The sequence below is a fragment of the Natrinema marinum genome (genome assembly GCF_024296685.1).
In the GTDB taxonomy this organism is placed as follows: domain Archaea; phylum Halobacteriota; class Halobacteria; order Halobacteriales; family Natrialbaceae; genus Natrinema; species Natrinema marinum.
Genome location: NZ_CP100763.1, coordinates 2458477 through 2511617, shown reverse-complemented (window position 1 = coordinate 2511617; position 53141 = coordinate 2458477). Strand labels below are relative to the sequence as shown.

At 66.4% G+C, this 53141-nt stretch carries 67 protein-coding genes and 2 pseudogenes (2 of these 69 only partly in view); 38 read left to right on the top strand and 31 right to left on the bottom strand.

Annotation, left to right across the window (positions count from 1 at the left end; genetic code table 11):
* Together NKH51_RS12520 and NKH51_RS12515 are read right to left on the bottom strand one after the other, a co-directional pair.
* Nucleotides 1-359, bottom strand: partial view of a vWA domain-containing protein gene (locus NKH51_RS12520; RefSeq protein WP_254762020.1) — the start only. The gene continues 847 nt to the left of window position 1, outside the view; the window shows 359 of its 1206 coding nt (coding positions 1-359); its start codon is at nt 357-359; its stop codon lies beyond the left edge, outside the window.
* 190 nt (nt 360-549) lie between these two features.
* Nucleotides 550-1602, bottom strand: coding sequence for a double zinc ribbon and FHA domain-containing protein (locus tag NKH51_RS12515; protein WP_254762019.1), 1053 nt, complete (start codon nt 1600-1602; stop codon nt 550-552).
* Between the two features lie 227 nt (nt 1603-1829).
* Between NKH51_RS12515 and NKH51_RS12510 the strand changes: the two genes are divergently transcribed.
* Together NKH51_RS12510 and NKH51_RS12505 are read left to right on the top strand one after the other, a co-directional pair.
* Nucleotides 1830-3095: a zinc ribbon domain-containing protein gene (locus NKH51_RS12510; RefSeq protein WP_254762018.1), complete on the top strand. Its 1266-nt coding sequence runs from the start codon at nt 1830-1832 to the stop codon at nt 3093-3095.
* Between the two features lie 88 nt (nt 3096-3183).
* Nucleotides 3184-3570 (top strand): MaoC family dehydratase, encoded by a 387-nt coding sequence (locus NKH51_RS12505; RefSeq protein WP_254762017.1) that lies wholly within the window; start codon nt 3184-3186, stop codon nt 3568-3570.
* A gap of 44 nt (nt 3571-3614) precedes the next feature.
* Here NKH51_RS12505 and NKH51_RS18935 read toward each other — a convergent pair.
* The 5 genes and pseudogenes from NKH51_RS18935 to NKH51_RS12485 form a co-directional block, all read right to left on the bottom strand.
* Nucleotides 3615-3797 (bottom strand): annotated as a pseudogene (locus NKH51_RS18935) (hypothetical protein); the annotation flags it as partial.
* A gap of 21 nt (nt 3798-3818) precedes the next feature.
* Entirely contained in the window at nt 3819-5057 is a 1239-nt protein-coding gene (locus NKH51_RS12500) for an MBL fold metallo-hydrolase (protein ID WP_254762016.1), read from the bottom strand.
* Nucleotides 5058-5133: 76 nt separating this feature from the next.
* Nucleotides 5134-5556, bottom strand: a complete 423-nt coding sequence (locus tag NKH51_RS12495; protein WP_254762015.1) for an SHOCT domain-containing protein — start codon at nt 5554-5556, stop codon at nt 5134-5136.
* A gap of 106 nt (nt 5557-5662) precedes the next feature.
* On the bottom strand, nt 5663-6007 hold the full coding sequence (locus NKH51_RS12490; RefSeq protein ID WP_254762014.1) for a hypothetical protein: 345 nt from the start codon (nt 6005-6007) through the stop codon (nt 5663-5665).
* Between the two features lie 53 nt (nt 6008-6060).
* Nucleotides 6061-6339, bottom strand: coding sequence for a WNWW family protein (locus NKH51_RS12485; protein WP_254762013.1), 279 nt, complete (start codon nt 6337-6339; stop codon nt 6061-6063).
* 343 nt (nt 6340-6682) lie between these two features.
* Here NKH51_RS12485 and NKH51_RS12480 point away from each other — a divergent pair, with 343 nt between their 5' ends.
* The gene (locus NKH51_RS12480) at nt 6683-7087 is read left to right on the top strand and encodes a 30S ribosomal protein S6e (protein WP_254762012.1); all 405 of its coding nucleotides are present in this window, start codon (nt 6683-6685) and stop codon (nt 7085-7087) included.
* Between the two features lie 29 nt (nt 7088-7116).
* Nucleotides 7117-7551, top strand: coding sequence for a DUF7112 family protein (locus tag NKH51_RS12475; RefSeq protein ID WP_254762011.1), 435 nt, complete (start codon nt 7117-7119; stop codon nt 7549-7551).
* A 139-nt stretch (nt 7552-7690) separates the two neighbouring features.
* Here the strand turns inward: NKH51_RS12475 and NKH51_RS12470 are convergent, their stop codons facing one another.
* From NKH51_RS12470 to NKH51_RS12435, 8 genes are all read right to left on the bottom strand, one after another.
* Nucleotides 7691-8191 (bottom strand): helix-turn-helix transcriptional regulator, encoded by a 501-nt coding sequence (locus NKH51_RS12470; RefSeq protein WP_254762010.1) that lies wholly within the window; start codon nt 8189-8191, stop codon nt 7691-7693.
* Nucleotides 8192-8527: 336 nt separating this feature from the next.
* Nucleotides 8528-8989, bottom strand: a complete 462-nt coding sequence (locus NKH51_RS12465; RefSeq protein WP_254762009.1) for a FlaD/FlaE family flagellar protein — start codon at nt 8987-8989, stop codon at nt 8528-8530.
* 134 nt (nt 8990-9123) lie between these two features.
* Entirely contained in the window at nt 9124-10851 is a 1728-nt protein-coding gene (gene flaJ, locus NKH51_RS12460; protein ID WP_254762008.1) for an archaellar assembly protein FlaJ, read from the bottom strand.
* Nucleotides 10852-10860: 9 nt separating this feature from the next.
* On the bottom strand, nt 10861-12540 hold the full coding sequence (locus NKH51_RS12455; protein WP_254762007.1) for a type II/IV secretion system ATPase subunit: 1680 nt from the start codon (nt 12538-12540) through the stop codon (nt 10861-10863).
* On the bottom strand, nt 12541-13269 hold the full coding sequence (gene arlH, locus NKH51_RS12450) for an archaellum protein ArlH (protein WP_254762006.1): 729 nt from the start codon (nt 13267-13269) through the stop codon (nt 12541-12543).
* Entirely contained in the window at nt 13266-13730 is a 465-nt protein-coding gene (arlG, locus tag NKH51_RS12445; protein ID WP_254762005.1) for an archaellum stator protein ArlG, read from the bottom strand. The genes arlH and arlG overlap by 4 nt, the downstream gene beginning before the upstream one ends.
* Nucleotides 13731-13733: 3 nt before the next feature.
* A complete protein-coding gene (arlF, locus tag NKH51_RS12440) occupies nt 13734-14165 on the bottom strand; it encodes an archaellum stator protein ArlF (protein WP_254762004.1) in 432 nt (143 codons plus the stop codon).
* A gap of 38 nt (nt 14166-14203) precedes the next feature.
* The gene (locus NKH51_RS12435) at nt 14204-15331 is read right to left on the bottom strand and encodes a FlaD/FlaE family flagellar protein (RefSeq protein ID WP_254762003.1); all 1128 of its coding nucleotides are present in this window, start codon (nt 15329-15331) and stop codon (nt 14204-14206) included.
* Between the two features lie 438 nt (nt 15332-15769).
* Here NKH51_RS12435 and NKH51_RS12430 point away from each other — a divergent pair, with 438 nt between their 5' ends.
* From NKH51_RS12430 to NKH51_RS12410, 5 genes are all read left to right on the top strand, one after another.
* Nucleotides 15770-16375 carry an archaellin/type IV pilin N-terminal domain-containing protein gene (locus NKH51_RS12430; protein WP_254762002.1) on the top strand — a complete coding sequence of 202 codons (606 nt, stop codon included), beginning with the start codon at nt 15770-15772 and terminating at the stop codon, nt 16373-16375.
* Nucleotides 16376-16380: 5 nt separating this feature from the next.
* On the top strand, nt 16381-16980 hold the full coding sequence (locus tag NKH51_RS12425) for an archaellin/type IV pilin N-terminal domain-containing protein (protein ID WP_254762001.1): 600 nt from the start codon (nt 16381-16383) through the stop codon (nt 16978-16980).
* 30 nt (nt 16981-17010) lie between these two features.
* Nucleotides 17011-17460 (top strand): DUF7500 family protein, encoded by a 450-nt coding sequence (locus NKH51_RS12420; RefSeq protein ID WP_254762000.1) that lies wholly within the window; start codon nt 17011-17013, stop codon nt 17458-17460.
* Nucleotides 17461-17611: 151 nt separating this feature from the next.
* Nucleotides 17612-18046, top strand: a complete 435-nt coding sequence (locus NKH51_RS12415; protein ID WP_254761999.1) for a DUF5807 family protein — start codon at nt 17612-17614, stop codon at nt 18044-18046.
* Nucleotides 18047-18154: 108 nt separating this feature from the next.
* Complete coding sequence (locus NKH51_RS12410; protein ID WP_254761998.1) at nt 18155-18850, top strand: hypothetical protein; 696 nt, start codon at nt 18155-18157, stop codon at nt 18848-18850.
* A gap of 332 nt (nt 18851-19182) precedes the next feature.
* Here the strand turns inward: NKH51_RS12410 and NKH51_RS12405 are convergent, their stop codons facing one another.
* Nucleotides 19183-20445 carry a DHH family phosphoesterase gene (locus NKH51_RS12405; protein ID WP_254761997.1) on the bottom strand — a complete coding sequence of 421 codons (1263 nt, stop codon included), beginning with the start codon at nt 20443-20445 and terminating at the stop codon, nt 19183-19185.
* A 102-nt stretch (nt 20446-20547) separates the two neighbouring features.
* Nucleotides 20548-21009 (bottom strand): universal stress protein, encoded by a 462-nt coding sequence (locus tag NKH51_RS12400; RefSeq protein ID WP_254761996.1) that lies wholly within the window; start codon nt 21007-21009, stop codon nt 20548-20550.
* 118 nt (nt 21010-21127) lie between these two features.
* On the opposite strand from NKH51_RS12400, the gene NKH51_RS12395 reads away from it, so the two are divergent.
* On the top strand, nt 21128-21586 hold the full coding sequence (locus NKH51_RS12395; protein ID WP_254761995.1) for a universal stress protein: 459 nt from the start codon (nt 21128-21130) through the stop codon (nt 21584-21586).
* Nucleotides 21587-21623: 37 nt separating this feature from the next.
* Here NKH51_RS12395 and NKH51_RS12390 read toward each other — a convergent pair whose 3' ends face one another.
* Both NKH51_RS12390 and NKH51_RS12385 read right to left on the bottom strand, forming a co-directional pair.
* Nucleotides 21624-22205 (bottom strand): GNAT family N-acetyltransferase, encoded by a 582-nt coding sequence (locus NKH51_RS12390; protein WP_254761994.1) that lies wholly within the window; start codon nt 22203-22205, stop codon nt 21624-21626.
* A 2-nt stretch (nt 22206-22207) separates the two neighbouring features.
* Nucleotides 22208-22579 carry a universal stress protein gene (locus NKH51_RS12385; protein ID WP_254761993.1) on the bottom strand — a complete coding sequence of 124 codons (372 nt, stop codon included), beginning with the start codon at nt 22577-22579 and terminating at the stop codon, nt 22208-22210.
* A gap of 160 nt (nt 22580-22739) precedes the next feature.
* Between NKH51_RS12385 and NKH51_RS12380 the strand changes: the two genes are divergently transcribed.
* From NKH51_RS12380 to NKH51_RS12370, 3 genes are all read left to right on the top strand, one after another.
* Nucleotides 22740-24230 carry an ATP-binding protein gene (locus NKH51_RS12380; protein WP_254761992.1) on the top strand — a complete coding sequence of 497 codons (1491 nt, stop codon included), beginning with the start codon at nt 22740-22742 and terminating at the stop codon, nt 24228-24230.
* Nucleotides 24231-24352: 122 nt separating this feature from the next.
* A complete protein-coding gene (locus tag NKH51_RS12375; protein WP_254761991.1) occupies nt 24353-24682 on the top strand; it encodes a hypothetical protein in 330 nt (109 codons plus the stop codon).
* A gap of 72 nt (nt 24683-24754) precedes the next feature.
* Nucleotides 24755-25579 (top strand): MBL fold metallo-hydrolase, encoded by an 825-nt coding sequence (locus tag NKH51_RS12370; protein WP_254761990.1) that lies wholly within the window; start codon nt 24755-24757, stop codon nt 25577-25579.
* A 35-nt stretch (nt 25580-25614) separates the two neighbouring features.
* Here the strand turns inward: NKH51_RS12370 and NKH51_RS12365 are convergent, their stop codons facing one another.
* Entirely contained in the window at nt 25615-26640 is a 1026-nt protein-coding gene (locus NKH51_RS12365; RefSeq protein ID WP_254761989.1) for a DUF5787 family protein, read from the bottom strand.
* Nucleotides 26641-26847: 207 nt separating this feature from the next.
* Between NKH51_RS12365 and NKH51_RS12360 the strand changes: the two genes are divergently transcribed.
* The 7 genes from NKH51_RS12360 (at nt 26848) to NKH51_RS12330 (ending at nt 32933) form a co-directional block, all read left to right on the top strand.
* Complete coding sequence (locus NKH51_RS12360; RefSeq protein ID WP_254761988.1) at nt 26848-28080, top strand: translation initiation factor IF-2 subunit gamma; 1233 nt, start codon at nt 26848-26850, stop codon at nt 28078-28080.
* Between the two features lies 1 nt (nt 28081).
* Nucleotides 28082-28474, top strand: coding sequence for a type II toxin-antitoxin system VapC family toxin (locus NKH51_RS12355; RefSeq protein WP_254761987.1), 393 nt, complete (start codon nt 28082-28084; stop codon nt 28472-28474).
* A complete protein-coding gene (locus NKH51_RS12350) occupies nt 28475-29044 on the top strand; it encodes a DNA-directed RNA polymerase (protein ID WP_254761985.1) in 570 nt (189 codons plus the stop codon).
* A gap of 2 nt (nt 29045-29046) precedes the next feature.
* Complete coding sequence (gene spt4, locus NKH51_RS12345) at nt 29047-29244, top strand: transcription elongation factor subunit Spt4 (RefSeq protein ID WP_254761984.1); 198 nt, start codon at nt 29047-29049, stop codon at nt 29242-29244.
* A gap of 4 nt (nt 29245-29248) precedes the next feature.
* Complete coding sequence (locus tag NKH51_RS12340) at nt 29249-29833, top strand: GTP-dependent dephospho-CoA kinase family protein (protein WP_254761983.1); 585 nt, start codon at nt 29249-29251, stop codon at nt 29831-29833.
* An 82-nt stretch (nt 29834-29915) separates the two neighbouring features.
* Nucleotides 29916-30266: a hypothetical protein gene (locus NKH51_RS12335; protein WP_254761982.1), complete on the top strand. Its 351-nt coding sequence runs from the start codon at nt 29916-29918 to the stop codon at nt 30264-30266.
* Nucleotides 30267-30398: 132 nt separating this feature from the next.
* A complete protein-coding gene (locus tag NKH51_RS12330; RefSeq protein ID WP_254761981.1) occupies nt 30399-32933 on the top strand; it encodes an efflux RND transporter permease subunit in 2535 nt (844 codons plus the stop codon).
* A 25-nt stretch (nt 32934-32958) separates the two neighbouring features.
* Here NKH51_RS12330 and NKH51_RS12325 read toward each other — a convergent pair whose 3' ends face one another.
* Nucleotides 32959-33954, bottom strand: coding sequence for a fumarylacetoacetate hydrolase family protein (locus NKH51_RS12325; protein ID WP_254761980.1), 996 nt, complete (start codon nt 33952-33954; stop codon nt 32959-32961).
* A complete protein-coding gene (locus tag NKH51_RS12320; protein ID WP_254761979.1) occupies nt 33951-34775 on the bottom strand; it encodes a cyclase family protein in 825 nt (274 codons plus the stop codon). Before NKH51_RS12320 ends, NKH51_RS12325 begins: the two co-directional genes overlap by 4 nt.
* 140 nt (nt 34776-34915) lie before the next feature.
* Here NKH51_RS12320 and NKH51_RS12315 point away from each other — a divergent pair, with 140 nt between their 5' ends.
* The gene (locus NKH51_RS12315) at nt 34916-35095 is read left to right on the top strand and encodes a hypothetical protein (RefSeq protein ID WP_254761978.1); all 180 of its coding nucleotides are present in this window, start codon (nt 34916-34918) and stop codon (nt 35093-35095) included.
* A 103-nt stretch (nt 35096-35198) separates the two neighbouring features.
* Nucleotides 35199-36284 (top strand): geranylgeranyl reductase family protein, encoded by a 1086-nt coding sequence (locus NKH51_RS12310; protein ID WP_254761977.1) that lies wholly within the window; start codon nt 35199-35201, stop codon nt 36282-36284.
* On the opposite strand, the gene NKH51_RS12305 is transcribed toward NKH51_RS12310, so the two are convergent.
* Complete coding sequence (locus tag NKH51_RS12305) at nt 36273-36857, bottom strand: DUF8173 domain-containing protein (protein WP_254761976.1); 585 nt, start codon at nt 36855-36857, stop codon at nt 36273-36275. The genes NKH51_RS12310 and NKH51_RS12305 overlap by 12 nt on opposite strands.
* Nucleotides 36858-36973: 116 nt before the next feature.
* On the opposite strand from NKH51_RS12305, the gene NKH51_RS12300 reads away from it, so the two are divergent.
* The gene (locus tag NKH51_RS12300) at nt 36974-38404 is read left to right on the top strand and encodes an MATE family efflux transporter (protein WP_254761975.1); all 1431 of its coding nucleotides are present in this window, start codon (nt 36974-36976) and stop codon (nt 38402-38404) included.
* 54 nt (nt 38405-38458) lie between these two features.
* On the top strand, nt 38459-38650 hold the full coding sequence (locus NKH51_RS12295) for a glycine zipper domain-containing protein (protein ID WP_254761974.1): 192 nt from the start codon (nt 38459-38461) through the stop codon (nt 38648-38650).
* Nucleotides 38651-38741: 91 nt separating this feature from the next.
* Here NKH51_RS12295 and NKH51_RS12290 read toward each other — a convergent pair whose 3' ends face one another.
* Entirely contained in the window at nt 38742-39014 is a 273-nt protein-coding gene (locus NKH51_RS12290; RefSeq protein ID WP_254761973.1) for a hypothetical protein, read from the bottom strand.
* Nucleotides 39015-39211: 197 nt separating this feature from the next.
* On the opposite strand from NKH51_RS12290, the gene NKH51_RS12285 reads away from it, so the two are divergent.
* From NKH51_RS12285 to NKH51_RS12265, 5 genes are all read left to right on the top strand, one after another.
* Complete coding sequence (locus tag NKH51_RS12285; protein WP_254761972.1) at nt 39212-39871, top strand: helix-turn-helix domain-containing protein; 660 nt, start codon at nt 39212-39214, stop codon at nt 39869-39871.
* Nucleotides 39872-39952: 81 nt separating this feature from the next.
* Nucleotides 39953-40234 (top strand): 4a-hydroxytetrahydrobiopterin dehydratase, encoded by a 282-nt coding sequence (locus NKH51_RS12280; RefSeq protein WP_254761971.1) that lies wholly within the window; start codon nt 39953-39955, stop codon nt 40232-40234.
* A 15-nt stretch (nt 40235-40249) separates the two neighbouring features.
* Nucleotides 40250-40645 (top strand): LWR-salt protein, encoded by a 396-nt coding sequence (gene lwrS / locus NKH51_RS12275; RefSeq protein WP_254761970.1) that lies wholly within the window; start codon nt 40250-40252, stop codon nt 40643-40645.
* 126 nt (nt 40646-40771) lie between these two features.
* Nucleotides 40772-40987: a MarR family transcriptional regulator gene (locus NKH51_RS12270; RefSeq protein ID WP_254761969.1), complete on the top strand. Its 216-nt coding sequence runs from the start codon at nt 40772-40774 to the stop codon at nt 40985-40987.
* A complete protein-coding gene (locus NKH51_RS12265; protein ID WP_254761968.1) occupies nt 40974-41528 on the top strand; it encodes an HTH domain-containing protein in 555 nt (184 codons plus the stop codon). Before NKH51_RS12270 ends, NKH51_RS12265 begins: the two co-directional genes overlap by 14 nt.
* 31 nt (nt 41529-41559) lie before the next feature.
* Here the strand turns inward: NKH51_RS12265 and NKH51_RS12260 are convergent, their stop codons facing one another.
* Together NKH51_RS12260 and NKH51_RS12255 are read right to left on the bottom strand one after the other, a co-directional pair.
* Nucleotides 41560-41988 carry a VOC family protein gene (locus tag NKH51_RS12260; protein ID WP_254761967.1) on the bottom strand — a complete coding sequence of 143 codons (429 nt, stop codon included), beginning with the start codon at nt 41986-41988 and terminating at the stop codon, nt 41560-41562.
* A 103-nt stretch (nt 41989-42091) separates the two neighbouring features.
* Complete coding sequence (locus NKH51_RS12255; RefSeq protein ID WP_254761966.1) at nt 42092-42460, bottom strand: cupin domain-containing protein; 369 nt, start codon at nt 42458-42460, stop codon at nt 42092-42094.
* 83 nt (nt 42461-42543) lie between these two features.
* Between NKH51_RS12255 and NKH51_RS12250 the strand changes: the two genes are divergently transcribed.
* The 6 genes from NKH51_RS12250 to NKH51_RS12225 all read left to right on the top strand — a co-directional run bounded on the left by NKH51_RS12250 (nt 42544) and on the right by NKH51_RS12225 (nt 47170).
* Nucleotides 42544-43437 (top strand): ABC transporter substrate-binding protein, encoded by an 894-nt coding sequence (locus NKH51_RS12250; protein WP_254761964.1) that lies wholly within the window; start codon nt 42544-42546, stop codon nt 43435-43437.
* Nucleotides 43438-43466: 29 nt separating this feature from the next.
* Nucleotides 43467-44477, top strand: coding sequence for an ABC transporter substrate-binding protein (locus NKH51_RS12245; protein ID WP_254761963.1), 1011 nt, complete (start codon nt 43467-43469; stop codon nt 44475-44477).
* Nucleotides 44474-45445: an ABC transporter substrate-binding protein gene (locus NKH51_RS12240; RefSeq protein ID WP_254761962.1), complete on the top strand. Its 972-nt coding sequence runs from the start codon at nt 44474-44476 to the stop codon at nt 45443-45445. Before NKH51_RS12245 ends, NKH51_RS12240 begins: the two co-directional genes overlap by 4 nt.
* Before the next feature lie 104 nt (nt 45446-45549).
* Nucleotides 45550-46185, top strand: a complete 636-nt coding sequence (locus tag NKH51_RS12235) for an HAD family hydrolase (protein ID WP_254761961.1) — start codon at nt 45550-45552, stop codon at nt 46183-46185.
* A 482-nt stretch (nt 46186-46667) separates the two neighbouring features.
* Nucleotides 46668-46976, top strand: a complete 309-nt coding sequence (gene ddfA / locus NKH51_RS12230; protein ID WP_254761960.1) for a DdfA family disk-determining factor — start codon at nt 46668-46670, stop codon at nt 46974-46976.
* Nucleotides 46973-47170: a hypothetical protein gene (locus tag NKH51_RS12225; protein WP_254761959.1), complete on the top strand. Its 198-nt coding sequence runs from the start codon at nt 46973-46975 to the stop codon at nt 47168-47170. The genes ddfA and NKH51_RS12225 overlap by 4 nt, the downstream gene beginning before the upstream one ends.
* Nucleotides 47171-47190: 20 nt before the next feature.
* Here the strand turns inward: NKH51_RS12225 and NKH51_RS12220 are convergent.
* Nucleotides 47191-47447, bottom strand: a pseudogene (locus tag NKH51_RS12220) (glutathione S-transferase N-terminal domain-containing protein); the annotation flags it as partial.
* A gap of 147 nt (nt 47448-47594) precedes the next feature.
* Here NKH51_RS12220 and NKH51_RS12215 point away from each other — a divergent pair.
* Nucleotides 47595-47927, top strand: coding sequence for a hypothetical protein (locus tag NKH51_RS12215; protein WP_254761958.1), 333 nt, complete (start codon nt 47595-47597; stop codon nt 47925-47927).
* A gap of 134 nt (nt 47928-48061) precedes the next feature.
* Here NKH51_RS12215 and hemA read toward each other — a convergent pair whose 3' ends face one another.
* From hemA to NKH51_RS12195, 4 genes are read right to left on the bottom strand one after another with little or no spacing between them, the layout of a single operon-like run.
* Entirely contained in the window at nt 48062-49393 is a 1332-nt protein-coding gene (gene hemA, locus NKH51_RS12210) for a glutamyl-tRNA reductase (RefSeq protein WP_254765151.1), read from the bottom strand.
* Complete coding sequence (locus tag NKH51_RS12205) at nt 49393-50049, bottom strand: precorrin-2 dehydrogenase/sirohydrochlorin ferrochelatase family protein (RefSeq protein ID WP_254761957.1); 657 nt, start codon at nt 50047-50049, stop codon at nt 49393-49395. Before NKH51_RS12205 ends, hemA begins: the two co-directional genes overlap by 1 nt.
* A 29-nt stretch (nt 50050-50078) precedes the next feature.
* Nucleotides 50079-51161 carry a siroheme decarboxylase subunit beta gene (ahbB, locus tag NKH51_RS12200; protein WP_254761956.1) on the bottom strand — a complete coding sequence of 361 codons (1083 nt, stop codon included), beginning with the start codon at nt 51159-51161 and terminating at the stop codon, nt 50079-50081.
* A gap of 59 nt (nt 51162-51220) precedes the next feature.
* Nucleotides 51221-51622 carry a DUF5778 family protein gene (locus tag NKH51_RS12195; protein WP_254761955.1) on the bottom strand — a complete coding sequence of 134 codons (402 nt, stop codon included), beginning with the start codon at nt 51620-51622 and terminating at the stop codon, nt 51221-51223.
* Between the two features lie 176 nt (nt 51623-51798).
* On the opposite strand from NKH51_RS12195, the gene uppS reads away from it, so the two are divergent.
* Together uppS and NKH51_RS12185 are read left to right on the top strand one after the other, a co-directional pair.
* The gene (gene uppS / locus NKH51_RS12190) at nt 51799-52731 is read left to right on the top strand and encodes a polyprenyl diphosphate synthase (protein WP_254761954.1); all 933 of its coding nucleotides are present in this window, start codon (nt 51799-51801) and stop codon (nt 52729-52731) included.
* Nucleotides 52732-52809: 78 nt separating this feature from the next.
* Nucleotides 52810-53141 carry the 5' portion of a DUF7344 domain-containing protein gene (locus NKH51_RS12185; protein WP_254761953.1) on the top strand. 37 nt of this gene lie beyond the right edge of the window, so only the first 332 of its 369 coding nucleotides appear in the window; its start codon is at nt 52810-52812; its stop codon lies beyond the right edge, outside the window.

Here is a 53141-nt window from a genome sequence, read left to right as displayed (position 1 = left end):
GCGTAGATGTCGGTCCCGCCTCGGGTTTCGATGTCGTCGAGCTTCGCTTCGGCCTCGCTTCGCTCGATGTCGCCCCAGCGGGTCGCTTCCATGATGACGTCGACTTCGGTGTCGAACGTGACGATGCTCAGATAGTCCTGGTCGTTCAGCAGCCCGAAGACGAGATTTGTCGCGTCCCGGACCTGGTCCATCTTCTTGTAGGACATCGAGCCACTGCTGTCGATACAGAGCGCGATGTGTCGCTCGGCTGGCTCGTCGCGTTGCGTCTCGTCCGGTTCGATCGTCAGCTCGCAGCTAATTCCGCCACCGTTCGCTGGTACGTACGGCCGATTGAGTTCGACTGAGAGGTCGGTCGTCATTGCGGTAACTGCTCGTATGTCTCAGGATGATCTGATAACTTTTTCCCCAATATTTACTCGGTCCTGACAAGAATTCCATCCGATCCAGCGAAGCGGGAAAAACCGGCGCCTCATCGTGCCCGACCGACGAATCCGGCGGGCTGAATTGCTGCGACTACGCGCTCTAGGCACGCGGCTCGCGTCGCCGACGTTACAGCGTCACGTCGATCTCCGCGCGATCGGCGAGCGTCAGCGTGTCGCCGTCCTCGAGTTTCTCGGTGGAGCCGTCCATGGCAGACCCGTTGAGCGCCGTCCCGTTCGTACTCACGTCGGTCACGTAGACGCCGTCGTCCTCGGCCGAGAACTCGAGGTGGTCACTCGAGAGGTAGCGGGCCTCTTCCCGGCCGCCGCTGGCCGCGACGAGGTCGGCGAGCCACTCCTCGTCCCGCCGGCCGAACACGTCGCCGTCGCCGAACGTGTACGATTCGCCGTCGATCTCGAGGGTGACTTCCGTCGGAACGTCGTCGGCGTCGTCTTCCGCCCCGTCGTCTTCCGCCCCGTCGTCTTCCGCCGCTTCGTCTTCGCTCGCGTCGTCGTCGGCCGCGTCGCTCTCGTCTTCCGCCCCGTCGTCGGCAGCCGTCTCGTCCTCCTCTTCAGCCGCCGCCGCATCGTCGTCGACGCCGCCGGCCTCGCGGATCGCGTCCAGATCCGTGCCGCAGTTCGGACAGAACGACTCGTCGTCGACCGAGTTGCCACAGTCCGGGCAGGCCTCGAGTTCGACCGGCTCGTCGTCGGCCTCTTCGGCGAGTTCCTCGCCGCAGTTCGGGCAGAACGACGCCGACGCGTCGACCGACGACTCACAGGACTGGCACTCGACCGTCGCCGGTTCGTCGGTCTCGTCTTCGTTGGCCTCGTCTTCGTTGGCCTCATCTTCGTCGGCCTCGGGTTCCGACGCGTCTGCCTCGTCATCGGTTGTGTCGTCGTCTTCGTCGGCGGGTTCGTCTGCCGCCTCGTCTTCGGCGTCCTCGACGACGGGCTCGTCGTCGGCCTCGTCTTCGCTTTCGTCCTCGTCGTATTCTAACTCGGCCGAGTCGTCGCCGTCGTCGGCGACGTCGTCCTCGGTCTCGGGTTCCTCGTCGGCGTCGTCGGCCGGCGCTTCGTAGTCCGGATGTGGCGTATCACAGTCCGGACAGAAGCCGCCGTTCGGTACCGGATCGAACGTCGTTTCACACGAGACGCAGCTGAATTCGGTTTGTTCTGCCATGGTATTCAGCGCACTTTCTCAGTCATAATAGAAAAAAGTATGCCAGAACTGGCGTATTCTTATTGATCCGTCGCGGCCCGCTTCACGGACGCTGCTGGGTAGATTCCGCCCTATCGTTCAGAAGAGTGGTATATCTGACGAGGGCTTGAGCCCGTTCGGGAGCGATCTGCGATCCCGATAGCACCGAACACTACTTATTTACGTCAAACACAATATGTCTGGATATCATGCGCCTCCCGAACGGATCTGGCACCGACCACGCAACGCTCGCGCTTTTGGAGCTGGTCGCGGTTCCCGTCGCGGTGCTGGCGACGGTGCTCACTCTGGTGCTCGCCGATGTCGGCTTCGCCGCCTTCCGGACGGCGGTCACGGCTGCGGGTGGCGGTGACGCGGTCGCGGAACTCGGGACGGCCGTCCTCGCGTTCGGAACGCTACTGGTACTCGTGGTCGGTGCCGGGTCCCTCGTCGCCGGCTATCGTCGCTACGTCGACGATCGCTTCGACGTGGTCAGTCCGCTGCCCCTGTTGCTCGTTCCCGCCGTCGGTATCGTCTGTCCGATCGGGTACGCCGTCTGGGACACCGGCGCGCTACGGCTGTCGTCGCCGCTCTTTCTTCTCGTTGCGGTCGCCGCACACGCGTTCGCGTACCGAACGATCGCGCTCGTCTCGCTTCGCGAGGATCGCGGCCGAACGAGTCTAGTGGTCGGCTCCCTCACGGGGCTCCCCGCCGTCGTCGCGCTCGTCGCGCTCGCCAACGCAACGCTCGGCCCCGATCGGCCGATCGGCCGGACGCTCGAGACGGTCGTTGCCGGACCGGAGTCCCAGATCGTCCGAACCGCCGTGATTGCCGTTCCGCTGCTCGTCACGGCGCTCTACGGCGTTGAAGCCCTTCTCGGGACGCAGTCGCGGTGGGAGCGGCCCAACTGGTCGCTTCCGCGACCCCGGCTGTCGCGGCTCGCTCACCGGCTTCGGAACCGAACGGAGTCGTCCGGCCGACGGCCCGCCGGCGCGGCGAGCGGCCGCGCGTCGTCGGAGTCCGGCCGCTCATCTCGCGGCACGGCCCGGCAGACACCTCGCAACCCGTCGAACGCGGTCGTCCCGTCCAGCCCGGGATCGGGGGCTACGCGTCGCAGTCGCTCGAGTGACGACCGCGACGGCGACGCGGGAGCCTCCGCTGACGACAGCACCGCGGCGTCGTCGGCTACCGACGATCGAAGCGCGGACGATTCGGACGCGACGGCGCGAGACGACGGATCTCCGAGCGAGGGGAACGACGACGCCGCGGGGACCGCTGGGGCCGCCGAGACCGCCGGTGCCGTCGCTGACTCGAGCACCGACGACACCGGGACCGGCTCCGATACGCAGATCTTCACCGCCGACTTCGATCAGTACGGCGCCGACGAAACGCCCGTCGATCGGTGTCCCGACTGCGAGAAAGAGATCCCCTCCGACGGGGTCTACAACTTCTGTCCGTTCTGCGGCGGCGAGCTCTGAGCGATCGCGACACCCGGCCGGCGACCACGCGTCCTCCCTCCACCGCTATCTTGTTGTACGCCGACCTGCATTCTCGAGATCGAATCCGATGACGCAGCCAATCGAAGGCGAGACGAGAACGTTCGAGCGAACGTTCACGGTCGAAGACGTACGGCGGTTCGCGGAACTCTCCGGCGACGACCAAGCCCGGCACACCGAGCCGGACGAGGACGGCCGAGTGATGGTACAAGGGTTGCTGACCGCGACGCTGCCGACGAAGCTGGGAAGCGATAACGAAGTGCTGGCCAGTACGATGGAGTTCAACTTCCATCGGCCGGTCTACACCGGCGAACCGATCACGTGCCGATCGACGTTCGACACGGTCGTCGAGCGTGACGACCGCTACGAGTTCACGTCGGACGTCGTCTGCGAGAACGGGGACGGAGAGACCGTGTTGACCTCGTCGACCGACGGGATCATCTGGAAAGACGAGTAGCGCGCTCGCCACTGGTACCGGAGCGCTCGAGCGCTTCCGACCGATCAATCGTCGTTTTCGGCGCGCTCGCGAAGCCGGCGCTTCTGCCGGCGCTCGGTCACGTAATCAACGCCGTCGGCCATCTCCTCCCTGACGCTCGCCTCGAAGGCGTCGACTTCCTCCAAGAACTCGTTCGAGAACTCCTCGACGAGTTCGAACGTCCACTGGTCGCTGATCGCGCGGCGGGGTGCGGGCGATCCGGCGGGCGGTCAGACGACGAGTCGCTCCCCCAGTTCGGGCGCGGCGGCGTCGTATCCGTCCTCTTGTAATTCCGCCGCGAACGCCGGGCAGCGATCGCCGTGATTGACGAGTATCCGCTCGTCGTCGTAGGCCGCGAGGAACGAACGCAGCCCGTCTCGATCCGCGTGTGCGGAAAAGTCGTACTGCTCGACCTGTGCGCTGACGGGCAGCATCCGGCCGTCGATCTCGGCGCTGCCGGTCTCGAGCAGGTCCCGTCCGGGCGTGCCCTCGACCTGGTAGCCGGTCATGGCGATCTTGTTCGTCGGATGCGAGCGGATCGCGGGCACGTACGTCATCGCGGGGCCGCCGTGGAGCATTCCGCTTGTGGTGACGATCACGGTGTTTTGCTCGGCGATGCGCTTGCGCTGGCCGTCACGGCCGTCGACGAAACGGGCGTTGCCCTTCGCTCGGCGCAGCAAGTCGGGGTCGCGCAGGTAGTCGCGGTTTCCCTCCCGCAAGAAGAGCTCCGTGACGCGTTTGCCCATCCCGTCGACGTAGCACTCGAGGTCGTGCTCCTCACAGATGCACAGCACTTCCTGCGTGCGGCCGATCCCGAAGGCGGGGACGACAACGGTGCCGCCCTCCCAGATCGTGGTCCGGAGACTCTCGGCGAACTCGCGTTCGATTTCCTCGCGCGGCGGGCGCGTCACATCCGAGTACGTGCTCTCGCAGATGACGGCGTCGGCCTCGGGCCGCGCCGTCGTACCGGCGAGCAGCCGCTGTTCTTCGGTGTGAAAGTCCCCAGTGTAGAGTAGTCGGGTGTCGCCGTCGTCCACGAGAACGTGGGCGCTGCCGGGGACGTGGCCGGCGTCGAAGAAGGTAACCTCGTAGCCGGCGGCCTCGAAGGGCTCGCGGTAGCCGTGGGTCGTCGAGACTTCCGCGACGCGAGCGAGTTCCGCCTCGGTGAACGGGCAGTCGTAGCTCCCGCCGTGGAGTTTCAGCGTGTCGCGGGCAAGCACCATCGTGAGGTCGTAGGTCGGTCGCGTCCAGTGGATCGACGGCCGCGCGTCGCCCGACAGCAGCGACGGGATCGAGCCGACGTGATCGAGGTGGCCGTGACTGACGACGACGGCCTCGGGGTCGACATTGCCGACGGGAAACGCGGGCGGGTTTCCGGAATCCATGCCGAAATCGAGCAAGAGCTCGTCGTCGATACAGATCGCGCTCCGACCGATCTCGCCCGCTCCGCCCAGAAACTCGACCTCCATTGCGATCCGCTTGGAACTCGGGCGGTTTGCCTCCGTTGATTTCCGGCGACCCCGCTCGCGAGGTCGGTGCGCGGCGCTACCGGCTCCGGTGGCGACGGTGTTCGGTGCCGCGTTCCCGGCCGAACGGCCGGCTCGCTCGATCTCGGCCGGTCCGCTCGTCGGGGCCGAGGACGCGCTCGAGTTCCCGTTCGAACTCCACATCGTCGAGTTCACCGGCGACGTATTGCGAGCGGAGTCGCGCTTCGGCATCCCCGCGTGGCTCCGACTGCGGTCGGTCGTTCGTCTCGCTACCGGCGCTCGAGCCGCGACGGAGCAGCGAGACGGCTCCGACGAGCGCCAGCGTGAATACGCCCAGAACGGTGAGCGTCACGACGAGCGAGAGGACGGCGGCGATCACGGACAGCGCGATGCTGACGATCGTCGCGACAACGCTCAACACGACGAGTGTCAGGAGGAGCGCGCCGACCGCTCGCAACAGGACGAAACTGAGGCGTCCCATAGGCGTCGTTCGTCGGACGGATACAAAAGCGTAGCGTGGGTCGAAAGCGGGCTTTCAGGCGCTCGTGACCGTCTTCTCTGGTGACCGCTCGTGACGCGACGGCCGCTCAGGTGCTGTTCGAACTGAGGTCTTCGGTCCCGGTCGTTCGGGCGGCCGTCCGCTCGGTCAGCCCGATGAGGTAGACGTCGAGCAGGCAGACGAGCAGGATCGCGAGGGGCACGGCTACGTCGGTGTAGCTCACCGACTCGACCTGCAGTGCCGACACGACGAACGGTTCGCCCGGTGCGAACGCACCCGCCAGCGATCGCGCGCTTAGAAACGCGATCGCGAGGCCGTAACAGCCGAACCAGATCCCGCCGCGTTTCCACCGCCCGAGGTAACAGTGGCCGAGGCCAGCGACGAGTACCGACAGCAGGTAGGCCGGCCAGACCGGTCGCGACAGCTGTCTCATCGCCACCACCTTCGTCGCGGACCCTATTCGGTGTTGCCCTCCGAATCGATCGGTCATTTCCGATACGCCCTGATTCCAAACCGGCCGTAGCCGCCGTATGCGACCTCGAGCGAGCCGATCCACCAGTTCCACCGCTCCGGCGGGTTCCCCTCGGGGGCGTCCGACAGCTCGCCGATGACGAGGTCGTTCGTCAGCGTCGTCCCCGCGTCGTCCTCGTACTGGCCGGAATCCGCCAGATCGACGGCTTGACGCACGACGACGCGGGACTGACCCGTCGTCCCGCCGAACTCGTCTCGCAGGCGTATCTCGAGTCGCCCGGGATCGATGAACACGTGCGGACGTACGGGAGCGACGTACTTGACTGTTCGAGCGAGTTGGATGTGACGCGTCGCCGCTTTCATCGGCCGGGCGGACGGCTCGAGCACCGCGAGAGCTGTCCAACCCGGGGGAGGGCAGGCCGTTCACCGATACTCTCCGCGAGTGAGCGCCGGAGGCGCGAACGAGCGGGCCGACGACCGACCCGAAACGGAGTGGCGGGGAGGGAGGAGTGCTTTTGATCGACCTTTTACCGAGGGACATCGCGCTGTACGGCAGCTACGCTGCCGTCAGCGCCATAGGCCGCAGTGTAAAAGATCGATCGATGATCTTTTGAGCGACCGCCGTCTTCCGTCGGGCATGGCAAGTTTCACTGTCGTTGTCGGCGACCCGGATTCGGGGTCGTCCTACCAGCTCGAAGCAGAGGAGCAGGACGCGAACCGATTCATCGGCAAGTCGATCGGCGAGGAAGTCGACGGCGGTTCGGTCGGACTCGACGGCTACACGCTCGAGATCACCGGCGGCTCCGACGACGCCGGGCGCCCGCTCAACGGCGAGGTCGCCGGCTCGAACCTGAAGGAAGTGCTGATGAAAGAGCGCCAGACCGGGTACAAGCCCTCGCGTGACGGCGAGCGCCGCCGGATCACGGTGCGAGGCCGCGAGGTCTCCGACGCGGTCGCACAGATCAACGCCTCGATCGTCGACCGCGGCAGCGCGGATGTCGACGAGCTGCTCGGCGAGGGCGGCGACGGCGACGAGGAGTAAGCGACGCCGACTCACCCATTCGTTTTCCCATGGCTGACAGAATTGCGAGCGACCATCCCTCGGTGCAGACGGTTCGGTCGACGTGTACGGAGACGGCGACCGGCGTCAAACTCGAGGTACCGGCCGAGGACCGCGACGCGTTCACGACCGACGAGGTCGTCCGGGTCGTCCTCGAGGGCGAGGAACTGTTCGCGCGGGTCGAGCGGGCGCTGACGGGCGACGAGCTCGCGGTGCCGGGCGTCTACGAGACGCCAGACCAGGCGCGTGACCCCAGCGGCGCGACGGATCGACTCCGCGAGTGGACCGACGAGGCCGACGTGCCCGCGGGCGGCTCGGTCCTGATCGACGTCGTCGAACCCGAGTTCCTCTACGGACTTCGCGCGCCCGGCGAGACGGCCTTCTACGACGCCCGTGAGCCGCCCAGCGATAGCCTGAGCGAGATCGCGAAGGACCTCGAGGACTGAGCCGGTCTACCGTGGTCGGTCGTCGACGATCGAGCGTCGGATTCGCCGTAAACAGCGCTTGCTGCGTGGGCTGAATCTACGGTGAACCCGGCATCGCGGTCGCTCTCGGATCGAAAATAAAGTCGAAATGAGTGCGGCCTCAGAGCCGCGGGAGGAAGGCGTACAGCAGCAGGCCGAAGGCGAGGTGCTGGACCATCGTTCGCTCGACGGTCGCACGGACGTACTCCTCGTCGGCGATCGAGTACTCCTTGGTTCTGACTTTGGCGTGCATCGAGAGCACGTCCTCTTCCTCCAAGTTGTGGAGGCTCGGGTAGACGGTCCCCGGGCTCAACTGGGCACCGAAGAGGTGGGTCAGGTCCGAGAGCAGTTCCTTCCCGTGGGTTTCTTCGTGAAGCGCGATGAGCATCAGGAGGATCTCGTCTAAGTTCTCCTTGATGATGGCCTCGTCGAACTGGACCTCCTCGGTCGGGAGCGCACTGTTTACCTGCTCCATCAGTTCGTCGAGTTCACGCTCGACGTCTCTGGTCGTGTCCTCGGCCGTTCCGAGCGAGATGTCGTACGATTCCGACTGAGCGTCCGCAGTCGCCGCCCTCGACAGTTCGTCGAGTACGGATTCGGTATCGGGTGTGTCCTCACGCATTGACGATCACCTAGGGGGTTCGTGACGCGGTCGATCCGCGACTGGCGACCACGCACTGCCGCCGGCCGATCGAAGCTGATCCACGCACGAGTACTCAGTGTCTGACGCTGTCACATATTAAGAGACAGGGATATGAACAGTACTGGGGGGTTGTAAATTAAGCATACGTGAATGACATAATAACTGTCTCGTTGCGGACTCGTCCACTATGTGCCTACTCGACTCTCATAAATGGGTGGAAAGAATATAATATCTAAACTAAGTGTTTAAATGGTCTATTTTCTCCCCGGACACGAAATTACTGATAAGCGTTGTGGCCTCCTGCCGGATGAATGATCAGTGTGTCGACGGTCCGTCGCGGATGATACTCACCATCTCGTTCGGCTCGTCAGCGTCGTCTTCGTCGTCGTCGATCCGTCGTTCGACTCGTCGTTCGGCCATCCGTGCGATCATGACGTGTTCTTCGAGGTCGTCGCCGCGAATCTCCGCGATGTACTCGAGACTCTGGGCGTGTGCGCCAAAGAGCGTCCCGCTGAGCGACTCGAGGGGGTACTCGAGGGTCGTCGGTTCGTCGTAGCGCTTGTTGTGGATTTCGCCCAGCGAGAGGCCGCGCAGGTACGAGGTCATCTGCTCGCGGACGAGCGGGCTGATCCAGCCCAGGTCCTCGTAGTAGCGCAGGCAGTTCAGCGCGCCGGTCGTGCCGAAGGTCTCGCCGAGAAAGCGCGCCCATTGGATGGTGGCGTCGGTTCGCCCGGCCGATCGTTCGAGCGTCTCGAGGTAGGGTTGTGTGTCTGACATGGGTGGCCGGCGTCGCCGGTCTATTGGTGTTTCAGCCACCGAACACTCAAGAAGATTCACGTCATTACGAGCCGTGAGTCGCGGTCGCCACCGGACCGATCCGTCGGCAGCGACGAACTGGTGGGAGCCCCTTCTCAGACGCTGATGACCGCGTTGACCACGTACTGCGTGACGACCGCGATCACGGCCCCGAGCCAGGTCATGAACACGAAATGGACCAGCCCGCTGATGATGTGGCCGCGGTCGGTGATCCGGATCATGACCGCCGAGAGCGCGGCGTTGATGAGGATCGTCAACAAGAGCAGGTACTCGATGGTCCGAATATCGTACTGTTCGGTGCTGAGGAGGTTGCCGGCGACGTTGCTCTGCTCTTGGAGATTCATTTCGCTCGTGATATTCATCATGATCTCGACGACCTCGAGGCCGACGAAAAACGAGAAGACGGCCGCCGCGGTGATGCCGTAGAGGACGCCGATCAGCGTCATCGTCGCTTGCTCCCGTTTTTCGCGAACTTTCAGCACCTCGTTTTGGTTCTCGCTGATGACCTGCCCGAGCACTTGCGGGTCGCCGCCCATCTGTCGGCCGACGACGTACATGTCGCCGAACTTCTGGATGAGATAGGAGCCGGTTTCGGCGGCGAACAGTCGCCAGGAGCGGACATCGTCGATCCGCATGTTGAGCCGCTTGTAGAGTGCGTCGACGTTGTCGGTCAATGCCCCGAAGTCCTTGCGCCGAAGACTTTCGAGGACGCTCCCGGTCGAGGTCTGCTTGACGCTCTCGACGGCACCGAGCGCGCGGATGAAGCTCGGGAACTCCCCGTCGCGGACCTTCACCTTCTGTTCTTCCTGGCGCATCCGCCAGCCCGGCAGGAGCAGCGGCGTCACGGGGAGCGCGGCCATGATCGGCAGTGGGACGCGGCTCGCGATCCCTGGGACGATTCCGAGGACCGCGAGCACCATGACGACCGCGAGGAGGAGGCTACAGCCGGCGCCGATCGCGAGCGCCCGCGGAATCCGCGTCAAGGGGCCGGTCCCTTCGGTCTCCTCGATGTACCAGATGGGATCGTACGGCGAGACGACGTGGATCGCGTAGACGAACCCCGCCTGAACGATCGAGAACATGACGATCGTCCCGGCGATCAGCAGCGTCGGGCTGATTCCGATCAGGATCGGGAGCACGATGGCGAACACGAGGACGAACGCCACCGACAGCATCATCGACATGTACAGCTCCTTCATCACGTCGAGTTTCGCCAGGTCCGCCTCGTATCGGGTGACGAACTGCTGGATGATCGTCCCCTGTTCGTCCATCAGGAACTCGCTGATCTGCTGGCCGCCGCCGACCGTGTACGCCAGTCGCTCCAGGAAGTCCGTCAGGAGCGGACTCGTCGTCTGCTTCGCCCGCAGTCGACAGGCGTCGTCTAAGCTCTGGTTCCAGGTGTCGACCATCGCGACGAGGTGGCCCATCTCCTCGGCTAAGGCGTCGTACTCGTCTTCCTCCGCCAGCGTGCGGAAGATCTCGACGCGGTTGATGTTCGTCATCGAGAGGACGGTGATATGAGTCAAGAAGAGGTGAAAGCGCTGGCGGACCTGCTTGCGTTTGCGGTCTTGGGCCAGTTTCGGGTAGATGACCGCGACCACCATCGCCAGCACGCCCAACAGCACGACCGGAAGCGCGAGCATCAAGGAGAGCCCGAGGACGAGCGCCGCCACGCCAGTCCCGAGGAAGAAGACGAACGAGGGGAAGACGATCAACAGGAGGTACCGCGACGCGGACATCTCCATGTTCGCGTACGCCCGGTTGAGCGACTCGAGAGCCGTTCGAGCGCTCATATCGGGCGCGGACTGGGTGTCGGTCGACATGGTCTGTGCTCAGGCGAACTGATCGATGCCGCTGATCCGGATGGGCAGCCCCTCGAGGCCGTCGCGCTGGAAGTCGGCGATCGCCTTGTTGACCTCGTGGTAGCCCAGCACGTCGGCGTCGATGAGCTGGCGGATGATCTCCGCGCGGCGATCGAGTTCGTCGTAGATCAGCCGGGTGTCCTGGTAGCCCAGCAGCGTCGCGATCTGTTCTTCCAGGACGTAGGAGTTGTTCCGACCGGTGAAGGAAACCTCGTCGTCGCGGGGGTCCCACTTGAACGCCTGTCGGGTGACGACGCCGCCCTCGTAGTCGGAGTAGCCCTCGATCTCCTGGACCGAGGTGACCCGCCGGAGGACGTCGTCGCCCTGCTTGACGCGGTTCTGGAACAGCGCCACGTCGCAGTTGTCCATGAACGTCTCGGGGACGTTGATCGGGGCCCCGGTAAAGCGCTGGATCATCGAGACGATGTCGCTGGCGTGGAACGTCAGCATGACGGGGTGACCGGTCTGGGCCGCCTGGAAGGCCATCTGGCCCTCCTCCCCGCGGACCTCGCCCACGATGATGTAGTCGGGTCGCGAACGCAGCGCGGCCGCGACCAGATCGAACATGTCCACGTCAGCCGATTCGTCGCCCGACCCTTCCCGAGTGAGTAGCTGCTGCCAGGTATCGTGAGGCGGGATGACCTCTGCGGTGTCCTCTGCGGTGTAGATCTTCGCGTCCCGCGGGATGAACGAGAGCGCGGCGTTCAGCGTCGTCGTCTTCCCCGACGCCGTCTCCCCGACGACGAAGACGGTCTGTTCGTTCTCGAGGCAGAGCCAGAGATAGGCCGCCAGTTCCGGGCTGATCGTTCCCCACTTCGTGATCTGGAAGACCGACAGCGGAATCTCCTCGCCCTGGCGAATGGTCAGCGAGGGCCCCTGCACGGAGACGTCGTCGGAGTAGATGATGTTGATACGCGAGCCGTCGGGCAGCGTCGCGTCGATCACCGGGTCGGAGTCGCTGACCGGGTGGTTCATCCGCTCGCCCATGTTCCGCAGCCACTGTTCGAACTCCTCGGGAGTCCCGAAGTCGACCGTCGCCGAGATCATGCCGTAGGTGCCGTGATCGAGGTAACACTGCTTCGGGCCGATGACGTGGATGTCCTCGTTGGCCGGGTCGACCATCACCGGCTCAAGCGGCCCGAGGCCGACGATGTCGCGTTGAAGCTGGTAGCGCAGCCGGTCGAACTGGTTCTTCGAAAGGGAGACCTTGCTCCCGCCGATGGACTTGAGCCGGCCGATCGACTGGCCGGTGATCCCCGACGTGATCTCGACGACTTCGTCCAGTAGCTCGTCCAAGTGCTCTTCGAACTCCTCGTTGTCACCCGGGGCCGGCCGCGTGACGCTCTTGTCCAGAATGCGCTGTCGAATTCGGTCGTACAGCGCCTTGTCCTCGTCCTCGAGCGTCGGCTCGACGCAGTAGTAGGTGGTGTCGATCCCCAGATCGCCGTGGACGTGACAGAAGATCGGCGCCTCGGCCTCGTAGATGACGTTCGGCCTGTCTGACTCCCACTCGCCCGACGGCTCGTCGATGAGCTTCGGGTACTCGCCGTACTCCTCGTAGAACCAGTCGAGGTGCTCTCGGAGATGGGGGTACTCTGCGGCCAGTGCATCCAGTTCGTTCTCGAGTCGTGCGGTGCCGAAGTCGGACATTTATGCCACCGTCCTGCTGACGATCGAGACCCCGCGGCCCTGTTGAACGCTGAAGCCGATGGAGTCGTCGACCGGATTCTTCATGTTCTGGAACCGCCGGACCAGGATCTTCCGCCTGATCTCCTGACCGACGGTGTTCGTCTCGATCTCGAAGTAGACGTCCGCAACGTTCCGTAGCGGGCGCAACGCGTCCTCCCTGACGCTGGTCGGGTCGACCGTCAGGACGACGGCCTTGTCCCGCATGGTCATCTGGCGCAGGAACGTGACGAGCCGCTGAATGACGTGATCCTCGTCGCCCTCCTCGATCACCGCCTCGTAGTTCGGGTCGTTGCGCAGCAGCGCCGAGAGCGTGTCGACGAAGACCACGTCCGCCTTCCAGAGCGTCTCCGCGCTCGCGAGTCGCGCCAGCAGCTGGCGTTCCCGCCCGTCGTTGTGCGTGTCGACGTTCGCGTGGAGGAACAACAGCTGTTCGCCCAGCAGGAGGTCGACCACGTCGTAGGACAGCGAGTTCATCTGCTGGACGAACTCCCAGGACTCGAGCTCCGTCGAGACGTAGGTGACGAAGGCGTCCTCGGTCGCCATCCCGTAGGAGAGCCGCTGGGAGAGCGCGCTCTTGCCCGCGCCGTCCTGTCCCTCGATGAGGACGATGCTCCCTTCGGGGATGCCGCCCCCGATGGCGTTGTTCACGCGATCCCGCCCGCTCAGTCCGATGGAGTAGTAGTCGGTCATGGTGCGTAGAATTCGAACACCTCCTCCGCGCCGTTGATGGTCACGACGACCCGGTGTTCGCCCGGCGTCGCGAGCGACCGGTCGATCTCGAGTTCGGCGACCGTCCCGTCCCGCCAGGGGCCGCCGCCGTCTCGAACCGTCACGGTGAACCCGTCGCTCGAGACGTACGAGCCGTTGACCAGCACGTCGATTGCCGTCCCGTCCGTTGGCAGCGTCTCCTGGCCGGTATTTTTCACGAGGATCGTGACGTTTTCCGACCCGCTGGCATTGTACACCGCCTCGCTGCCCGGATCGCTGATGATCTCGATGTCGGTGTCGATTTTCTCGGTGACTTCGGCGCTGTGGGTGTCGACCGAGTTGCTGAGTTCGTTGACGTTGGTCACCAGCGTTCCGGCGACGCCGGCGGCGACGAGCATCGCGGCGATAAAGAGGATCAGCGTCGAGACGGAGTCACCTGCCATCGATCACACCCCCGTCACCGTGTCGGCGATCCCGTGTTCGGTCACGATCTTTACCCTGTCAGGCCGTGACGTCGAGACCGTCACCGTCAGGGTCTCGCCGGGCTGCCACAGTTCGCGGTCGGCGGTCCCGTCGACGCTCGTCGCGTACGACCCCTGGTAGACGCCGTCGACCAGTAGATCCGTCTCGGAGACCGAGAGCACCGTCGAGCCGGTGTTGTTCACGTCCATTGTGAAATCGTCGTTCCCGCTTTCGTTGTAGCTCCACGACGCGACCTCGATCGCGGTGTTTCGCATCGCCAGCGCCCGATCGTCGCGCTCTGCTATCGCCGTCCGTCGCTCCTCTTGGGCCGTCTGGAGGACGGGGACGGCGATCCCCGCGGCGACGAGGACGCCGACGAAGATGATCGCCGTCGCCCCGCTGGTACTGAATCCCACGTTCGATCACCCTCCGTTGCCGCCGACTCGGGTCACGGCTACGCCCCCGACTCGACGTCCGGTTCGACTTCCCGTTTCGTCTCGTGGATCTCCTGGAGCTTCATGATGTACGTGTAGCTGTCGGCGTGATCCTCCGCGGTCAGTTCGTCCGGCGTCGTTCCCGGATCGACGTGGATGTCGAGATCCGGGCCACTGAGCACTGCCTCGAGCTGTTCTTTGACCCCGTCGTCGATCCAGCCGATCTCGGCGTAGTACGAGATCGCCCGCAGCGTCGCCGCCGGTCCAGCCGTCCGCACCAGTTCGGTCAGCCACTCGAAGACGATGATGTCCGTCGCGTACGTGTCCGCGAGCGTCTCGAGGGTCACGTCCGAGCCGTCGTCTGCGTCACTCGCATCGCCCCCGTCGTCCGTGTCGGGGCCGTCGACGTTCTCGGTCGCCTGCACTTCCACGCGGGTATCGTCGTCTCCGTCGTCAGTCCTGCCGATGTCGTCCTCGTCGAACGTGATCCGCTCGCCGCCACCGCTTCCGTCGGCCTGTGCGGCCGCCGCGTCTTCGATGACGCCCTTCAGATCGTCGAACGACACCGTCTCCTCGCTGCTCGATCGCTTCGAGTCCTCGAGGCCGAGTTCCGCCTGCGTGCCGCCGTCGGCCGCCGGTTCGTCCTCGCCGAAGACGCCGAACCCCTTCCGTTCCTCACCGTCGCCGGTGAACGGGTTCACGTCGTCGGTCAACATATCGTAGACGCCGAGCAGCTGGCGGACCGTGTCGTTCATCTCTTCGACTTGGTCCGCGACCTGCTGTTGGGAGTCGCGTACCGTGCCAAGCGTCGACTCCTTCTCCTCGAGTTCCTCCTCGAGTTCCTCGAGTCGGTAGTAGAGGTCGTCGAGGTCGTCCTCGTCGGTGGCTCCCGATCCGCGGCCGAAGAAGCCGCCACCGCCTCCGCTGCCGCCCCCGGTATCGTCCTCGACGGCTCCCGCGTCGGCCGTCGTTTCGGCCGTCGTCGATCCAGTGTCATCGCGTGCCTGCGCGTCGGCCGTCGCAGCGTCGCCTGCGGGTTCGTCGGGTTGCTGTTGTCGGCGCTGCTCGCGCTCGCGGCCCCGGCGGCCGCCGCTGGCACTGAGGAAGTCTTCGATGAGGTCGCGCAGGGAGTCGAGTCCGAAATCCATCTTACCTCCGCGGACGCGTCAGTCGGCTCGTCGCCGATCGCCGAGTGCAGCGGTGGTGGCGGTCCCCATCGGACGATGCGGTCATGCTACTCCCCTGTAGCGAGAGCGGTCCTAAAGGTGTACGCTCGAGTTCGTCCGCCGAATCGGTCCGTGTTTCGAGTCGTGAGTCGAGGCTCGATACGCCGACTGAAGTGATACTGAGCTTGATACTCCGACTATCCCTTGTGGCGGCTGGGGTACATCCCCAGAATCTGTGATGCCACACACCTCGTCACGCGCCGGCCTTCGACGGGACGCCACCGGTGTCCCGTCGCCACGCCCACGGTGGGAGCGACGGGTTCGGCCCGTCGAGCCGGCGGGGAGCGTCCGCGCGGACGGCTCGTGTCGCGACGCAGCTGGCACGATGCGGGCGAGGACGGCATACAGGGTGTACACACAATGTTCGAAGCAATAACAGACTACGATACCGACGACCGCGGGCAGGTCGGGATCGGGACGCTCATCGTGTTCATCGCGATGGTCCTGGTCGCGGCGATTGCGGCAGGCGTACTGATCAACACGGCTGGTGTCTTGCAGAGCCAGGCGTCCGACACCGGTTCCGAGACGCAGGAAGCCGTCGCGAATCAGGTCGAAGTCGTCCACGCGAGTGGTACCGTTTCCGGTGATTACGTCGACAAGGTCAATATGACGATCATGAAATCGGCGGGTTCCGAAGCGATCGACCTGTCGGCTATGACCGTCCAGTACACGAGCGACAAAGACGACGTGACACTTACGTACAACAGCACTGCGACGCCGGCGTCGCTCTCGAGCGGAACGACGTTCGCGACCGAGAACATCACCGGTGCCGGTGACAGTAGCGAACTGCTCAACACCGACGACCGCGTCAAACTCGCTATCGACGTCGCGACGATCAACGGCGGAAACGGGCTCGAAGGTGGCGGTAGTGCGTCCGTCTCGCTGGTCGACCAGTCCGGTGCGCAGTTCACCTACGGCATCAGCGTCCCGTCTACATTCGGTGACAAGCAGGTCGTGGAGGTCTAACACTGATGTTCGAAAAACTTCAAGTCTCCGATGACGACCGCGGGCAGGTCGGAATCGGGACGCTCATCGTGTTCATCGCGATGGTCCTGGTCGCGGCGATTGCGGCAGGCGTGCTGATCAACACGGCTGGTGTCTTGCAGAGCCAGGCGTCCGACACCGGCTCCGAGACGCAGGAAGCCGTCGCGAACCAGGTCGAAGTCGTCCACGCGAGTGGGAACGTCAGCGGTGACTACGTCGACAAGGTCAACATGACGATCATGAAGTCGGCCGGGTCAAACGCGATCGACCTGTCCTCGCTGACGGTACAGTATACCAGCGACGACGCTGACGTGACACTAGTTTACGACAACGGTGGCGACAGCGTCGCCGGAGCGAGCGCGACGGAGTTCGCAACCGAGAACATCACCGGAGCCGGAAGCAGCACCGAACTGCTGAACACTGACGACCGCGTCAAACTCGGTATCAACGTCTCCGCGATCGAGACGAACGGACTCGAGGGCGGAGAGGGTGCGACCGTCAAGCTCATCGACCAGTCCGGTGCGCAGTTCAGCTACGGCGTGACCGTGCCGTCGACCTTCGGTGACAAAGAGGTCGTCTCGGTCTAACGCCACCTCCACCTATAACCAACCACTGCTATGACCTCCGATTCCATTGAGCACGACGACGGCGTTCTCGTCCCCGACGACTTGCGGTTAGAAGACGACCGCGTCGACGAACTGGGCGAGAATCGCTTTCTCGTTCGCTCGGAGGAATCCGGACCGAATCGCACGGCGAACTCGGCGGCCCTCGAGGCCGCGGCCACCCCTCCAGCGGGCGATCGGCCCGCCGGAGACGGCCGCGGCGAGGGTGACGATCACGCACGCACACACCGCGCCGATCACGCACTCGCCGACGCGTCCGAACCGCATGGGGTCGATATCACACTGAAGACCGACGGGGAACTCGCACACCACCGCGCGACGTCGAACGACGTCCGCGAAGTGTTCGTGGACCTCCTGACCTGGTACGCCGGCCAGCTCGACGACGACATGTCGCCGAGCGAAGCGCTGCAGGTCATGCTGGCCGCGTCCGATCTCGAGGTCTGACTCGTCGGCCGCTTCACGAACGACAGGGAGTACCACGGCGTTCATTTTTCGACACTCGATTGCCAGCGATAGCCACGGTCGACCGCGGACTCGCGGACAAGCGCGGACGCGAATACAGTCCTTTTTCCACCTCGAGCGCCAATCCGCCGGTATGAGCAACCCACGCGAAGAGTTTCTGGCGGGCGAGCGCCCCGAGGATGTCGCGCTGTTTCTGGCCGATTCGTACGTCTCCGACGACCGACTCGAGCAGTTCGGCGACCGAGTCGACGACGGGATACTGATCGTCGTCGACGGCGAGAGCGGTCGAAGCGCCTTTCAGGCCGCGACCGGCACCGGCGCGATGGAGTTCGCCAAGTCGGCGATGAGCACGGAGGGCGACATCGACGACGCCCTGACTACCGGGCAGTGTCCGGAGGCCGACGGCGAGGGTCACGCGGTGCAGTTCATCTTCGCGTTCGCCGAGGAACAGAACGAAGAGGTCGGCGGCATCTACGCCGAGGGGGATGTCGTCCACGCCTACGCGCAGTGTACCTGCGGGACGGCGTACTCGGACCGGTGGAACGCAGGCGACGCGCCCGAGGCGTAATTCCGCCGCTTTTGGGTCGTCGGTTGCGCGTCGTTTTCGGTCGTCTTCGCACCGCGACCGGCACCTGTCGGCCATCGACCTTTGACGCTCGAGGACGTAGCGGGATCGATGAGCTCGACCGAAACCCCGTACGAGACCGGCAGCGGGGTCGGTCTCTCGAGTCGGGACGCACGCGTGATCGGCGGCGCGAGCGCGCTGATGGCGATCAACGTGGCGGTGATGTACGTCCTCGTCGCGACGCCGCTCGCGACGATCAACGACTACCTGTTCTCGGTGCCGATCATCGGTGCGGTCGTCTACGGCGCGGCGATCATGGCCGGCCAACTCGTCGCCGAACGAGGCGTCCGGGGCGGCGATACGGGGATCGCGTTCGTCGGGATGGTTCTCTTGCAACTGGCGTTCGGTATCTTCGGGGCCGGCGTGTTGCGCTTCGCCCCTCGAGCGGCCCAGTTGACGATCCTCCTCGTGACGGCGGTCGTCGTGGCCGTGCTGACCGCCGCTATCGCGGCCTACGTCTACGCGCGGTCGAAGACGTTCGAGCACTGGGGGTCGTACGCTAACTACGCGTTCATCGGCGGCCTCGTCGCGATTCTCGTCGGGACGTTCGTCCCGCCGGTGTTGCTCCTCGGCTTCGTGCTGATCTTTCTTGGATTCCTGTTGCGGCTGGGCTGGGAAATCTGGAAGGTGCGCGATCAGCGGACCGCGTCGGTCGCCTTGCAGACGATCGGCGTCTACATCGCCGTCGCCGGCGTCTTCGTTCACGTCTTACAGCTCGTGTTGCGCTACTTCGCGTCGCGACAGTGATTGTCGTCCGCTCGATCGGATGTGATACACGGAGGCAATGCTGGAATCAGAGCATGCGTTAGCTGGTCCCCGTGGATCGAACGGGATACTCGCGAACGATCGTGTACAGAATATAGCGTGCTCTTGCTATCGCGGCAACACGGGATTTCCACGCCCTCCCCAACCGATTCGCTCACTCACTCCGTTCGCGCGCTCATCCCTCGAACGGAGTCGTTCCGCGGTTCGTCGTGCGCTCACGGCGTCGCCGTTCGCGTTTCGAGGTGCTCGCACGGCTCGCGCCTCGCTCGCCTCACCGCGGCCTAGCGCGCGCCACCGCCGCCGGGTACCCGTCTTTAGTTGTCGCCCGCGTCGCTCTCGGCGTCCTCGTCGGCTTCTTCGACGACATCACGGAACGCATCGAGGATGACCCGCTTCGTCACGGCGCCGCGGGTCGTCCAGTGGTTCGCGTAGTCGAGCATGTCGTCGTAGATGTCGGGTTTGCAGCCGGCGGCCTTCGGGTGGCCGCCGCCGTTTACTTTCCCCGCGACCTCGTGGCAGCGGTCGAACTCGTCGGTGCCGCGGATGGAGGCCGAGCCGGCGGGTTTGACGATTACCGAGGCATCGGCACCCTGCTCGCGCATGGCCTCTGCGACCTCGTTTTGCGAACAGCGGCCGTAGGTGATGCCCACCGTGTAGCCGCCGATCTCGCGGAGTTCGGCCCGGCCGACGGCCTGTTCGATGAGCGCCTCTTTCTCGACGCGGCGCTCGGCGATGTACTCGGTGACCCAGTCGGGCAGGTCGACGCCGTACTCGCGGACAACCTCGACGTACTCGGCCGGGTCGGTCCAGTAGGCGTAGTCCGCCAGATCGTCGCTACGCGGGTCCTCGCGCAGCCAGAGATCGTGGTCTCGAGTCACAGCGGCCAGTTCCTCGTACAGCGGGTCGAAGTCGTACTCGAGCGAGCGATAGACCACGTCGGCGGAACACTCCTCGTCGGAGTCGCCGACGACGAGGTCGACGCCGGCCTCGCGGACGGCCGCCGCCACGTCGTCGCCCCACTGGTGGTGGTCGTACCACGCGATCCGGTCGGCGGTCTCGAGCGCCGCGGCGAGTTCGTCTGCGACGTACTCGTATCGGTCGGGCGCGAGGTCGCAGACGAAGAGATCGATCCCCTCGTCGCCGTACTCGGCGACGCGCGCCAGCGCGTCTTCCACGTCGTGGGGGCTGGCAGGGACGAGCGCGACGGTGTGCGGCGTCGGTTCGGGCTCCTCGAGCGGAGCGTCGGCCTCGCCAGCCGGGAGGACGTTCTCCGCATCCGCGTCGTCCGTCGCGTCGGCGACCGGCTCCGATTGGGCGTCGGCGTCGCTCTCTTCGGCCTCGTCGGGCTCCGGAATGTTCTGCACGTCACCGTAGGCCTCCCGGATGAGGGCCACACAGGCCAGCCCGTCAGCGTCCGGGTCCGCGATGACGGCGGCCTCGGCCCCCTCGAGCGCGGCTTCGGTCTGCTGGTCCTCCAGGTCTTCCTCGAGCGTGTCGGGCAGGAAGAAGCCGGTTCCCGGCAGCACGGATTTGCGGGCGAGAGGGAGATCGCCGCTCTCGATGAGTTCGTCGTACATGCTCCCTGCTGCGTGACCGGCGGGGAAGTAATCGCCGGTATCGCGAGCCCGAACGGCGGCGCGGATGCGTCGGGGCGAGCGCTCCCGAGCCGTCGATCGCAGTCAGGCGTCCGCGGCCGTCTCGGTCCCGTCGTCGCCCGTTGGATCGAGTTGCCGAACCGTCAGCACGGGGACCGGCGAGGTGCGGACGATCCGCTCGGCGACGCTGCCGAGCAGGAGGCGGTTCTCGCCATGGCGGCCGCGGGTGCCGGTCGCGATCGCGTCGGCGTCGACATCGCGGGCATACTCGCAGGTCTCGACGGCCGGGTGCCCCTTGCGGACCGCCGTCGTCACGTCCCGCTGTGCGCGATTCTCGACGGTGGCGAGCGCGGCGTCGGCGGTCGTCTCGAGGGCGGTCTCGAGTTCGTCCCGGAGCTGCTGGGGCGAGGCGTCGACCTCGCTGGCGTCGATCACCGAGAGCGCGTGGACTTCGGCGTCGAATCGGCCGGCGAGGTCGAGGGCGACGTCGACGGCCCGTTTCACGCTGTCTGAGCCGTCGGTTGCGATCACGACCGTATCGAACATACTCGGACGTTCATCCGTGATTGCTTAAATATCACCGTTCAGCCCGTGGGTGGGCTGGCGACCTCGCTTCTCTTGGGCGTGGGGTGGCTTTTTTGTGACGGGCCGCCCACTGCCGCGTATGGACGCCAGCGAGCCGTTTACCGTCGACACCGTTCTCGCGCCGGTCGACGGAAGCGACGAGTCAGCCACCGCCGTCGAGTACGCCGTCGCCGTCGCCGACCGCTACGACGCCGCCGTCCACGCGCTGTTCATCCTCGGACGCGGCGTCGTCTACGGACTGGACGCCGGCACCGTGGACGAAGCCGACGTCGCGGAGAACACGCAGGGCTTTTTCGCCGACATCGGCGAGGTCGCCACCGAGGCCGACGTGCCGCTGGCCACCTCCGTCGACGACGGCTTCTCGCGGACGCGGAAGACGCGCCACCCCGGGAACGTCGTCCTCGACACCGCCGACGCCGTCGAAGCCGACTTCATCGTCCTCCCGCGAGAGCCCGTCACCGGCACCGAGGCGGAGGTCTTGGAGCAGGCCGCCGAGTACGTCCTCTCCTACGCGAGCCAGCCCGTGCTGTCGGTGTGATCGTCACCAGAGAACGCGCTACCGGTCGAACCGGCGGTCACCGGTCGCCGTCGGCCTCGAGCAGGATCGCCATCTCCTGTTCGAAGCTCTCGGTCCCGGTCGACTCGAAGCCGACCCGCTTGTAGAGGGCGATCGCCGGGTTGTTCCACCGCTCGACGGTCAGCCAGACGTGGGTGATGCCGACCTCGCTCGCGTGGCCCAGCAAGTTCTCGAGCAACACCGTGCCGATCCCGGCCCGCTGGTAGGCCTGCAGGACGAAGATGGCGAGTTCCCACTCGATGTCTCCGTTGTGTTCGATCGCGGACGGATCGTCGGTGTCGGGGACCAACATCGCGTGCGCGACGACGTTGCCGTCGTGGCGAGCGACGACGTTGACGCTGTGGTCGCCGATGGCCTCGAGCCAGTTGCGGATGCGGGCTTCGCCGGTCGGGGGAATCCCCTGTGCCCGGTCGGTCGGGTCGAACTCGGTGTACATCGTGACGATGTCCTCGAGCGTCTCATCGGTGAACCCTGCCGGTGACTGGATCTCGATCGATCGCCCCTCGCGGTCCTCGACCGTCGTCGTCGGCGAGGGGAAGGGGCCGGACGGTTCGTCGGGATACTGGCGCGAACCCGCCATCGTTATCGCACCAGTTTGACCGTCGTCGGGGCGTTCAACAGGACGAACTCGGTGATCGGCCCGAGCTGGATCTTCCCCATCGGGCTCAGGGTGCCGCCGCCGATGACGAGCTGGTCGTACTCGCCCTGTTCGGCGTAGTTGACCAGCGCGCTTCCCGGATCGCCCTCGAGCGTTTCGACGGTGACGTCGTCGAGGCCGGCGTCCTCGAGTTCGTCGACCGCCTCCCGGTACATCTCGTCTTGCGAGCGTTTCGACTCGGGCTTGTCGACGACGACGATGGTGAGGTCGTCACCGACCTCACTCGTCCGCTCGATGGTCCGTCGCAGCGTCTTCACCGACTCGTCGCTGCCGCCGAGACCCAGCAACACGTTCATACGGGTGAGTGTGAGCCGATGGACGAAAACGGTTGTGCCATTCGGGTGGGGCGCGGTCCCAGCGGTCGCCGTGGCACAACGACTCAGCGTCTGTGGAACGCTATCGCATACGCTGCGCATGACGACGCTGTTAAGAACGTGTGGCGAATAGGTTCACGGAATGAGTGACGCGGCGCTCGATGTCGTGGAGTTTCTGCTCACGACGAGCGTGTATTCGGATGACCGGACGCTAGACGAGAACGATCTTCCGCCGTCGTTCCGCCGGGTCTTCTGGACCGGCGGCGTCGACGACGAGAGCGGGGGCGCCAATGGGGGGACCGGCGGAAGCAACCGGAAGCCGGCCGGTATCAGTCGCCCGCTGTCTGTCACGACGAGCACCGCACGCGAGGCGACCGGCGTCGACCGGCCGTGGGAGGCCGTCTCCGACCTGATGTTCACCGAGCGCGACGAGTTCTCCGGGACGATCACCCTCGCCCAGCAAGGGATGGCCGAGGAGTGGTACGCCGAACGCGTCGACGACGAGCGCCTGCTCGCGAACCCGACGCTGGCGAAACACTTCGAGCGCCACGACGACTACGAGTTCGCCGCCACCCACGAGGAGGCCCGCGATCAAAATCGGCCGATTCAGGCCGACCGCGTCTGGATCGACGGCCTGCTCAGCGAGTACTTCGACGAGGAGGAAGACGAGGAGATGCTCGACCTCGTCGAGGTCCGTGCGCCCGAAGAGGTCGAGACGACGCTCGACGATCTGGTCCTCACCCGGGACCAGGAGAACGAACTCGACAAGATCTCGAAGGCGATCGAACACCGGGAGTATCTCTCCGATATCGGCCTGCGCGAGATCGGCAAGCTGCTGTTCGTCGGGCCGCCGGGGACCGGAAAGACCTCGACTGCACAGGCGCTGGCCCAGGACATGGACCTGCCGTTCGTCGAGGTCAAGCTCTCGATGATCACCTCGCAGTACCTCGGCGAGACGGCCAAAAACGTCGACAAAACCTTCGAGGTCGCCAAGCGACTCTCGCCGTGTATCCTCTTTATCGACGAGTTCGATTTCGTCGCCAAAACCCGGCGCAGCGACGAACACGCCGCCCTCAAGCGCGCGGTCAACACCCTGCTCAAGAGCATCGACAACGTCTCGCTCATCGAGGACGACGTCTTGCTCATCGGCGCGACGAACCACCCCGACCAACTCGACGACGCCGCCTGGCGACGCTTCGACGAGATCATCAACTTCCCCAAACCCGACTACGACATGCGGGCGGACATCCTCACGGTCATCACCCAGCAGATGCAGATCGAGGAGTTCGACCCCCACCTCATCGCCGACGTGACCGAGGGACTGACCGGCAGCGACCTCCGAATGGTGCTTCGCGAAGCCGTCCTCGAGGCGCTGACCGAGGATCGCACCGAACTCACCCAGGAAGACCTGCTCAACGCCGTCGAGGAGTTCGAGGAGCGCGACACCCTGAAGAACATGGACATGATGGGCGGCGACCACGACGCGCTCGTCGCCGGCGGCGACCTCGGTGACGCCGCCAGCGACGGTGGTGAGCCGAGCAACGCGAGGCGATCCTCGTCGGACGAGTCCGACGCCGGTGAGCCGAGCGACCGCTCGCACGATCACGATCACGACCACGACCACGATCACTGATTCTGCCGCCGCCGCTCGAGGCGTCGGTTTCGCTCCGACTACCAGCGGCCCCGCGACGGAGCGCGTTCGACCGTGTCTGACGAACAGCATACCCTTTATGCGACGGCCGTCTATCACGACGCATGAGCGATGGAGCGCCAGCGGGCGACGCCGCGGACGCGTTCGCCAAGCGGGCACGGGCGGCCCACGGCGAGTCGATTCGCCGTCTCGTCGCGTTCGGCGCGGCCGTCCGGGGCGACGACCGCGGCGTCCACACCGAAGTCGAGGTACTGCTGGTTCTCGAGTCAGACGAGTCGACGGTCGAACGCGACCTCGAGCGCCTCGCCGAGACCGTCGGGCTCGAACACAGCGTGGTCGTCTCCCTGCACGTGTTGCCGGCCGATCGGTTCGAGTCGAACGCGGAGCATCCGTTCGTTCGGACGGCCCTCGAGGAAGGGCGAGCGTATGTGTAGGACGATGGCGCTCGCGCCCGCAGGTGGGCGCCACGCAGCGCGGGCAGCTGACCGACGGGAGGAGACTCGACGATGCGGGTGACGCTGCTCGGTACCGGCGACACGACCGGAACGCCGACCGTCGGTTGTGACTGTGACACCTGCGCCGCGGCCCGAGAACGCGGCGTCGAGCGCACGCGCTTTTCGGTCCACGTCGAAAACGAGCGCACCGGCGAGTCGCTGCTAGTCGATTTCAGCCCCGATTTTCGCTACCAGTTCCTCCGCGACGAGGTCCCCCTACCCGACGCGGCGATCATCACGCACATCCACTTCGACCACCTCGACGGCCTCGGCAACGTCTTTCGTATCCTCGAGGACCTCGCGGTGTACGCGGCCGACGAGACCGACCCGGAGACCGACAAGAGCGTCGCCGAGACGGTCCGTGACGACTACCACTACCTCGATGCCGTCACCGTCAGACCGACGACGCCGCTCGAGTCGGTTCGGATCTGCGGGCTCGACGTGACGCTGGTACCGGTCGATCACCCGCCGCTGCTCTGTTACGGCCTCGCGATCGAGGACCCCGAGACCGGCGCGAAACTGTCGCTCTCGGGCGACACGAGCTACGGCGTGCCCGAAGTCTCCCGCGAGGTGCTCGCCGACCCCGACTTGCTGTTAGCCGACGGCATCGTCCCCGCGGACCTCTGCGAGTACCACCCCCTCGGCGGCCGCCACGAGGACGACGACGGCGTCCCCCGGACGTTCGGAACGAAACACATGACTCGAGAGGGGGCACTCGCGCTGGCCGACGACCTGAACGCCGATCGGACGCGCCTCGTACACGTCGCCCACTTCTACCCCGCCGACGAGGCGTTCGAGGAATCGCTTGCCGTCGATGGCGAGGAGTACGTGCTGTAAGCCCCTCGCCAGTGGGCCGAGCGATCGGACGGCCGTCAGCCAAACCGATCCAGACCGGACTGCCGTCGCCGTCTCCCGTCAGGGTCCCCCCGCCACGGCGTCCGCCGGTCGCGTTCGGCCTCGAGGTCGCTCTCGTCCGCCGGAGCCGCGGCGGACTCGTAGCCCGGACACGCGGCACCGCACTCCGTCGGGGCGTCGACGACGCGCCCTTTCCAGTCGCAGTGTGGTAGCGTCGCGCCGCTCGTGGCGTCCGCGACGCAGGACTCGCACTCGGCAAACCCGTACGTTCGCCAGCCCTTGCCGTAGGCCCGTTCGGCGAGCCGGCGGCGGGCGCGGGCCTTCTCGTCGGGTGAGACGACTTCGATCTCGGTTCGGCCGGGGTGGGCGGCGAGGGGCTCGATTCCCGGCTCGTCGACGGGCAGTGACGCCGGTTCGCGGATCACGTCGATCTCGAGGCCGGCGTCGGTGGTCGCGGATTCGCCGTCCGCCCCCTCCCCCTCGCGATGGATCCGCCAGACGCCGATCTCCTCGGGGATGCGGTTCAGGTGGGCGCGCGTGACGTAGCTCTCGGTCGCGAGGATCGCCTCGTCGACGACGGCGAGGCTCGCGTCCGTGCGTAACTGGGCTGCGAGGTCGCCCGGCCGGCCGAGGTCCGGCTTGTTTTCGATCCCGACGATGCGGCCGTACCAGTCAGGATAGCGCGCGACCTGCCGGACGTAGTCGCGGCCCGCGTCCGCGCTCGCGCCGTGGTCGCGCTCGAAGAAGCCGATCTCGAGCGCCCGCTCGACGGCGCTGCGGGCGCGCTCGGCGTGGCAGTCGAAGGTCTCCTTCCAGTAGCGCGCCCGGCCGGTGCCGACGGCGGATTCGATGGCCGCGTCGGGGATCGACTCGCTCGCGAGCGCGACGCGGTCGTCGAACTCCGGGCCGGGCTCGACGCAGACGACGTCGAGGATCCGACCGCCGGGATCGGCGACGCTCGCGCCGAGCTGGCGGGCGACGATCCCCGCCCGACGCGACTCGAGGGCGGCACAGAGCTCGAGTTCGAACGCGAATTCGGACACGGTCTGAGGCAGGGGCGGACGCGAGAAAAGCTGTCGGGTTCGCCGACGAAGCTCCGCGATTCCGCCGCTTTCGCGTCCGAATTCGCCCGGACGAGAGAATCGTGTGAATCGCTACCGTCGGGCGGGTTCGGCGCTCGAGCGGCGGGGATAGCTCGCAACCTTTATCAAGCGCACAGCGGAACCTCTACCTAAGATTACTCTCGTCTTATGGCAGGAAATCGACAACCGGAGGTGAACATCGGGCTCGTCGGTCACGTCGACCACGGCAAGACGACGCTGGTGCAAGCCCTCAGCGGCTCGTGGACGGATCAGCACTCAGAAGAGATGAAACGCGGCATCTCGATCAGGCTCGGCTACGCCGACGCGACGTTCCGCTACTGCGAGGGCCTCGAGGAGCCCGACTGTTACACCGTCGAGGAGGAGTGTGCGGACGGCTCGGAAAGCGAGCCGCTCCGGACCGTCTCGTTCGTCGACGCCCCGGGTCACGAGACCCTGATGGCGACGATGCTCTCCGGCGCGTCCCTGATGGACGGCGCGGTGCTCGTGGTCAGCGCCAACGAGCCCGTCCCCCAGCCCCAGACCGAGGAGCACCTGATGGCGCTCGACATCATCGGCATCGACAACATCGTCATCGCCCAGAACAAGGTCGACCTCGTCGACGCCGACACCGCCCGGAACAACTACGAGCAGATCAAGGAGTTCGTCTCCGGCACGGTCGCCGAGGACGCACCGATCGTCCCCGTCTCCGCGGGCCAGGAGGTCAACCTCGACCTGCTCATTCAGGCCATCGAGGAGGAGATTCCGACCCCCGAGCGGGACCCCGAGGCCGATCCTCGGATGCACGTCGCCCGCAGTTTCGACATCAACAAACCCGGTACGACCGCCGAAAACCTCGCTGGGGGCGTCTTAGGCGGCAGTCTCGTCCGGGGCGAACTCGCGGTCGGCGACGAGATCGAGATCCGGCCCGGCCGCGAGGTCGAGGAGGGCGGCCGGACCGAGTACGTCCCCATCGAGACGACGGTTCGATCGCTGCAGGCCGGCGGCGAGACCGTCGACACCGTCACGCCCGGCGGCTTGCTCGGCGTCGGTACCGGGCTCGACCCGTCGCTCACCAAAGGCGACGCGCTGGCGGGCCGGATGGCGGGTCCGCCCGGCACGCTCCCGCCGACGTGGAACGAGTTCACGATGGAAGTCGACTTACTCGAGCGGGTCGTCGGCGCGGAAAGCGGCGAGACGGTCGACGAGATCTCCACCGGCGAACCCCTGATGATGACCGTCGGCACCGCGACCACCGTCGGAGCCGTCACCAGCGCCCGAAGCGGCGAGTGCGAGGTCAACCTCAAACGACCGGTCGCCGCCGATCCGGGCACGAAGATCGCGATCAACCGTCGCATCGGCGCGCGCTGGCGACTGATCGGCCTGGGAACGCTCACGGAATAGCATGGCAGCGCGGACGCGAGTCGCCCTCGACACGAGCGCGCTCATGATGCCCGTCGAACTCGACGTGCGGCTGTTCGACGAACTCGAGCGCCTCTTAGACGACTACGAGCCGACGATTCCCCAGGCCGTCTTAGAGGAACTCAGACGGCTCTCCGAGAAGGGCGGCGAGGAGGGGACGGCCGCGAACGTCGGTCACGATCTGGCGACCGAGCGCTGTCTCGCCGTCGACACGGAGGCATCGTACGCCGACGACGCGCTGGTCGAACTCGCCCGCGAGGGCGCGGTCGACTACGTCGTCACGAACGACCGCCCGCTGCGCGACCGGGTACTCGAGGCGAGTATACCGGTAATTGCATTACGCGGGAGAAACAAGTTAGCGATCACTCAACCATAGATGTACAAACGGGTCAGATTGAAGGATACAGTGGAAGTACCGCCGGAAGAACTCGGCGACGTCTCGCCGGACCGAGTCAAGCGACTGCTCCAGGACAAACTCGAGGGGCGGATGGACGAGGAGGTCGGCAGCGTCGTCTCCGTCACCGAAGTCCACGACATCGGCGAGGGGACGGTGTTGCCCAACCGGCCGGGCGTCTACTACGAGGCCGAGTTCGACGCCGTCACCTTCGATCCGCAGATGCAGGAGGTCGTCGACGGCACCGTCGTCGAGGTCGTCGAGTTCGGGGCCTTCGTCGGCATCGGCCCCGTCGACGGACTGCTCCACGTCTCCCAGATCAGCGACGAGTATCTGGCGTTCGACGGCGAGAACCAGCGTCTCGCCTCGAACGAGTCCGCCCGTTCGCTCGGCGTCGACGACGCCGTTCGGGCTCGTATCGTCACCAAGAGCATCGACGAGCGCAATCCCCGCGACTCCAAGATCGGGCTCACCGCGAAACAGCCCGGCCTCGGCAAGCACGGCTGGCTCGAGGAAGAACGCGAGAAGCGCGAAGCGACCGCAGGTGAATAACCATGGCAGCAGACCGCCTCGTCTGTCGCGAGTGTCACCGGGTCAACGAACCCGACAACGAGACCTGTGAGGCCTGCAACTCCTCGTCGCTGACCGAGGACTGGGCGGGATACGTCATCATCGCCCACCCCGAAGAGAGTCAGATCGCGACGGAGATGCAGATCACCGAACCGGGCGCGTACGCCCTGAAGGTCCGCTGAGACCGTGACTCGCGACGACAACGACGACGACCGCGTCGACCCCGACGAGCAGCTACTGGTCCTTCCCGACGACCTCCGTCACGAACTCAAAGAGCCACTCGGCCCGATCGAAACCGACGCCGACCGGCTCCTCGAGGCCGTCGACGGCCCGCTGATCGCCGTCGGCGACGTCGTCACCTACCACCTGCTGCAGGCGGGGCGCCAGCCCGACGTGGCGCTGGTCGACGGTCGGACCAAGCGGACGGCAGTCGACGAGGAGATCCGCGAGACGGTCACCGACGGCGCGAGCATCGAGGTGAAGAACCCGCCCGCCGAACTCGGCGCGCCCGTCGTCCGGGCGCTCCGACGTGCGCTCGCGGCCGACGAGCCGACCACGATTCTCGTCGACGGCGAAGAGGACCTGGTCGCGCTGCCCGCCATCGTCGCCGCACCCGACGGCGCAAGCGTCGTCTACGGCCAACCCGACGAGGGGATGGTCCACGTCGAGATCACCGACGACCACCGCGCGGAGATGCGCGAGTTGCTCGAGCGCTTCGAGGGCGACACCGAGCGCTTTTGGACCCTGCTCGAGGGCTCGAGCGAGGACTGAGTATCGTTCGTTCTCGGACGGATCCCGCTTTCGGCTGTGCTTGTACGCGATACTTATTATCAGGTGCGTTCGCGAAGATGATATGGATCGCGCACTTCCGATCGCAGTCGGCGTCGGCGTGATCGCTTGCGGAGCCGTGTTCGGATTCGGTGAAGCCAGTGTCTACGCTGCAATCGGCGTGGGTGCGCTTTACACCGGCTGGGCGTATTTCGTCGTCCAGTACCCGGCGCTGCTCTCCCGCGAGGCGTTCGTATTCGACCGATCGACGGATAAACTCGGCTACGCGATCGGACTCTTCGGTGCGGGTATCTTCGGTGTCGTCGTCACGAACGGCCTCGATATCGAGTTCTTCGCCGGCTATCTCGGCGTGATCGGCGTTCTCCTTACCTCGAGCGCCGCCCACGAGTACGAGGCGGTCGACGGCGGACTATAACGGGCTGCCCGCCGCCTCGAGCGCATAGGTGGCCGTCTGCCGACCGGCCGCAGTCGCGGGCCCTCGGCGAGTTTCACGGTCGGAAACCGTGATTCCCTTTTTATGCTATTTCCGCCTCGAGATGGAAACGACATGGTACGAGACGTACTCGACGGGTGTATCGACGCGGTCACGAGCCACAATCGGCTCGTGATCGTCGTTTTGTTGCTCATGACCGCCGGGATGGTCGTCGGGATGGGGAATCTCGACACGTCCAGTCAGGCGGGCGGCGGCGACGTCGGCGAGACGACGGCCGCACAGAAGGCGACGTACATCGACGAACACTACGACGACGGGAGCAATCGGGGAGAGAACGTCTCGGTCGCGGCCGTCTACGTTCGAGACGAAGGCGACAACGCGCTCTCGAAGGCGACCTTGATCGAGTCCCTCGAGTACCAGCGGACGGTGCTGAAAAACGAGTCGGTGTCGGCGGCGCTCGCTGGCGAGCGGGGCGTCACCGGCGTCGCGAACGTGATCGCGACGCGAGCGGCGGGCGACCTGAACGCGACGCTCGAGGAACAGATCGCAGCCCTCGAGTCGACCGACGACGACGAGGTCGAAGCGCTCGTCGCGGAGACGCTGACCGCGGAGTCGGGCGCGCTCTCGCTGTTGCCCCGCAGCTACGAACCGGGAACCGCGACGGCTGAGAGTCGTCGGATGATCTTCCGTTTCGAAACGGATGGGGCGGCCGAGTCGGCTGGGACGCCAAGCGACGCACAGCGGGCACTCTACGAGGCGGCCGCCGACCACGACGAGCCATCCTTCTTCACTCTCGGCGAGCACGCGGTCGGCGACCTCAACCAGCAGATGTACTCGAACACGGTGACGCTCGTCCTGCCGGTCGCGCTGGCGCTCATCCTCGGCATTCTCGCATTCACCTACCGCGATCTCGTCGACGTCATCGTCGGGATGATCGGCGTCGTCGTCTCGATCGTCTGGATGTTCGGCATCTTGGGCTGGTTAGGCGTCTCGGCAGGAATCACGATGATCATCGGGCCGGTGATGATCGCCGGCATCAGCATCGACTTCGGGTTCCACGTCTTCATGCGCTATCGCGAACAGCGTGGAGACGGCGAGGGGATCCGCCCGCCGATGACGCGGTCGGTCCGGTCGGTCGCCGTCGCGCTCGCACTGGTCACGGTGACGACGGCGATCGGCTTCCTCTCGAACGTCGTCAACCCGGTGACCTCGATCCGGAACATGGCGATCGGGATCACGCTCGGCGTCATCTCGGCATTCGTCATCTTCGTCACGCTCGTCCCCGCGCTGAAGATCAGCATCGACGGCCTCTGCGAGCGCGTCGGCCTCGATCGGCACAAGGAACCGCTCGGTCACGGCCGCTACCTGCGGCGCGCGCTCGGCGGCAGCGTCGGCCTCGCCAAGCGGGCCGCGCCCGTCGTCATCGTCGTCGCGCTCGTCGCTGGAACAGCCGGGGCGGCAGCGTGGCCCGCACTGGAGCAAGAGAGCTTCCAACAGCGGACCGAACCCGTCGCCGACTGGAAGACGGACCTGCCCGGCCCCATGGCCTGGGAAGAGTCGGCGTTCATCGAGAACCGGCTGTACGTCACGGAGCAATACCAGTCGAGCGACGACGAGACGGGCCGCTCCCAAATACTGATCGAGGACGACGTGACGGCTCCCGGAACCCTCGAGCAGGTCAACAACGGGGTCGAACGGGCCCACGAGACGGGAGTGGCGTTTGACCAGCAGGGTGTCGAGTCGGTGGTGTCGCCACTGTCGGTCATGGAGGCCGCCGCCGCGGAAAACGAGTCGTTCGCCGCGACCTTCGAGGGGGCTGACGCGAACGGTGACGGGGTTCCGGACCGTGACCTCGAGTCGGTCTACGACCGCCTCTTCGCGGTCGCACCCGACGAGGCGGGGAAGGTGATCGAACGGACGGACGAGGGCGAGTACCGATCCCTCCGGCTGCTCGTCACCGTCGACCGAAGCGAGACGGCCGACGAGCGTGCCGACGGGATGCAGGAGGCAGCCGCCGCGATCGAGAACGGCGACGCGGACCTGACCGCGACCGCGGCCGGTCCCGCTGCTGTCATGCAGGCCGAACTGGCCGAAGTGACGGAGGGAATCCTCTACGTATTGGCCCTCGCGCTGGGTGTGATCGCCGTCAGCTTAATCGGCATCTATCGACTGACCGAGGGCAGCGCGAGCCTCGGGGCCGTGACCGTCGTTCCCATCGTCCTCGTCGCCGGGCTCGTCATCGGGAGCATGTTCCTGCTCGACGTGCCCTTGACCCTGCTCACCGCGCTCCTGATGAGTCTCGTCGTCGGACTCGGAATCGACTACAACATCCACGTCAGCGATCGCTTCGCGCAGGAACTCGAGCGCCGCGGGAGCGCCTACGAGGCGCTCGAAGCGGCCGTCATCGGGACCGGCGGCGCGTTGCTCGGCAGCACGCTCACCTCCGCAGCGGCGTTCCTGGCGCTGCTGTTGCACCCGCATCCGCAGATCGAGAGCCTCGGATTGCTAGTCGTGCTCGCGCTCGTCACCTCGTTCCTCGTAAGCGTACTCGTCCTCCCGAGCATGCTCGCGCTCTGGGCGCGGTACGCCGACGTCAGCCGCGTCGCGGACGGGGCGGAGCCGGCGGCGACGGCCGCGGGCGATGACTGACGGCCGACAGCCGCGTCGGTCCCGCCTACTCGACGACCGTGTGCTCGAGCGTGCCGATCCCCTCGACTGTGAGTGCGACGGTGTCGCCGTCCTCGAGCCATTGGCCGAGCTCGAGGCCGCAGCCCTCGCCGACGGTGCCGCTGCCGATGACATCGCCGGGGTGGAGCGTCTCGGACTGGGAGATGTGCTCGACGATCTCCGCGAAAGAGTGGTACATCTCGTCGACAGTGCCTTCGGACCAGACCTCGCCGTCGATTCGGGCGGTCATCGGGGCGGAGAGCACGTCGATGTCCTCGCGGGGGACGAAGTAGGGGCCGAGCCCGTTGGCGAAGTCCTTGCCCTTCGCGGGACCGAGCCGCCCCTCCATCTCCTTCCCTTGGATGTCGCGGGCACTGAAGTCGTTGAACACGGTGTAGCCGGCGATGTGCTCCTCGGCCTCCGCGGCCGGGATGTCGCGGCCGCGCTTGCCGATCACGGCCGCGATCTCGAGTTCGTAGTCCATAATCTGTGAGTAGTCGGGCCACTGGACCGTCTCGCCCGGTGCGACGACGCTGTCGGCGTTGCCCTTGTAGTAGACCGGCAGCTCGTACCAGACGTCCGCGATCTCGCCGTCCATGCTGTTCTGGACGTGCTCCTCGATGGCCATGCAGTCGCGCATCGAGTTCGGACGCGGCAGCGGCGCGAGCAGTCGGTACTCGTCGGGGTCGTACCGGAGTTTCGCGCCGCCAGGGCCGCGCTCTCTGTCGGTCTCGGCCGCGTACTCGACGGCTTCGCGCGCGTCGTCGATCGCCCGGTCCCCGCGCTCCAAGAAGGCGATCATCTCCGGCGGGACGTGCGCGCGGGCGAGGTCTGCGGGGGCGGGTTCGCCCTCGGCTGCGAGGGCCGCGCCGTAGGCGGCGGTGAGATCGACGAGGGTCGCCTCGCCAGCCGGCGCGTCGTCCGACGCGGTCGATTCGTCGACGGCACCGATTCGTTCGACGGGACCCACGGGGGTGTCGACTTCGAAGGTCGCGAGTTTCATGCGAGATCACCTCCCGTCTCGTCGTCGATAACGGCAACCGGTCGCACCCAGCCGCCGCTGGCGTTCTCTATTTTGATGGGGAAGGCGACGATCGGTACGTCGGTCTTCCGAGGCAAGGCGTCTAAGTTCGCCATCTTCTCGATCTGGCAGTACTCGACCTCGCGGCCGGCGAAGTGTGCCGGCCAGAGCTCGTCTTCGTCCCCCGACTCGACGTAGCGCTCGCCCATCGCGGTGAAGGGCTTGTCGAACCCGTAGGCGTCCGTCCCGATCACCTTCACCCCCTGCTCGACGAGATATTTCGTCCCCTCAGCTCCCATTCCGGGGAACTCGGTCAGGTACTCGGGCTGCCCCCACAGCTCGTCGGCTCCCGTCTGGATCAGGACGATCTCGCCCGGCGAGAGCTCGTGACCCAGGTCGTCGAGGGCCTCCTCGAGGTCGTCGACGCCGATCTCCGCGCCGGGCTCCATCCGCCGGAAGTCGAGGACGACCGCGCTCCCGCGACACCACTCGAGGGGGATCTCCTCGATCGTCTTCGCCGGTTCGCCGTCGACTTCGGGGCCGTAATGCCAGGGCGCGTCCATGTGGGTGCCGGCGTGGGGGATCACCTCGAGGTCCTCCCATGCCAGCCCCATGCCGTCCGGGAAATCCTCGGCGGCCACGTCGTAGCCTTGCGCCTGAAGAGTCTCGGCGAGTCGCTGTGCGCCCGCCTCGTGGTCGAAGGCGTCGATTTTCGGTGGTGTGGGTTCGCTCGCGACCCCGTCCTCGAGGCCGATGCTGAGGTCGATCAGCGTGGTATCGTCGGCTGTCAACAGATCGCGCATGATGGCCACGTTTCGGGGGAGCCATGTAAGCGTGACTGCACCGGCTGTTTGCGATTTCCCGACCGCTCGAGCGGTCGTCGGATTCCGTGTGATGATCGACGATCGCCAGCTATTAAATGTCAGATACATGACTAGAGCCCATGGACCAAGGGACCGACTCGTGGGTCGTCGTTCTGACGACGGCCATGGCGCTTACCGTCACTGGTATCTCGCTTCTCGATTCGGCGGTGTGGTGCGTCCAGTATGGAGTGTTGGGGCTGGCGGTTTGCCTGGCGGTCTTCGCGATGCTTCGAGTGGCCTCGCGGTCCGCGACCGACTGAGCCCGACGACACCGACGGTGGACCACACCATCCGGGCCGCGTCGTCTGTTTTCCCGAACGCGTCTCGAGAAGTTATTTACTCTCCAACGTGAACCCGACGACTATGTACGATTTCGTCGTCGTCGGCGTCGGGCCGCCGGGCGCGCGCTTCGCCCGACGGGCCGCCGAAGACGGCTACGACGTGCTCGCCCTCGAGAAGGGGACCATCGGGGAGCCACTGGCCTGTTCGGGCCACGTCAGCACCGACATCTGGGAGTTCACCGGCGAGGGCGCTCGCGACGAGCTGTTCCAGAACGAGATCTACGGGGCGCGATTCCACGTCGGCGGCCCGCGCAGCGACGCCTACCCGTTCTACAAGCGCGAGGTGGCCTCGAACGTCATCGACCGCGTCGGACTCGACCGCCACCTCGCGGAGCGGGCCCGCGAGGCGGGTGCAGACGTTCGCGAGGATCACACCGTCACCGAGGTCTCCGAGCACCGCGACCGCGTCGCAATCGTCGCGAACGGTCCCGACGGCACCCTCGAGGTCGAGGCGAAGATGCTCGCCGGCTGCGACGGCCCGCGCTCGAGAGTGCGCGACCAACTCGAGTTGCCCCAGCCCGAGGAGTTGCTTCACGGCGTTCTCGCCTTTTCCGAGGAGGACGACCACCAGGACTTCGTCGACGTTCACCTCACGCCGCCGACCTTTTTCGCGTGGCGCATCCCCCGCGGGGAGGCCGGCGTCGAGTACGGGCTGGCGGCCCCGCCGGGCGTGCAGGTGACCAAACACTTCGAGGAACTGATCGACGGCTACGAGATCGACGTCTCCCACCGCTGCTCGGGGGCGATCCCGATCGGCCCCCCGGACCGCGTCACGACGCGGCGGGCCTTCCTCATCGGCGACGCAGCCGCTCAGACCAAGCCTTTCACCGGCGGCGGCATCCTCTACGGCATGACCAGCGCCGACCACGCCGCCCGCGAGATCGACCCCGACCGGCCGACCTCGCTCGCGGCCTACGAGCGGGCCTGGCGCGCGGACCTGGAGCGCGAGCAGGAACTCGGCCGCTGGCTTCGGCGGGCGTACTCGCTGCCGGAGCCGGTCCAGCGGCTCGGTCTGAGCGCGCTGTCGGGCGAGATCGGCGTCCACATGGACCGGCCGACGTCGCTGCTCTCGATCGATCACCTCAGAGCGGTGCTCTCACGGTCGTGAATTCCGATCCTCCTGGATCGTCATGACGACCGTTCCCAGTCCGATGCTACCGATGACGAATCCGATGATGGGGCCGAGAACCGGAACCACACCGACCGCAATCGAAACGACGACCGCGCTCCCCAACGCGAGGGTCCACTCGTCGCCGACGAGCCGACCGACAGCGAGATAGCCGTACACGCTGGCCACCAGCGCCACGAGGGCGAAAATCAGGAGCATCGGAACCGCGAGCAACAGTCCGATCCCTGTGATCGCTAACAGAACCGAAGTCCCGATCACAGCCACCAAACTGGCGACGCCGTAGACCAATGCGAGCACGGGCGACTCGAGCGCGAAATCTGTTCGTCGCCGCGTGCTGTCGGGCACGACCGCGACCAGCAGACCACCGATGACGAGCGTGATCCCCCCGGCGATGATCGCCTGAACGTACCACGGCGCGGCGGCCGCGGTTTCGGTACCGGTTTCGAACCCGTTCGGCCTTCGCTGTGCGAGTGCCACCGCGGGAACGGTGAGCAGGGATATCGCGGTCGCGAGGGCGACCGTTCGGAGTCGACACAGGGAGGGCGGACACATACGGCCGATGTAGTGACAACTTGGTAATAGTAATTGCGAATCGTCACCAACTCCGATGGCCGGCCTCGAGTGCCGGAGCCGATAGACCGAAGGCACCGGTACCGAAAGAACGGTCGATGAAAGCGCGGCAGCTCGCCGTCGTCTCGATTCTCGTGAGCGCGCTCGAGCGCCTGGGGATCATCGACGCCGAGCGGTTCTGGCCGACGATGGAGCTCGCGTGGCCCCGGATCGTCACGGGCTTTGCGATCATGTCCAAGCAGACGGCCGACCTCGCGATGGTCGGGGTCGCCGTCGGCACCGCCGGCACCGCGGGACTGGCGTTCGCGCTCGGCTACTGGCAGCTGGTGACGATGCTGGGACTCGGCCTCGCGGGCGGCACCGTCACGCTCGTCTCGCAGAACTACGGCGGCGAGGCGGCCGATCGCGCGTCGCTGGCCGTCTCCCAGAGCGCCGTGCTCGCGGTCGCGCTGTCGATCCCGGTCGTGGCCGTATTTCTCGCCTTCGCCGGGCCCCTGATCGACCTGCTCGGCGCCGACCCGGCCCCGCGTCGCTACGGGACGACCTACCTCGTCTACGTCGCGCCGGCCGTGGTCTTCGAACTGCTCAATCTCGTCGCCAGTCGCACGTACACGGGCGTCGGCGACACGTTCACGGAGATGATGGCTCGCGCCGGCGGGGCGATACTCAACATCGTCCTCAGCGGCGCGTTCATCTTCGGACTCGGGATGGGCGTCGCCGGCGCGGCGATCGGGACGACGCTCGCGAGCGGGTTCGTGACGCTCGTCCTCGCGTGGGGGATGTTCGGCCGCTCGTACGGCCGGCTCGGGATGCAGCCGAGCCCCGTCCCGATCACGCGCTCGAGCCCGCCGTTCGACGCGGCGATGATCCGCCAGTTGATCGAGATCGCTACGCCGGAGATCGGCCGCCGGCTCGCCCAGGGGCTCGTCGTCTTCCCGCTGCTGTGGATCGCCGCCACGTTCGGGCCGGTCGTCGTCACGGCCCTCGAGGTGGGCCGGCGCGTGCGCGGGCTGATCAATAGCGTCAACTGGGGGCTGTCGCTGGCCTCGAGTTCGCTGGTCGGCCAGCACCTAGGCGCGGCCGAGGAGACCGAGGCGGACGCTTACGGAGCGGCGATCATCCGGCTCTCGACCGTCCTCTACGCGGGGGTAGCCGCGCTGGTGATGATATTCGCCGAGCCGATCGCGGGGCTGTTCGTCTCCGACCCCGATGCGCTCGCGCAGGCGGCCGTCTTCGTCGTCGTCGGCGCGGTCAGTTCCGTCACCTTTGGGATCGACGGGGCCGCGGCGGGGGCGCTGCTGGGGGCCGGCGACACCCGCTGGCCGTTCGTCGCCTCGCTGCTCGGCCGGTACGCGTTCGCGCTCCCGGCGGCCGCGCTGGGACTGGTCACGCCGCTCGGCGTCGGCGGCCTCTATCTGGCGCTCTTCCTCGAGACGGCCGTGCCGGGCGGGATCAACTACTGGCTGTTCCGGTCCGGCCGGTGGAAGGCCGTGAGCCGGCGGTATCGGCCGTCCTCGGAGCCCGGCTGAGGTGAATCAGGGGCGACACCGACAGCTAACTTGCCTGGCCACGATCGGCTACGTATGGCCGACCGAGACGGCGAGCCGACGGTTGCGGACGAGAGCGACGACGGAGAGAACGACATTGCGGCCGGCATCGCGATCGGAACCGGAATCGGCGTCTCGATCGGCGTCGCGACGGAGAATATCGCGCTCTGGCTCCCGCTGGGGATCGCGATGGGGGTCGCTCTCGGAGCCGGACTGGGGCAGCGATAGTGCGGTGGCCCGACACAGCGCTCGGGTCAGTTCGTTCGGCGAATCGGTGTCCGATCGGGGCAGTGCCGACGGATCGACGACGAAACAGCGGTCACGTGGCCGCTGTGCGGTCGTCCTCGAGCAGCGGGATTCCACTCGTTTCGAGTGTGACGAAAAGCCGGACGAGCGTGAGGCCGAGACCGATGACGGCGATGGCCACGAGTGCGACGGCCACGACGTCCTCGGCTGCACCCATCGACACCGCAGTCAGCGACGCCGTGAGGGCCACGAGCGTGATCGTCGTCATCAGTTGCATGGTCGCATAGCTCAGCGAGGACCACGTGGACCGTGAGACGTATCGTCCCTCAGTTCGGGCGTAAGCCATGGGGAATGATTGGATGTCCAACAGTATATATCTTTTCGGACCGGAACCGTCGAGCGATCTTCGAAACGTCTCGACACCGCTCACGGTGGCTACTCGTCGGCGCCGACTCGAGTCGTACCGTCGATCGGTGTCACCGAAGCCGACAGTCAGCCTCACCGTAACAGCGGTTTTTACGCCGTGGCGGTGTACAACGCCCGATGTCGACGATAGCCGACCTTCGGCTTCCCGCGGCGGAGACGGCGCTGGCGATCGCCTTCGAGCGCGCGCCGGCGGCCACGTTCGAACTCGAGTCCTCGGTATCGAAGACCCGGCCGTCGCTGTGGGTAGACGGTGTCGATCACGAGACCGCCGACGCCGCCTTCGCGGCGGATCCGTCGGTCGAGACCGCGGAACTCCTCGTCGAGACGGATTCGCGGCTGCTGTACGACGTGACGTTTTCGGAGGGGTCGGGCACGAACCGGCTCTGGGACGACCTGCTCGCCGACGGCGGCTCGTTGCTCGAGGCGCGGGCGACCGACGGCTGGTGGCAGGTGACGGTGCGCTACCGCGACCGGGACACGCTCTGTGACGCCTACGACCAGTTGGTCGAGCGCGGCGTCAACGCCGACCTCCGACGGGTGACCGACGTGACCGATGTCGGCGGCCACGAGACGCGGCTGACGCCCGAGCAACAGGAGGCCCTCGAGGCGGCCCTCGAGTATGGCTACTTCGAGATTCCACGCAGCATTTCGATGGAGGAGTTGGCCGGAGAACTGGGCATCTCCCATCAGGCGCTCTCCGAGCGGTTCCGCCGGGCCTACGAGACGCTGGTCGACGCTGAACTCCAGCCCGCGGGCGAGCAGTCGCGGCTCGACTGACCCCCTATCGACCGCCGGGACGGCGCGCTGAGATGCCAACGTGGCACAATCGTTATTTGGGTGGCTTGCGTTCGGCCCCACATGGCTGACCTGCTTTCCGACGACGAAATCGAGGCGGAACTCCCAGACGAGTGGACGCGCGACGGCGACGAGATCGTTCGCGTCTACGAGTTCGACGACTACCTCCGCGGCGTCAACTTCGCCCAGATGGTCGGCGAGATCGCCGAAGCGCAGTTCCACCACCCCGAGATCGTCATCCGCTACTCGGAAATCGAGGTTCGGCTGACCTCCCACGAGGAAGGCGGCATCACCGACGCCGACCTCGAGATGGCAGACCTGATCGAGTCCGAGCGCAACGCCTGATCCCCGACGGTCGCGATGGACGCCCGCTACGCCTTCCGCGTTCGGGTCCGACTCGAGCCTGCTCGAGAGGGTGTCTCCCTCGAACCGGGCAGCGCGGCGACGACGGTCACCCTGTTTCGCGAGGCTCCGGAGCCGGGCACCGAGAGCTGGTTGTTCTTCCGCAACACGTTGTGGCGCGGCGAGGTAGGAGACGAGGACTACGCCCGCCGCCTCGCTGCCGAGTGGCTCGGCGTCCCCGAGCGGACCGTCGAGGCCGTCGACTTCCGCGAACTCCAGACCGACGAGGCGTACTTCGACGCGTTGAAAGGCGAAATCGCCGCGGATCTCGCGGCGTTCAAAGCCGAGACCGTCTCTGAAGCCCTTTCGAAGTATCTGGGCTCGAGCGTTCGCGTGACCGATTCGGACGAGTGAGGCGTCGCTTCCGACGCCGTGACCGATCGCCGCCGACAGCGGCGGCCGGTGGGATCGCGCACACCATGTCACTTGTGCACATGGACCTCCGGGAATTTATGTACACGGTCGTGGCCCGGAGTAGCAATGAATACGAGTAACCAACACCAGCCGGTCCCGGACGAAATCGCCTCGCCGCAGGCGAAACTCGTCTATCTCTCCCTCCGCGTCGGCGGCCAAGCGCGAGCGACCGACCTTCAGCGGACGCTCGGGCTGTCCAAGCTCACGCTCTTTGCCGTCCTCGAGTCGCTCACCGCCAAGGACCTCGTTCGACGCACGGAGGGCGGCTATGTCTGCCGATGAGACTGCCGTGCCGGCCGTCGAGACGGCGCTCTGGGGCGACGTCCGGATCGAGTGTTACGTACGCTCCGGCATCCCCGGGGCGGTCTCTCGGCACGTCGGGACGCTCGTCGACCGCCTTCGGACGCTCGCCGACCGCGACACCGTCGCCGACGTTCGGGTCGATCAGTGGCCGTCGCGACACGCCTTCGCGGACGAGCCCTCGCGGACCCGTAACGACCTCGTCGTCGAGTTCGAACGCTGGGCCGACCGACGGGGGTACTCGCTCGAGCCGGCCTTCCGCCGACAGGAGGTACCTACGTCGCCGCTCGGTCTCGACGACGAGGCGCGCGAGCGGGTCCGGGTCCCGCTGCTGGCGTTGGCGCTCTATGGAGCCGACGACCGGCTCCGCGGCGTCGTCCCGTATACGGATCACCCGCAGCCGGACGAGGGCCGAACGTACACCGTCGAGCAGTGGCTGACCGCGGCCGAAACGCAGGCCGTCGAGCCCCCCCTCGAGACGTCGTCCGACGAGCCGACGACGTTCCTGCGCGGGCGACAGTAACGACGTGACGCGCTGACTCCGGCCGCGTCCGTTACTCGACGTCGTCGTGTGTGAGCAGCGGCCGCGACCGCTCGCCGTCGGGCGCGTCGTACGTGATCACCTCGAGCAGGTTTCCGTCCGGATCGAGGAAGTAGAACCCCTCGAACTCGTCCCAGTCGTACGGTCCCTGCTTCGGGAACTGCCCGTCTACCTCGTCTATCAGCGACTCGTAGCGCTCGCGGTCGGTGGCAAACGCCAGGTGTGCCTTGTCGAGCGGGTGGGCGAGCCCACGCTCGTCCCAGTTCTCGGCGCGACCAGTCTGGGCGAGCGTGACGACCGTCTCGCCGGCCCGGAACATCGCGTGTTCGCCCTGAAAGTCTTCGGGGGGTCTGACCAGTTCGAGTTCGAGCGTGTCGCGATAGAACTCGTAGCAGGGCTCGAGCGCGTCGACGTCGACGTTGATGTGATCGACGGCGTCCATACGCGAGGCTACCACGGGAACCCTCAAGAGGCTGTCCGAGGCGTGGCCGCCGACTCCGCGGCAGTGGCTCGAGGCGGCCGAAGACGGCGACCTCGCGAGCACGTCAGGCCCGGTCGGCCCGCGAGCGCGACGGCGTCTGTCGCCAGTCGGGCTCCTCGCGCGGTGGCGCGAGGACCCCGATGCCGACGGCGTCCTCGTCGGTCCGGTTCTCCGCGCCGTGGCGCTCGTTGCGCCGGAACAGGTACGAATCGCCGGCCTCGAGGGGGTACTCCTCGCCCTCGACGAGCGCGGTGAGTTCGCCCTCGAGGACGAACCCGATCTGCTCGTTCGCGTGTTTGTGGACCGGTAGCGTCGCCCCCGATTCGATCCGCCAGTAGACCATTCCCGCTCGTTGCCCCGTCGGCAGGTCCGCGAGGTACACTCCGTCCGCGACCTCGTCGAACGCCGCGCGGGTCGTCGATAGCTGCTGCATGGGAACAGTCAACACTCCCCACGTCGCCACTGATAAACGTATCATGGAAACGTTTTAAGCCCCTCTTCGGTGTCGATTGTCCCATGTTAGCACACCAATCGGTTCGGCTGTTCCACCTCCCCTTCTCGTTCATGCTACCCCAGACGGTGGCGAGCGAACGGGGGTACTTCCGCGAAGAGGGGCTCGCGGTCGATCTAATCGAGCGCGACCGACGCGATGTGGAGGTAAAGTATATCCCCGCCGAGGAGACGCTGACCGAGGACTACGACGTGGACCTCTATCCCATCTGCAAGTGGGAGAGCATCCGCCGGACGTGGGAGATGGACGACGGGCGCATCGTCGCGAACGGTACCTTCGCCGAACTCCCCTATACCGTCTTCACTCGGCCCGATTCCGACCTCGAGACGCCGGCCGACCTCGCCGACGTGCCGGTCGGCGTCAACCTGCGGACCGGTCAGGAGTACACTGCCAGAAAGGCCATTGAGGAGCACGTTCCCCCCGACGCGGTCGACCTCGTCGGCTGCGGGATGCCGACCGATCGGCTCCGGGCGCTCTCCGAGGGCCGGGTCGACGCCGTGACGCTCATCGACCCCCACAGCACGCTGGCCGATCACCTCGGCTTCCGGCGACTCCTCGAGTACGACAACCACATGGGGATCGTCGGGAGCGACGCGGTCGACCGCGACCTGCTCGAGGCGTTCCTGTGCGCTTACGAACGCGCGGTCGCCGACATCAACGCCGAGCCGGACGCGTTCCGGGACACCTACCTCGAGATGCTCGAAGCGGAGGAATCGATCGCGCCGGCCCTGTTCGACGAGGTCGACGTGGCTGCCGTCCGCGAGGATCTCACCGTGCCGCGCTACGAGGTGCCCGACCCCGTCGACCGCGACGAACTCGACGACCACCTCGCGTGGATGCAGGCCCGCGACCTGCTCGACGGGGACGCGACGATCGACGATATCGTCGCGCCACTCTGACCGATTCCCAACCAGCGACACCCATCACAATGACCGACATCGACATCGATTCCCAACAGGCCGCCATCGACGAGTGCCAGGGCGACCCCGGCGACCGACCGGTGTTGCGCGCGCGGTTCGAGCACAACGGCAGCCCCCGGTACCTGCTCTATACGATCACGCGCTTCGGTTACGACCACGACCACGGCTTCCACCTCGACTTGCGACTGGTCTCCGACGAACTCGAGTCCGGCCTCGAGACCGTCGAGGCGAAACTTCAGGAGGGCGACGCCGACCTGATCGACATCGACTACGTCTCGACGGCCCGCGAGCGCGCCGACGGCGCGCCGATCGTCGCCTTCCACCCCTACGGGCAGACGGTCGGCGGCCTCGTCGCGCCGGACGAGTCGCCGATCGAGGGTCTCGCGGACCTCTCCGGGCGCCGCATCGGCGTCGTCAGGCGACTCGACAAGAACTGGATCCTCGTCCGGGCGGCCTGTCGGGAGTTCCACGGCTTCGATCCCGACGAGACGGCGACGCCGGTCGAGGCCGGCTCGAAGGTCGAACTCACTCGACTGCTCCGCGACGGCGAGGTCGACGCTGTCCTCCAGTTCTGGCAGATCATTCCGGAGATCGTCGAGACCGGCCCCTACCGGGAGGTGCTCCCGATGTCGCGGCTGGTCGGTCGCCTGGCCGATACCGACGGCGACCGACCGATCCCCGTCTCGACGTTCCTGACGAGCGAGGCGTACCTGGCCGATCACCCCGACGCTGTTCGCGGGTTTCAGGGTGCCTACCGGGACGCCGTCGAGCGCTTACAGCGCGACGACGACCTCTGGAAGGAGATCGGCGCGCAGCTCATGTACGAAGACGATCCCGCCGTCATCCGGGCCGTCCGCGATCGGTGGCGCGCGATGGTCGTCCCCGACTGGGACGCCTCGACCGTCGCGGGGATGGAGCGGCTGTTCGACCGACTCAAGGCCGTCGCCGGTGCGGACGCGCTGGGCGTCGACGAACTGCCCGAGGGGTTGTTCCGGACGGATCTCGAGGTGGAAGCGTGACGCTCACGTTCCAACTCAACTGGGAACCAAACGGCTTCCAGTCGCCGTACTTCCTCGCGCGCGAGGAAGGGTTCTACGAGGACGAGGGCCTCGAGGTCCAGTTCGTCGAGGGCCACGGCTCGCCCTACGCGGCCGAACGTGCCGCCACCGGCGACGCGGATATCGCGCTGGCCGGCGCGAGCGCCGTCCTCGCGAAACAGAGCGAGGGGTTCGACCCACTGGCGGTCGCGGCGGTCACCCAGAAGACGCCGGCCGCCGTCTACACGCTGCGGGACGTCTTCGGCGGAAAACTGTCCGAACCCGAACAGCTGGCGGGCCGGACCGTCGCGCCTTCCGCGACGAAGACGCGCATTCTGACGGCCCAACTACTCGAGAACGCCGGGATCCGCGACGAAGTCGACCTGCTCCAGGTCGACCCCCACACCCACCACCGCGTCCAGCACAAAGTGATAGACGGCACGGTCGACGCTGCGGTCGGCGTCGTCACCAACGGGATCGAGATCGGCCGCGAGCACGACCGTACCCCCGACGAACTCCCGATCGGCGACTCCCTCGAGATCTACGGCATGACGCTCGTCACGAGCCCCGCGTTCGCGGACGAACAGCCGGAGACGGTCCGCTCGTTCCTCCGGGCGACCGCCCGCGGCTGGGCCGTCGCGACCCGCGACCCCGACCGCGCCGTCGACGTGCTCGTCGGCCGGAACGCCACGCTCGAGCGCAACCGGGAGATCGAGCGGCTCAAATTCGAGACCGCCGCCCACCGGCTCCAGTTCACCCCGTACGTCCGGGAGCACGGCTGGGGGGCACAGGACCCGGCCCGCTGGCGTCGCCTCGGCGAGACGCTCTCGGAGACGGCGCTGCTCGAGGGTGAGATCGACCCGGACACGGTCTGGACCGGGGAGTTCCGCCCCGCCGACGAGCCGATCGTCGCCGAGTACGCGGAGCGGGTGCGGCCGACAGCCGATTGATCGCGCTCGGCCGGCAGTCCCGTCGACGGGTCGCTCGTCGGCCGACGGCCGGCTGTCGCCCAGCCGATAGGCATTTACTCGAGAACCACGTATTCCTGTCCCCGATGGCCTCCGAGCCCGACTACGACTTCTGGCTGCTCGACCTCGACGGCACGCTCGTCGACGTCGAGTGGTCCTACACGCGGTCGGTGTTCGACCGGGTCGGCGACCGGCTCGGCCGCGGGTTTACCGACCGAGAGGCTGAGATCCTCTGGCACGGCCTGACCGGCTCCCGGGACCGCCAACTCGAGGCGTGGGGCGTCGATCCCGGGGCGTTCTGGACGGCGTTCCACGAGGAAGAGGATCCGCTGGTTCGCGCCGAACAGACCTACCTCCACGACGACGCCGCGTTCGTCGCCGACCTCGAGGAACCGGTCGGGCTGGTCACCCACTGCCAGGAGTTCCTCGCCGAGCCGGTGCTGGATCACCTCGGAATCGGCGACTGGTTCGATGCGCAACTGTGCTGTACCGAGGAGACGGGTTGGAAACCCGATCCGAACCCCGTCGAGCGCGTCATGACCGATCTCGGCGTCGGCCACAACGGTCATCGCGGCGTGCTCGCGGGCGACGGTGCCTGCGACGTTGGGGCGGCGTGGAACGCCGGCCTCGACGCGATCCACGTCGAACGCCTCGGCCACGAGCGCCGCGGTCAGTGTGTCCTCGGCGACTATCGCGTCGAGTCGTTCGACGAACTGTACTGACCGCTTGGCTCACCTCTGGCGCCGGTGATCGACTTCGAAGCCGCCGGCGCACCGCACCATTTCCTGTTTGTCTGTACCGCACCCGTCGCCGAGTGAACGCGCCTCTGTGAGCGCGTGATCTCGGTTCCGAACGTCGTCGGCGCGCACGAACTCCTGACCGGGTCACAGAGTGTCCATGTCGAAGTCGTCGGTATGGATGCCGACGATATCGAAACCGCTGCCGAGAAACTGGATTCCATCTGACTCGAGGTTGACACGTCGGAGTTACTTCGATCAGAGCACAGCCGCCCGTTCGATCACGTCGGTTCGGATCACGACGACGGCTCGCGTGTGGAGTGAGCGTTTTGCTCAGCTGCCGCCCTCGGGATCCACCCCTGCGGTATCTCGTTTCACGTTGCTCGGCCAGAATACAGATTTTCTGCCGTCGAGTCGAAACGCAAAATACCACTTCATTTATCTGCTTAGGTAGTCTTGTACGGCTAATGGATTTCCGCACATCGAACGCGACGTCGAAGCGGGGGCCGGTGTCGATCCGCGTCGTGGAAGCCGTCGCGGCTCGAGAGGGGATCGATCCGTTCGAGGTGTCGCCACCGCTACACGACTCGATCGATCCGGCGGCACTGGACGCGCTGTTCGAGCCGACGATGACCGGCGACCGGGCGACCGGCACGGTTACGTTTCGGTTTCACGACTATCGGGTCCGCGTCGGCAGCGACGGCAGCGTCGGCCTCGGGGACGACCCCGACACCGAAAAGGATTCAGGAGTGGGGCCGGAGACGGACGCACGATGAAGTACTGCCTCGACTGCGACTGGAGCGCGGATTCGACGGACCTGCCCTCTCAGCGCGCCCGCTCCCGTGCGGCGATCGAACACCACGTCGAGACGGGACATACGATCGACTCGCGCGAGTCGGCGGTGCGTCCGACGACGCCCGACATCCCTGGCGAACTCTTCGTTCGCGACCTCGTCCCCTCGAGCGACTGACCGGGAACTCCGCCGGAGCAGCCGTAGTGACGGTCTAGATAGTCGACGCTCTCGTCGCTCTCGTAGCGCGAGTCCTCCGGTCAGTATCGACGAGGAACGGGATCGCGTCCTCGCCACCGATGTCGATCATCGCCCGCTTGGTCAACTCGTTTCGTCCCTCGCCGTCGCTCCCGGGCCGTCGCGGATTGTGGATCACGTCCGAGACGCCGAGCGCCGTCAGTTTCTCGCGAACCTGCTCGCTGTGTGGACAGCCCTCGGCCTGATACAACTCGAGCAGTCGGATCCCCCCGGCCACGCCGTTTCGTGTAACCGTTGGCCGGGCAGCCACCGGTGGCTGCGACTGGTAACCGTTTCGCCGTATTCACGCCATCTTACCATTATTTCGACAGGAAAGCTTATGCCGGGATGCTCGGCTTATCGAAGCATGGCACGCGATACGCCGGTACAGAACGATACTGATGCAGCTGCGAACGACAGTCAACTACCGAATCTCGTCACGATCGTCGGCCGAGGCGTCCCGTCGAACTTCGAGATCGCCGTCGATGGCGACCTCGAGATGCTCGTCGATGACCCGATGGCCGAGGGGACCGTGATCGCTGGCGGCGTCGCCGAAGGAGCGATCGACGTGGGCGTCCAGCGCTTCCGCTTTTCCGGCCAGATGGCCAACGTCCGACTCGTCGACTGGAACGGCAACGAAGCGCCCGACTCTGCGAGCGTCCCGACGGTCCACGTCGAGTACGGCGCGCCGGGTCGGTAACCCGTCTTTCGACCGATACTGGGTAGGGTTTTCCAGTCCCGATACGCGTCAGCGGCGGCGCTCTATGTCCTGTGAACGGTGGCTACCCGTACGCACCACACGGAGTACGCGAAAACAGACGCGAGCACCGGCGCTCAGTCGTCGTCGGTCGCGCCGATCCCTCGTTCGCCGTTCGAGACGGCGGCCATCGACGGCGGCGCGAACGGGCCGTCGTCCGCGCCGAACTCTGGATCGAACAACTGGAGCGCGGTGTGGATGGTGCTCCAGTCGTCCTCGGCCGCCGCCTCCCGCAGGCTCTTGGTCGGCGGCGCGAGCAACTGGTTGACCAGCGAGTCGGCCATCGCTTCGACGACCTCGCGTTGTTCGTCGGAGACGTCGTCGCCGTCGAGTCGCGACAGCGCCGTCTCGACCTCCCGTTCTTTGATCCGCTCGGCGGACTCGTACATCGCGGCGATGGCCTCGTCGGCGCGAGCGCGCTTGTACTGTTCCGCGAGCAGGTCGAACTCGCGGTCGATCATCGTCTCGACCTCGCGGGCGGCATCGGCGCGCTGTTCGCGCGTCTCGGCGGTGATCGACTCGAGGTCGTCCAGATCGAAGACCCGGACTGCGGGCAACGCGCCGGTCGACGGTGCGACGTCGCGGGGCTGGCCGAGGTCGACGATCACCTGATCGGCTCCGTCGCCACACTCGAGATGGCGCGGTTCGATGACCGGCTCCTCGCTGTCGGTCGCCGCGATGACCACGTCGGCGCGGGTCGCGACGGTCTCGAGGGCCTCGAGCGGCGCGGCTCGAGCGTCGGCCTCGCCGTCGACGTCGTCGACGAGGTGGTCGGCGTGGGCGACGGTTCGGTTGGCGACGACGAGTTCGTCGACGCCGGCGGCCGCGAGGCTGCGGGCGGCGAGTTGGCCCATCTCACCGGCGCCCACGACCAGCGCGGTCGCTCCCTCGAGGTCGATCTCCTGAGCGGCGCGGCGCGTCGCGGCCGAGCCCAGCGAGACGACGCCCTCGTTGATCGTCGTCTCGGTGCGGGCGCGTTCGCCGACGTGGATCGCCTTCGTCACCGCGGCCTCGAGCATCGAGCCGATGCCGCCGGCGTCGCGGGCATCCTCGTAGGCGGTCCTGACCTGTCCGATGATCTGGTCTTCGCCGAGGATCACCGACTCGAGGCCGGCGGCGACTCGCAACAGGTGGCGCAGACTCTCGTCGTGGTCGGTCGTGACGACGGCCTCGTCGTCGACCCCGGCGAAGAATTCCTCGAGCGCGGCCCGGCCGACGGCGTGGCCCGGGCCGACGACGTAGGCTTCGACTCGGTTGCACGTCGAGAGGACGTACGCCTCCTCGATGTCGGGCACGGTCAGAAGCTCCGTCACGGCGGCGCCCTGACTCTCGGGGCTAGCGGCGGCGAGTTGGTCGACGCACCCGCTGTCGTGGGTCACTCGCGCAGCCGTGACGACGCCGGTCGAAATCACGGCCGATCACCCCCTGTAGACGGTTGTTCGCCCAGCACGTCCTCAATCACTTGCCGACAGTTGGAAGTACCCGTACGTAAAGCTGTCCAAAGATCCGGAGAATTGACGATGTCGGTGACGACCTGTCGGCGGCGGTCGGCCGGCACCTCGCGCGCTTTCAATTCCTCGCGCAATCCGGCACAGACTCGGGCCATCTCGCCGGCCCCCTCGAGGTGCTCCTCGAGTTCTTGTCGCAGGTACTTGCTCAGCGCGGGTGCCTTACCGCCGGTCGCGATCGAGACGACGACGGGCTCCTCGCGGACGGTTGCGGGCACGACGACGCTGCCGCGCTCGCGCTCGCCCGACTGGTCCGCCTGGTTGACGAGCACTCCCCGCTCGCGGGCCACCTCGGCCACGGCCTCGTTTACCGCCGCGTCGTCGGTCGCGGCGACGACCAGTGCGGGTGTGGCGCGCTCGAGCCAGCCCGCGATATCGTCGGGGGCGGGCACGGCCCGAATCAATTCGGCACCGCCGAAATCCCGATCGGCGAACGCGGGACTGACGACGAGTACCTGTGCCTCACGGGCGAACCGTCGGGCCTTTCGGGCACCGACGGGGCCGCCGCCGAAGACGAGCACCGTCTCGTTCGTGAAATCGTGCAAGAGTGGAATCATAGGGGAAGATAGCGTCCGTTCGTCCGGCGCTATCGCTCTCTGGTATTGGCATCGGCACGCTCTGCCATCCGTATGCCGGTTTTCTTCAATATTTGTGTCGAGTGCAAGCTGTCCCAGTCATCGGGTGTTACGTCCCAGTACTCCTCCATCCGTTCCCGAACCTGTTCGATCCGCTGTTGACTCTCCGCCTCGCTGCGCCCGTGGGTCATCGCGAAGAAGTTGTACGGCCAGACCCCCTCGTGACGCGGACGCTGATAGCAGTGGGTGACGAAGGGCAGCGCGGCGACCTCGGGGCCGACCTCGGGGACGACCTCGTCGGGAACGTTCCAGACCGTCATCCCGTTTTCCGTGTACCCCAGCGCGTAGTGGTTCGGCACGACGCCGATCCGCCGGATCTTGCCTTCCCGTTCGAACCGTTTGACGGTCTCGAGCACCCATTCTACGTCCCGTCCGATCGCGGCGGCCACGTCCGCGTAGGGTGTCTCGGTGAGCGGAACGCCGCCCTGAATCTCGAGGATCAGGTCGCGTTCGGCCGGCGAGAGGGTCGACTCGTCGGTCGGCGTCACGTCGGGGCCGAGGTGGGTGAGATCGATTCCCGCCGCCGAAACGTCGCCGTCGCCGTCGAGCGGGCCGTCGACGTAGAACTTGGCCTCGACGCGGAACTCCCGCCGTTTCGGGAGGTTGTACGTCTCCTGCCCCGTCTCCGCTTCGATTTCGGCCAACACCTCCTCGACGCGGGCCTCGTCGGCCACACTTACGACGAACCAGACGTTCAGGTGCGGGTGTTCGCGCTCGTAGTTGTGGGCCACCTCGCGGTGGCCGTTGACTGCCTCGACGACCTCGTCGAACCGTTCTTCGGGGGCATGCATGGCGACCAGCGTCGCCGTGCCCCCGATCTCCTGGGCGTTGACGAGCGGCCCGAACCGCGAGAGGACGCCCCGTTCGTCGAGGTCTCGGATCGTCTCGAGCAACGCCGCTGCGTCGATGTCGACCCCGCGGTCTCGCATGGCCGCGGCAGCGGGCTCGAACGGCCGTTGCGCGACGGGAAAGCCGCCCTGAAAAGCGTTGACGACCGCCCGCTCGCGTTCCGTGAGGTCGACATCCGTGGTCATAGCTGTCCGTCGGGACTGCGATCGTATAAGCGAACCGGGACGGTTCTCGGGCGGCCGACTCAGCCTTCGACGCCGGTCACGTCGTAGCCGAGATCGCGGACGTCCTCGAGGATCGCCTCGTGGTCGGCCGTCGCCCGGTAGTAGATGACGATGTCGAAGCTTCCCTCCCGGAGGAGTTGCTGACACTCCCAGACGAACTCCTCGTCCTCGAGGGTCAGGCCCTGGTGCTGGTTCGAGGAGAAGTCGGTGTCGTCGTTGCCCGAGTAGACGTAGCAGTCCTTCGGGTCGTGGCCCGAGTGCTCGGCGATGATATCGCCCACGTCGATCGTGGCCTGCATCATCTTGACGTCTTCTTGCCCGTCGTAGTCGGTGTGGACGATCGCCCCATTGAGTTCGATCTCGCCCGGCTCGAGCAGTGCCTTGGTCCGCTGATAGAGGTCGTCGTCGATCGCGTCTGCCATTGAGCGGGCGTTCACGGCCCGAACTGATAGCCGTCACGATTCCGACGGACCGGAGAACGGGTCGTATGGCGGGGTTTCGTTCGGCTTCGACGATCGAACGTCCCGTGACACGGGTTACTCCACTGACAAGTAGTCACACACAAGACACATAGTCGTCGGTGACTTTTCCTCGGGTAATGAAGCGGTGGCTCCGTCAGCGCGTCGACGCGGCCTACGAGCGGCTGCTCTCCCGAGAGATATCCGGTGCACCGACTCACATCGCCGTGATCCAAGACGGGAACCGGCGCTACGCCCGCGGCCGGGGTGACGACGCCCACGAGGGCCACCGTGCCGGTGCCGAGACGACCGAGCGCGTGCTCGAGTGGTGTCAGGACATCGGCGTCGAGGAACTGACGCTGTACACGTTCTCGACGGAGAACTTCGAGCGCCCCGACGAGCAAAACGAGGCGCTGTTCGATCTGCTCTGCGAGAAACTCTACGAGTTCGCGGACGCCGACCGCGTCCACGAGAACGAGGTCAGCATTCGCGCCATCGGCGAGACGGACTTGCTCCCCGAGCGGGTCCGAGACGCCATCGAGTACGCCGAACAGCGCACGCGCAAGTACGACCGGTTCGTGCTCAACATCGCGCTCGCGTACGGCGGGCGCTCGCGGCTGCTCGAGGCCGCCCGCGGGGTCGCTGAGGATGCCGAGAGCGGCGAACTCGAGCCGTCGGAGATCGACGTCGGAGACATCGAGGACCGACTGTACGACCGGCCGGTCAGAGACGTCGACCTCATCATTCGACCCGCCGGCGAAGAGCGGACGTCGAACTTCCTCCCGTGGCACGCGAACGGCAACGAGGCCGCCGTCTTCTTCTGTACGCCCTACTGGCCGGAGTTCTCGAAGACCGACTTCCTCCGCGGAATCCGGACCTACGAACACCGTGAGGCGTCCTGGCGACGGACCCGCGCTCGACGCGCGCTGGCCCTGCTGGGCGCCGTCAGCGAGCCGGAACTCGCCGAGGCCCGCTCGATCGTCGACCGCTTTCGCGACTCGCTGCCCTCGGGCGAGCAACCCGACGCCAGCGAACTCGAGGCCGGCGACTCGAGCGGCCGAATCGCGGACTGACTCGCGCCACGGCTCGCTCGCTGACCGATTCGTTTCACCGCAAGACCTTTACCCATCATTCGAACAACAGTAACTGCGATGTCACCCCCCGATACCGCGCCCGTCGTCGACGTCGAGCGGTTCGTTCGACTCACGGATGTCCCGCTCGACGAGGCGTACGCGCTCCTCGCGAACCCGCGGACGCGCCTCTCGCTCCACGTCCTCTCGACGTGTGAACCGCCGCTCTCGCTCGACAGGTTGATCCGGATCGTGGGCCACCGGGACGACGCCGACCAGCACGCCGTCCGCGTCTCGGTCGTCCACACCGTCTTGCCGAAACTCGAGGCTCACGACGTACTCGAGTACGACCGCGACGCCGGGGTCGTTCGGCTCGAGCGGCCGGTCGTCGACGGCGACGATTCGATCCCGGC

Coding starts and splice junctions, on each gene's coding strand:
- NKH51_RS12515 (WP_254762019.1), bottom strand. CDS start 1,602: ATGGCAGAACAAACCGAATTCAGCTGCGTCTCGTGTGAAACGACGTTC.
- NKH51_RS12510 (WP_254762018.1), top strand. CDS start 1,830: ATGCGCCTCCCGAACGGATCTGGCACCGACCACGCAACGCTCGCGCTT.
- NKH51_RS12505 (WP_254762017.1), top strand. CDS start 3,184: ATGACGCAGCCAATCGAAGGCGAGACGAGAACGTTCGAGCGAACGTTC.
- NKH51_RS12500 (WP_254762016.1), bottom strand. CDS start 5,057: ATGGAGGTCGAGTTTCTGGGCGGAGCGGGCGAGATCGGTCGGAGCGCG.
- NKH51_RS12495 (WP_254762015.1), bottom strand. CDS start 5,556: ATGGGACGCCTCAGTTTCGTCCTGTTGCGAGCGGTCGGCGCGCTCCTC.
- NKH51_RS12490 (WP_254762014.1), bottom strand. CDS start 6,007: ATGAGACAGCTGTCGCGACCGGTCTGGCCGGCCTACCTGCTGTCGGTA.
- NKH51_RS12480 (WP_254762012.1), top strand. CDS start 6,683: ATGGCAAGTTTCACTGTCGTTGTCGGCGACCCGGATTCGGGGTCGTCC.
- NKH51_RS12475 (WP_254762011.1), top strand. CDS start 7,117: ATGGCTGACAGAATTGCGAGCGACCATCCCTCGGTGCAGACGGTTCGG.
- NKH51_RS12470 (WP_254762010.1), bottom strand. CDS start 8,191: ATGCGTGAGGACACACCCGATACCGAATCCGTACTCGACGAACTGTCG.
- NKH51_RS12465 (WP_254762009.1), bottom strand. CDS start 8,989: ATGTCAGACACACAACCCTACCTCGAGACGCTCGAACGATCGGCCGGG.
- flaJ (WP_254762008.1), bottom strand. CDS start 10,851: ATGTCGACCGACACCCAGTCCGCGCCCGATATGAGCGCTCGAACGGCT.
- NKH51_RS12455 (WP_254762007.1), bottom strand. CDS start 12,540: ATGTCCGACTTCGGCACCGCACGACTCGAGAACGAACTGGATGCACTG.
- arlH (WP_254762006.1), bottom strand. CDS start 13,269: ATGACCGACTACTACTCCATCGGACTGAGCGGGCGGGATCGCGTGAAC.
- arlG (WP_254762005.1), bottom strand. CDS start 13,730: ATGGCAGGTGACTCCGTCTCGACGCTGATCCTCTTTATCGCCGCGATG.
- NKH51_RS12435 (WP_254762003.1), bottom strand. CDS start 15,331: ATGGATTTCGGACTCGACTCCCTGCGCGACCTCATCGAAGACTTCCTC.
- NKH51_RS12430 (WP_254762002.1), top strand. CDS start 15,770: ATGTTCGAAGCAATAACAGACTACGATACCGACGACCGCGGGCAGGTC.
- NKH51_RS12425 (WP_254762001.1), top strand. CDS start 16,381: ATGTTCGAAAAACTTCAAGTCTCCGATGACGACCGCGGGCAGGTCGGA.
- NKH51_RS12420 (WP_254762000.1), top strand. CDS start 17,011: ATGACCTCCGATTCCATTGAGCACGACGACGGCGTTCTCGTCCCCGAC.
- NKH51_RS12415 (WP_254761999.1), top strand. CDS start 17,612: ATGAGCAACCCACGCGAAGAGTTTCTGGCGGGCGAGCGCCCCGAGGAT.
- NKH51_RS12410 (WP_254761998.1), top strand. CDS start 18,155: ATGAGCTCGACCGAAACCCCGTACGAGACCGGCAGCGGGGTCGGTCTC.
- NKH51_RS12405 (WP_254761997.1), bottom strand. CDS start 20,445: ATGTACGACGAACTCATCGAGAGCGGCGATCTCCCTCTCGCCCGCAAA.
- NKH51_RS12400 (WP_254761996.1), bottom strand. CDS start 21,009: ATGTTCGATACGGTCGTGATCGCAACCGACGGCTCAGACAGCGTGAAA.
- NKH51_RS12395 (WP_254761995.1), top strand. CDS start 21,128: ATGGACGCCAGCGAGCCGTTTACCGTCGACACCGTTCTCGCGCCGGTC.
- NKH51_RS12390 (WP_254761994.1), bottom strand. CDS start 22,205: ATGGCGGGTTCGCGCCAGTATCCCGACGAACCGTCCGGCCCCTTCCCC.
- NKH51_RS12385 (WP_254761993.1), bottom strand. CDS start 22,579: ATGAACGTGTTGCTGGGTCTCGGCGGCAGCGACGAGTCGGTGAAGACG.
- NKH51_RS12380 (WP_254761992.1), top strand. CDS start 22,740: ATGAGTGACGCGGCGCTCGATGTCGTGGAGTTTCTGCTCACGACGAGC.
- NKH51_RS12375 (WP_254761991.1), top strand. CDS start 24,353: ATGAGCGATGGAGCGCCAGCGGGCGACGCCGCGGACGCGTTCGCCAAG.
- NKH51_RS12370 (WP_254761990.1), top strand. CDS start 24,755: ATGCGGGTGACGCTGCTCGGTACCGGCGACACGACCGGAACGCCGACC.
- NKH51_RS12360 (WP_254761988.1), top strand. CDS start 26,848: ATGGCAGGAAATCGACAACCGGAGGTGAACATCGGGCTCGTCGGTCAC.
- NKH51_RS12355 (WP_254761987.1), top strand. CDS start 28,082: ATGGCAGCGCGGACGCGAGTCGCCCTCGACACGAGCGCGCTCATGATG.
- NKH51_RS12350 (WP_254761985.1), top strand. CDS start 28,475: ATGTACAAACGGGTCAGATTGAAGGATACAGTGGAAGTACCGCCGGAA.
- spt4 (WP_254761984.1), top strand. CDS start 29,047: ATGGCAGCAGACCGCCTCGTCTGTCGCGAGTGTCACCGGGTCAACGAA.
- NKH51_RS12335 (WP_254761982.1), top strand. CDS start 29,916: ATGGATCGCGCACTTCCGATCGCAGTCGGCGTCGGCGTGATCGCTTGC.
- NKH51_RS12330 (WP_254761981.1), top strand. CDS start 30,399: ATGGTACGAGACGTACTCGACGGGTGTATCGACGCGGTCACGAGCCAC.
- NKH51_RS12325 (WP_254761980.1), bottom strand. CDS start 33,954: ATGAAACTCGCGACCTTCGAAGTCGACACCCCCGTGGGTCCCGTCGAA.
- NKH51_RS12320 (WP_254761979.1), bottom strand. CDS start 34,775: ATGCGCGATCTGTTGACAGCCGACGATACCACGCTGATCGACCTCAGC.
- NKH51_RS12315 (WP_254761978.1), top strand. CDS start 34,916: ATGGACCAAGGGACCGACTCGTGGGTCGTCGTTCTGACGACGGCCATG.
- NKH51_RS12310 (WP_254761977.1), top strand. CDS start 35,199: ATGTACGATTTCGTCGTCGTCGGCGTCGGGCCGCCGGGCGCGCGCTTC.
- NKH51_RS12305 (WP_254761976.1), bottom strand. CDS start 36,857: ATGTGTCCGCCCTCCCTGTGTCGACTCCGAACGGTCGCCCTCGCGACC.
- NKH51_RS12300 (WP_254761975.1), top strand. CDS start 36,974: ATGAAAGCGCGGCAGCTCGCCGTCGTCTCGATTCTCGTGAGCGCGCTC.
- NKH51_RS12295 (WP_254761974.1), top strand. CDS start 38,459: ATGGCCGACCGAGACGGCGAGCCGACGGTTGCGGACGAGAGCGACGAC.
- NKH51_RS12290 (WP_254761973.1), bottom strand. CDS start 39,014: ATGGCTTACGCCCGAACTGAGGGACGATACGTCTCACGGTCCACGTGG.
- NKH51_RS12285 (WP_254761972.1), top strand. CDS start 39,212: ATGTCGACGATAGCCGACCTTCGGCTTCCCGCGGCGGAGACGGCGCTG.
- NKH51_RS12280 (WP_254761971.1), top strand. CDS start 39,953: ATGGCTGACCTGCTTTCCGACGACGAAATCGAGGCGGAACTCCCAGAC.
- lwrS (WP_254761970.1), top strand. CDS start 40,250: ATGGACGCCCGCTACGCCTTCCGCGTTCGGGTCCGACTCGAGCCTGCT.
- NKH51_RS12270 (WP_254761969.1), top strand. CDS start 40,772: ATGAATACGAGTAACCAACACCAGCCGGTCCCGGACGAAATCGCCTCG.
- NKH51_RS12265 (WP_254761968.1), top strand. CDS start 40,974: ATGTCTGCCGATGAGACTGCCGTGCCGGCCGTCGAGACGGCGCTCTGG.
- NKH51_RS12260 (WP_254761967.1), bottom strand. CDS start 41,988: ATGGACGCCGTCGATCACATCAACGTCGACGTCGACGCGCTCGAGCCC.
- NKH51_RS12255 (WP_254761966.1), bottom strand. CDS start 42,460: ATGCAGCAGCTATCGACGACCCGCGCGGCGTTCGACGAGGTCGCGGAC.
- NKH51_RS12250 (WP_254761964.1), top strand. CDS start 42,544: ATGTTAGCACACCAATCGGTTCGGCTGTTCCACCTCCCCTTCTCGTTC.
- NKH51_RS12245 (WP_254761963.1), top strand. CDS start 43,467: ATGACCGACATCGACATCGATTCCCAACAGGCCGCCATCGACGAGTGC.
- NKH51_RS12235 (WP_254761961.1), top strand. CDS start 45,550: ATGGCCTCCGAGCCCGACTACGACTTCTGGCTGCTCGACCTCGACGGC.
- ddfA (WP_254761960.1), top strand. CDS start 46,668: ATGGATTTCCGCACATCGAACGCGACGTCGAAGCGGGGGCCGGTGTCG.
- NKH51_RS12225 (WP_254761959.1), top strand. CDS start 46,973: ATGAAGTACTGCCTCGACTGCGACTGGAGCGCGGATTCGACGGACCTG.
- NKH51_RS12215 (WP_254761958.1), top strand. CDS start 47,595: ATGGCACGCGATACGCCGGTACAGAACGATACTGATGCAGCTGCGAAC.
- NKH51_RS12205 (WP_254761957.1), bottom strand. CDS start 50,049: ATGATTCCACTCTTGCACGATTTCACGAACGAGACGGTGCTCGTCTTC.
- ahbB (WP_254761956.1), bottom strand. CDS start 51,161: ATGACCACGGATGTCGACCTCACGGAACGCGAGCGGGCGGTCGTCAAC.
- NKH51_RS12195 (WP_254761955.1), bottom strand. CDS start 51,622: ATGGCAGACGCGATCGACGACGACCTCTATCAGCGGACCAAGGCACTG.
- uppS (WP_254761954.1), top strand. CDS start 51,799: ATGAAGCGGTGGCTCCGTCAGCGCGTCGACGCGGCCTACGAGCGGCTG.